This is a genomic window from Tepidamorphus sp. 3E244, assembly GCF_046159835.1.
Classification (GTDB): domain Bacteria; phylum Pseudomonadota; class Alphaproteobacteria; order Rhizobiales; family Tepidamorphaceae; genus JACKJK01.
Window position 1 is genome coordinate 748,361 of record NZ_JBJXCY010000001.1, and the last position, 53,797, is coordinate 802,157.

General features: G+C 64.0%; 61 protein-coding genes and 1 pseudogene (2 of these 62 cut by a window edge). 24 read left to right on the forward strand and 38 right to left on the reverse strand.

All coding sequences use genetic code 11. From position 1 onward, the window contains the following. The 5 genes from ACKTEK_RS03485 to ACKTEK_RS03505 all read right to left on the reverse strand — a co-directional run. A protein-coding gene (locus ACKTEK_RS03485) for an ABC transporter substrate-binding protein (RefSeq protein ID WP_409163849.1) crosses the window boundary here: on the reverse strand, positions 1-178 show its beginning. Its footprint begins 1,400 nt before the window's first position; only the first 178 of its 1,578 coding nucleotides appear in the window; its start codon is at positions 176-178; its stop codon lies off the left edge, out of view. Positions 179-344: 166 nt separating this feature from the next. Beyond that, positions 345-1,715 carry an aspartate aminotransferase family protein gene (locus ACKTEK_RS03490; protein ID WP_409163850.1) on the reverse strand — a complete coding sequence of 457 codons (1,371 nt, stop codon included), beginning with the start codon at positions 1,713-1,715 and terminating at the stop codon, positions 345-347. A 1-nt stretch (position 1,716) separates the two neighbouring features. After that, positions 1,717-3,237, reverse strand: a complete 1,521-nt coding sequence (locus ACKTEK_RS03495; protein WP_409163851.1) for an NAD-dependent succinate-semialdehyde dehydrogenase — start codon at positions 3,235-3,237, stop codon at positions 1,717-1,719. A 109-nt stretch (positions 3,238-3,346) separates the two neighbouring features. Further along, complete coding sequence (locus ACKTEK_RS03500; RefSeq protein WP_409163852.1) at positions 3,347-3,862, reverse strand: Lrp/AsnC family transcriptional regulator; 516 nt, start codon at positions 3,860-3,862, stop codon at positions 3,347-3,349. Continuing rightward, positions 3,859-4,878 (reverse strand): cyclodeaminase, encoded by a 1,020-nt coding sequence (locus ACKTEK_RS03505; protein WP_409163853.1) that lies wholly within the window; start codon positions 4,876-4,878, stop codon positions 3,859-3,861. Before ACKTEK_RS03505 ends, ACKTEK_RS03500 begins: the two co-directional genes overlap by 4 nt. 114 nt (positions 4,879-4,992) lie before the next feature. Here ACKTEK_RS03505 and eutB point away from each other — a divergent pair, with 114 nt between their 5' ends. Beyond that, a complete protein-coding gene (eutB, locus tag ACKTEK_RS03510; RefSeq protein ID WP_409163854.1) occupies positions 4,993-5,964 on the forward strand; it encodes a hydroxyectoine utilization dehydratase EutB in 972 nt (323 codons plus the stop codon). 16 nt (positions 5,965-5,980) lie between these two features. Here the strand turns inward: eutB and ACKTEK_RS03515 are convergent, their stop codons facing one another. Continuing rightward, positions 5,981-6,529 (reverse strand): hypothetical protein, encoded by a 549-nt coding sequence (locus ACKTEK_RS03515; RefSeq protein ID WP_409163855.1) that lies wholly within the window; start codon positions 6,527-6,529, stop codon positions 5,981-5,983. Positions 6,530-6,620: 91 nt separating this feature from the next. On the opposite strand from ACKTEK_RS03515, the gene dusA reads away from it, so the two are divergent. Then, positions 6,621-7,613 (forward strand): tRNA dihydrouridine(20/20a) synthase DusA, encoded by a 993-nt coding sequence (dusA, locus tag ACKTEK_RS03520; RefSeq protein WP_409163856.1) that lies wholly within the window; start codon positions 6,621-6,623, stop codon positions 7,611-7,613. Between the two features lie 224 nt (positions 7,614-7,837). Here the strand turns inward: dusA and ACKTEK_RS03525 are convergent, their stop codons facing one another. Continuing rightward, the gene (locus tag ACKTEK_RS03525) at positions 7,838-8,020 is read right to left on the reverse strand and encodes a hypothetical protein (protein ID WP_409163857.1); all 183 of its coding nucleotides are present in this window, start codon (positions 8,018-8,020) and stop codon (positions 7,838-7,840) included. Between the two features lie 99 nt (positions 8,021-8,119). Beyond that, positions 8,120-8,326, reverse strand: coding sequence for a hypothetical protein (locus ACKTEK_RS03530; RefSeq protein WP_409163858.1), 207 nt, complete (start codon positions 8,324-8,326; stop codon positions 8,120-8,122). A 251-nt stretch (positions 8,327-8,577) separates the two neighbouring features. On the opposite strand from ACKTEK_RS03530, the gene ACKTEK_RS03535 reads away from it, so the two are divergent. Next, entirely contained in the window at positions 8,578-9,057 is a 480-nt protein-coding gene (locus ACKTEK_RS03535) for a ferritin-like domain-containing protein (protein WP_409163859.1), read from the forward strand. Positions 9,058-9,104: 47 nt separating this feature from the next. Here ACKTEK_RS03535 and ACKTEK_RS03540 read toward each other — a convergent pair whose 3' ends face one another. After that, a complete protein-coding gene (locus tag ACKTEK_RS03540) occupies positions 9,105-10,607 on the reverse strand; it encodes a phosphomannomutase/phosphoglucomutase (protein ID WP_409163860.1) in 1,503 nt (500 codons plus the stop codon). A gap of 167 nt (positions 10,608-10,774) precedes the next feature. Beyond that, positions 10,775-11,275, reverse strand: a complete 501-nt coding sequence (locus ACKTEK_RS03545; RefSeq protein ID WP_409163861.1) for a TIGR02281 family clan AA aspartic protease — start codon at positions 11,273-11,275, stop codon at positions 10,775-10,777. A gap of 299 nt (positions 11,276-11,574) precedes the next feature. Here ACKTEK_RS03545 and ACKTEK_RS03550 point away from each other — a divergent pair, with 299 nt between their 5' ends. Beyond that, complete coding sequence (locus ACKTEK_RS03550) at positions 11,575-12,321, forward strand: DUF5765 domain-containing protein (protein ID WP_409163862.1); 747 nt, start codon at positions 11,575-11,577, stop codon at positions 12,319-12,321. A 78-nt stretch (positions 12,322-12,399) separates the two neighbouring features. Further along, entirely contained in the window at positions 12,400-13,002 is a 603-nt protein-coding gene (locus ACKTEK_RS03555; RefSeq protein WP_409163863.1) for a hypothetical protein, read from the forward strand. Between the two features lie 18 nt (positions 13,003-13,020). Here ACKTEK_RS03555 and ACKTEK_RS03560 read toward each other — a convergent pair whose 3' ends face one another. From ACKTEK_RS03560 to ACKTEK_RS03580, 5 genes are all read right to left on the reverse strand, one after another. Further along, positions 13,021-13,605, reverse strand: coding sequence for a LysE family translocator (locus ACKTEK_RS03560; protein ID WP_409163864.1), 585 nt, complete (start codon positions 13,603-13,605; stop codon positions 13,021-13,023). 105 nt (positions 13,606-13,710) lie between these two features. Then, on the reverse strand, positions 13,711-14,526 hold the full coding sequence (locus ACKTEK_RS03565; RefSeq protein ID WP_409163865.1) for a hypothetical protein: 816 nt from the start codon (positions 14,524-14,526) through the stop codon (positions 13,711-13,713). Positions 14,527-14,622: 96 nt separating this feature from the next. After that, positions 14,623-15,306, reverse strand: a complete 684-nt coding sequence (locus ACKTEK_RS03570) for a TIGR02281 family clan AA aspartic protease (protein ID WP_409163866.1) — start codon at positions 15,304-15,306, stop codon at positions 14,623-14,625. Next, positions 15,306-15,518, reverse strand: coding sequence for a DUF1289 domain-containing protein (locus ACKTEK_RS03575; RefSeq protein WP_409163867.1), 213 nt, complete (start codon positions 15,516-15,518; stop codon positions 15,306-15,308). Before ACKTEK_RS03575 ends, ACKTEK_RS03570 begins: the two co-directional genes overlap by 1 nt. 53 nt (positions 15,519-15,571) lie before the next feature. Beyond that, a complete protein-coding gene (locus ACKTEK_RS03580; protein ID WP_409163868.1) occupies positions 15,572-16,414 on the reverse strand; it encodes an adenosylcobinamide-GDP ribazoletransferase in 843 nt (280 codons plus the stop codon). 97 nt (positions 16,415-16,511) lie between these two features. Here ACKTEK_RS03580 and cobT point away from each other — a divergent pair, with 97 nt between their 5' ends. Next, entirely contained in the window at positions 16,512-17,531 is a 1,020-nt protein-coding gene (gene cobT / locus ACKTEK_RS03585; RefSeq protein ID WP_409163869.1) for a nicotinate-nucleotide--dimethylbenzimidazole phosphoribosyltransferase, read from the forward strand. Between the two features lie 5 nt (positions 17,532-17,536). Here the strand turns inward: cobT and ACKTEK_RS03590 are convergent, their stop codons facing one another. Further along, positions 17,537-17,995, reverse strand: coding sequence for an Lrp/AsnC family transcriptional regulator (locus tag ACKTEK_RS03590; protein WP_409163870.1), 459 nt, complete (start codon positions 17,993-17,995; stop codon positions 17,537-17,539). A gap of 145 nt (positions 17,996-18,140) precedes the next feature. Between ACKTEK_RS03590 and ACKTEK_RS03595 the strand changes: the two genes are divergently transcribed. Both ACKTEK_RS03595 and ACKTEK_RS03600 read left to right on the forward strand, forming a co-directional pair. Then, on the forward strand, positions 18,141-18,575 hold the full coding sequence (locus ACKTEK_RS03595; RefSeq protein ID WP_409163871.1) for a universal stress protein: 435 nt from the start codon (positions 18,141-18,143) through the stop codon (positions 18,573-18,575). A 15-nt stretch (positions 18,576-18,590) separates the two neighbouring features. Continuing rightward, positions 18,591-20,138 carry an alanine/glycine:cation symporter family protein gene (locus ACKTEK_RS03600; protein WP_409163872.1) on the forward strand — a complete coding sequence of 516 codons (1,548 nt, stop codon included), beginning with the start codon at positions 18,591-18,593 and terminating at the stop codon, positions 20,136-20,138. A gap of 88 nt (positions 20,139-20,226) precedes the next feature. Here ACKTEK_RS03600 and ACKTEK_RS03605 read toward each other — a convergent pair whose 3' ends face one another. Beyond that, positions 20,227-20,655 carry a DoxX family protein gene (locus ACKTEK_RS03605; RefSeq protein WP_409163873.1) on the reverse strand — a complete coding sequence of 143 codons (429 nt, stop codon included), beginning with the start codon at positions 20,653-20,655 and terminating at the stop codon, positions 20,227-20,229. Positions 20,656-20,813: 158 nt separating this feature from the next. Here ACKTEK_RS03605 and ACKTEK_RS03610 point away from each other — a divergent pair, with 158 nt between their 5' ends. After that, on the forward strand, positions 20,814-21,668 hold the full coding sequence (locus tag ACKTEK_RS03610; protein ID WP_409163874.1) for a mechanosensitive ion channel family protein: 855 nt from the start codon (positions 20,814-20,816) through the stop codon (positions 21,666-21,668). Positions 21,669-21,698: 30 nt separating this feature from the next. Here the strand turns inward: ACKTEK_RS03610 and ACKTEK_RS03615 are convergent, their stop codons facing one another. Next, positions 21,699-23,225 carry a sensor histidine kinase gene (locus tag ACKTEK_RS03615; RefSeq protein ID WP_409163875.1) on the reverse strand — a complete coding sequence of 509 codons (1,527 nt, stop codon included), beginning with the start codon at positions 23,223-23,225 and terminating at the stop codon, positions 21,699-21,701. A gap of 296 nt (positions 23,226-23,521) precedes the next feature. On the opposite strand from ACKTEK_RS03615, the gene ACKTEK_RS03620 reads away from it, so the two are divergent. Together ACKTEK_RS03620 and ACKTEK_RS03625 are read left to right on the forward strand one after the other, a co-directional pair. After that, positions 23,522-24,088: a thermonuclease family protein gene (locus ACKTEK_RS03620; protein ID WP_409163876.1), complete on the forward strand. Its 567-nt coding sequence runs from the start codon at positions 23,522-23,524 to the stop codon at positions 24,086-24,088. Positions 24,089-24,094: 6 nt separating this feature from the next. Continuing rightward, entirely contained in the window at positions 24,095-24,730 is a 636-nt protein-coding gene (locus ACKTEK_RS03625; RefSeq protein ID WP_409163877.1) for a uracil-DNA glycosylase family protein, read from the forward strand. A gap of 3 nt (positions 24,731-24,733) precedes the next feature. Here the strand turns inward: ACKTEK_RS03625 and ACKTEK_RS03630 are convergent, their stop codons facing one another. Both ACKTEK_RS03630 and ACKTEK_RS03635 read right to left on the reverse strand, forming a co-directional pair. Next, positions 24,734-25,213: a RidA family protein gene (locus ACKTEK_RS03630; RefSeq protein WP_409163878.1), complete on the reverse strand. Its 480-nt coding sequence runs from the start codon at positions 25,211-25,213 to the stop codon at positions 24,734-24,736. A gap of 31 nt (positions 25,214-25,244) precedes the next feature. Next, the gene (locus ACKTEK_RS03635) at positions 25,245-26,171 is read right to left on the reverse strand and encodes a DUF2336 domain-containing protein (protein ID WP_409163879.1); all 927 of its coding nucleotides are present in this window, start codon (positions 26,169-26,171) and stop codon (positions 25,245-25,247) included. Positions 26,172-26,291: 120 nt separating this feature from the next. Here ACKTEK_RS03635 and ACKTEK_RS03640 point away from each other — a divergent pair, with 120 nt between their 5' ends. The 5 genes from ACKTEK_RS03640 (at position 26,292) to ACKTEK_RS03660 (ending at position 29,481) form a co-directional block, all read left to right on the forward strand. Beyond that, positions 26,292-27,098 carry an enoyl-CoA hydratase-related protein gene (locus ACKTEK_RS03640; RefSeq protein WP_409163880.1) on the forward strand — a complete coding sequence of 269 codons (807 nt, stop codon included), beginning with the start codon at positions 26,292-26,294 and terminating at the stop codon, positions 27,096-27,098. A gap of 114 nt (positions 27,099-27,212) precedes the next feature. Then, positions 27,213-27,983: a hypothetical protein gene (locus ACKTEK_RS03645; RefSeq protein ID WP_409163881.1), complete on the forward strand. Its 771-nt coding sequence runs from the start codon at positions 27,213-27,215 to the stop codon at positions 27,981-27,983. Between the two features lie 205 nt (positions 27,984-28,188). After that, positions 28,189-28,713, forward strand: a complete 525-nt coding sequence (locus tag ACKTEK_RS03650) for a sigma-70 family RNA polymerase sigma factor (protein ID WP_409163882.1) — start codon at positions 28,189-28,191, stop codon at positions 28,711-28,713. Then, complete coding sequence (locus tag ACKTEK_RS03655; RefSeq protein ID WP_409163883.1) at positions 28,700-29,014, forward strand: hypothetical protein; 315 nt, start codon at positions 28,700-28,702, stop codon at positions 29,012-29,014. Before ACKTEK_RS03650 ends, ACKTEK_RS03655 begins: the two co-directional genes overlap by 14 nt. Next, complete coding sequence (locus tag ACKTEK_RS03660) at positions 29,011-29,481, forward strand: periplasmic heavy metal sensor (protein ID WP_409163884.1); 471 nt, start codon at positions 29,011-29,013, stop codon at positions 29,479-29,481. Before ACKTEK_RS03655 ends, ACKTEK_RS03660 begins: the two co-directional genes overlap by 4 nt. A gap of 24 nt (positions 29,482-29,505) precedes the next feature. Here the strand turns inward: ACKTEK_RS03660 and ACKTEK_RS03665 are convergent. From ACKTEK_RS03665 to ACKTEK_RS03705, 9 genes and pseudogenes are all read right to left on the reverse strand, one after another. Continuing rightward, positions 29,506-30,396 (reverse strand): annotated as a pseudogene (locus ACKTEK_RS03665) (NAD(P)-dependent oxidoreductase); the annotation flags it as partial. Positions 30,397-30,430: 34 nt separating this feature from the next. Beyond that, positions 30,431-31,261, reverse strand: a complete 831-nt coding sequence (locus ACKTEK_RS03670) for an ABC transporter permease (protein ID WP_409163885.1) — start codon at positions 31,259-31,261, stop codon at positions 30,431-30,433. Further along, positions 31,258-31,965 (reverse strand): ABC transporter permease, encoded by a 708-nt coding sequence (locus tag ACKTEK_RS03675; RefSeq protein ID WP_409163886.1) that lies wholly within the window; start codon positions 31,963-31,965, stop codon positions 31,258-31,260. The genes ACKTEK_RS03670 and ACKTEK_RS03675 overlap by 4 nt, the downstream gene beginning before the upstream one ends. 90 nt (positions 31,966-32,055) lie before the next feature. Beyond that, positions 32,056-32,820, reverse strand: coding sequence for an ABC transporter substrate-binding protein (locus ACKTEK_RS03680; protein WP_409163887.1), 765 nt, complete (start codon positions 32,818-32,820; stop codon positions 32,056-32,058). Between the two features lie 191 nt (positions 32,821-33,011). Further along, a complete protein-coding gene (locus ACKTEK_RS03685; RefSeq protein ID WP_409163888.1) occupies positions 33,012-33,725 on the reverse strand; it encodes a Crp/Fnr family transcriptional regulator in 714 nt (237 codons plus the stop codon). A 102-nt stretch (positions 33,726-33,827) separates the two neighbouring features. Continuing rightward, the gene (locus tag ACKTEK_RS03690) at positions 33,828-34,454 is read right to left on the reverse strand and encodes a hypothetical protein (RefSeq protein WP_409163889.1); all 627 of its coding nucleotides are present in this window, start codon (positions 34,452-34,454) and stop codon (positions 33,828-33,830) included. Beyond that, positions 34,454-36,481: a hypothetical protein gene (locus ACKTEK_RS03695; protein WP_409163890.1), complete on the reverse strand. Its 2,028-nt coding sequence runs from the start codon at positions 36,479-36,481 to the stop codon at positions 34,454-34,456. The genes ACKTEK_RS03690 and ACKTEK_RS03695 overlap by 1 nt, the downstream gene beginning before the upstream one ends. Beyond that, entirely contained in the window at positions 36,394-36,684 is a 291-nt protein-coding gene (locus ACKTEK_RS03700) for a monooxygenase (protein ID WP_409163891.1), read from the reverse strand. The genes ACKTEK_RS03695 and ACKTEK_RS03700 overlap by 88 nt, the downstream gene beginning before the upstream one ends. 102 nt (positions 36,685-36,786) lie before the next feature. Beyond that, the gene (locus ACKTEK_RS03705) at positions 36,787-37,464 is read right to left on the reverse strand and encodes a class I SAM-dependent methyltransferase (RefSeq protein ID WP_409163892.1); all 678 of its coding nucleotides are present in this window, start codon (positions 37,462-37,464) and stop codon (positions 36,787-36,789) included. 331 nt (positions 37,465-37,795) lie between these two features. On the opposite strand from ACKTEK_RS03705, the gene ACKTEK_RS03710 reads away from it, so the two are divergent. Together ACKTEK_RS03710 and ACKTEK_RS03715 are read left to right on the forward strand one after the other, a co-directional pair. Then, on the forward strand, positions 37,796-38,836 hold the full coding sequence (locus ACKTEK_RS03710; protein WP_409163893.1) for a sensor histidine kinase: 1,041 nt from the start codon (positions 37,796-37,798) through the stop codon (positions 38,834-38,836). An 87-nt stretch (positions 38,837-38,923) separates the two neighbouring features. Next, positions 38,924-39,853 carry a ketopantoate reductase family protein gene (locus ACKTEK_RS03715; protein WP_409163894.1) on the forward strand — a complete coding sequence of 310 codons (930 nt, stop codon included), beginning with the start codon at positions 38,924-38,926 and terminating at the stop codon, positions 39,851-39,853. Here ACKTEK_RS03715 and ACKTEK_RS03720 read toward each other — a convergent pair. Next, entirely contained in the window at positions 39,827-40,690 is an 864-nt protein-coding gene (locus ACKTEK_RS03720) for a DMT family transporter (protein ID WP_409163895.1), read from the reverse strand. The two genes, ACKTEK_RS03715 and ACKTEK_RS03720, sit on opposite strands and share 27 nt — an antisense overlap. A 111-nt stretch (positions 40,691-40,801) precedes the next feature. Between ACKTEK_RS03720 and ACKTEK_RS03725 the strand changes: the two genes are divergently transcribed. Then, positions 40,802-42,187: a PLP-dependent aminotransferase family protein gene (locus ACKTEK_RS03725; RefSeq protein ID WP_409163896.1), complete on the forward strand. Its 1,386-nt coding sequence runs from the start codon at positions 40,802-40,804 to the stop codon at positions 42,185-42,187. A gap of 9 nt (positions 42,188-42,196) precedes the next feature. Here the strand turns inward: ACKTEK_RS03725 and ACKTEK_RS03730 are convergent, their stop codons facing one another. The 5 genes from ACKTEK_RS03730 to fdhD are packed head-to-tail and all read right to left on the reverse strand — an operon-like array spanning position 42,197 to position 46,474. Beyond that, positions 42,197-43,012 (reverse strand): alpha/beta fold hydrolase, encoded by an 816-nt coding sequence (locus tag ACKTEK_RS03730; protein ID WP_409163897.1) that lies wholly within the window; start codon positions 43,010-43,012, stop codon positions 42,197-42,199. Between the two features lie 10 nt (positions 43,013-43,022). Next, positions 43,023-44,303, reverse strand: a complete 1,281-nt coding sequence (glp, locus tag ACKTEK_RS03735; RefSeq protein ID WP_409163898.1) for a gephyrin-like molybdotransferase Glp — start codon at positions 44,301-44,303, stop codon at positions 43,023-43,025. Beyond that, complete coding sequence (gene mobB, locus ACKTEK_RS03740) at positions 44,300-44,860, reverse strand: molybdopterin-guanine dinucleotide biosynthesis protein B (protein WP_409163899.1); 561 nt, start codon at positions 44,858-44,860, stop codon at positions 44,300-44,302. Before mobB ends, glp begins: the two co-directional genes overlap by 4 nt. A 53-nt stretch (positions 44,861-44,913) precedes the next feature. Continuing rightward, positions 44,914-45,549, reverse strand: a complete 636-nt coding sequence (gene mobA, locus ACKTEK_RS03745; protein ID WP_409163900.1) for a molybdenum cofactor guanylyltransferase MobA — start codon at positions 45,547-45,549, stop codon at positions 44,914-44,916. Beyond that, complete coding sequence (fdhD, locus tag ACKTEK_RS03750; RefSeq protein ID WP_409163901.1) at positions 45,542-46,474, reverse strand: formate dehydrogenase accessory sulfurtransferase FdhD; 933 nt, start codon at positions 46,472-46,474, stop codon at positions 45,542-45,544. Before fdhD ends, mobA begins: the two co-directional genes overlap by 8 nt. A 139-nt stretch (positions 46,475-46,613) precedes the next feature. Between fdhD and ACKTEK_RS03755 the strand changes: the two genes are divergently transcribed. From ACKTEK_RS03755 to ACKTEK_RS03770, 4 genes are all read left to right on the forward strand, one after another. Continuing rightward, a complete protein-coding gene (locus ACKTEK_RS03755; RefSeq protein ID WP_409163902.1) occupies positions 46,614-46,817 on the forward strand; it encodes a hypothetical protein in 204 nt (67 codons plus the stop codon). A gap of 142 nt (positions 46,818-46,959) precedes the next feature. Beyond that, positions 46,960-47,163, forward strand: a complete 204-nt coding sequence (locus ACKTEK_RS03760; protein ID WP_409163903.1) for a hypothetical protein — start codon at positions 46,960-46,962, stop codon at positions 47,161-47,163. A gap of 121 nt (positions 47,164-47,284) precedes the next feature. Continuing rightward, entirely contained in the window at positions 47,285-48,463 is a 1,179-nt protein-coding gene (locus ACKTEK_RS03765; protein WP_409163904.1) for an Mrp/NBP35 family ATP-binding protein, read from the forward strand. Positions 48,464-48,711: 248 nt separating this feature from the next. Continuing rightward, positions 48,712-51,300 carry an HWE histidine kinase domain-containing protein gene (locus ACKTEK_RS03770; RefSeq protein WP_409163905.1) on the forward strand — a complete coding sequence of 863 codons (2,589 nt, stop codon included), beginning with the start codon at positions 48,712-48,714 and terminating at the stop codon, positions 51,298-51,300. A gap of 1 nt (position 51,301) precedes the next feature. Here ACKTEK_RS03770 and ACKTEK_RS03775 read toward each other — a convergent pair whose 3' ends face one another. Beyond that, positions 51,302-51,658 (reverse strand): hypothetical protein, encoded by a 357-nt coding sequence (locus ACKTEK_RS03775; RefSeq protein ID WP_409163906.1) that lies wholly within the window; start codon positions 51,656-51,658, stop codon positions 51,302-51,304. 81 nt (positions 51,659-51,739) lie between these two features. Between ACKTEK_RS03775 and ACKTEK_RS03780 the strand changes: the two genes are divergently transcribed. Further along, on the forward strand, positions 51,740-52,297 hold the full coding sequence (locus tag ACKTEK_RS03780; protein ID WP_409163907.1) for a biliverdin-producing heme oxygenase: 558 nt from the start codon (positions 51,740-51,742) through the stop codon (positions 52,295-52,297). Here the strand turns inward: ACKTEK_RS03780 and ACKTEK_RS03785 are convergent. Both ACKTEK_RS03785 and ACKTEK_RS03790 read right to left on the reverse strand, forming a co-directional pair. Then, entirely contained in the window at positions 52,273-53,232 is a 960-nt protein-coding gene (locus tag ACKTEK_RS03785) for a DMT family transporter (RefSeq protein ID WP_409163908.1), read from the reverse strand. The genes ACKTEK_RS03780 and ACKTEK_RS03785 overlap by 25 nt on opposite strands. 50 nt (positions 53,233-53,282) lie before the next feature. Then, on the reverse strand, positions 53,283-53,797 hold the end of the coding sequence (locus ACKTEK_RS03790) for a multidrug effflux MFS transporter (protein ID WP_409163909.1). Its footprint extends 703 nt past the window's final position; only the last 515 of its 1,218 coding nucleotides appear in the window; the start codon falls outside the window, past its right edge; its stop codon occupies positions 53,283-53,285.

The following is a 53,797-nucleotide window of genomic DNA, read 5'->3' on the forward strand; positions in this document are numbered from 1 at the left end:
TCGTCTGGCCGTGGCCCTTCGCGACGCGCAGGTCGCCGCCGCGCTTGCGTTCCTGGGCTTTGGCCGAACCCGGAAATGCGCCGGCGCCGATCCCTGCGGCAAGCGCGCCGGTGGCAGCGCTGACCTGCATGAACCTGCGACGATCCATCCCGTGCGGGGTCTTGATGCGTGTTGTCATGTTTTGTCTTCCCTCTCTTTTTATCGTGGCGGCACTCTATGCCCAATCGGCGGGGCCGTCCAAACACGTGCGACATGGCGTGCCGCAGACGCGACAGGCGGGTCCTGGGGCCCGGCCTGCCGCGAATCCGACACTAGCCGCGATTTGAGACGTTCAGGTGATGGCGTCAGCCAAGAACCGACTTCACCGCGTCGGCTGCCGCCTCGACGATGCGAGAGCCTTCTTGCGGGCTCATGCAAAGCGGCGGCGCAAAGCCGAGGATGTCGCCCTGCGGCATGGCGCGCGCGATGACGTTGCGCTCCAGCAGGGCTGAGGCGACCGCAGGGCCGATCTTCCTGGAGGGATCGAACAGCTTGTGCGGGTCGCGGTCCTCGACGAATTCCACCGCCGCAAGCAAGCCTTCACCGCGCACATCGCCGACGTTTGCGTGCCCGCCGAGCGCCTCTGCGAGTTCCTTGCGGAACACGGCACCGGTGGACTTCGCGTTGTCGATCAGTCCGAGCTTGTCGATCAGGTTCAGGTTGGCGACGCCGGCTGCCGCGCAGATCGGATGGGCCGAATAGGTCCAGCCGTGGCCGATGGGGCCGAGATCGTCGGTTCCCTTTTCCAGCGCTTCCCACACCCGCTTGGAGACGATGGACCCCGAAAGCGGTGCATAGGCCGAGGTCAGGCCCTTGGCGATGGTGATGATGTCCGGCTCGATCCCGTAGAAGGTCGAGCCCCACATGTCGCCGAGGCGTCCGAAGCCGGTCACCACCTCGTCGGCGATCAGCAGGATGTCGTGCTTCTTCAGCACCGCCGAGATCGCCTGCCAGTAACCGGCGGGCGGCGGCACGATGCCGCCGGTGCCGAGCATCGGCTCTCCGATGAAGGCGGCGATGGTGTCGGCACCCTCGCGCATGATCAGCGTTTCCAGTTCGTCGGCACAGTGTGCGGAGAACTGTTCTTCGCTCATCGAGCGGTCTTCCCGGCGGAAATAGTAGGGCGCTTCGGTGTGCAGCACCTGCGACAGGGGCAGGTCGAACGCCTTGTGGAACAGTTCAAGCCCGGTCAGCGAACCGGTCATAAGACCGGAGCCGTGGTAGCCGCGCATCCGCGAGATGATCTTCTTCTTCTTCGGCCGGCCCAGCACGTTGTTCATGTACCAGACGAGCTTGATGTTGGTCTCGTTGGCATCCGATCCGCCAAGCCCGAAATAGACCTTCGACATGTGGTCCGGCGCGCGGTCGAGGATCATCTTCGCCAGCGTGATGGAGGCTTCCGTCCCGTGGCCCACATAGGAATGGTAATAGGCGAGTTCCTTCGCCTGCTCGGCGATGGCCTGCGCGATTTCCTGCCGCCCGTAGCCGACATTCACGCAGTACAGCCCGGCAAAGGCATCGAGCAGGCGGCGCCCGTCACGATCCTCGATGAAGACGCCTTCGCCGCCGCGCACGACGCGCGTCGGGGTTTCGCCGCGCGCATGCTGGGCCAGATGCGTGGAAGGGTGGAAGAAATTCTCCCGGTCCCAGGTTTCGAGTGAATCATTGTGGAGCATGTCAATTATCCTGTTCGTCCTGTGCCCAGTCGCGGCACACGTACTTCACTTCCGTAAAGGCTTCCATCCCCAGCCGGGCGCCTTCGCGGCCAATGCCCGACTGCTTGACCCCGCCGAACGGGATCGGCGCGCCGGTCACCTTCGTGCGGTTCACGGCAACCATGCCGAATTCCAGAGCCCGCGTGATCCGGTAGATCCGGCGCGGGTCGTTCGTGTGCAGATAGGCGACGAGGCCATAATCGGTGTCGTTGGCCCGGCCCACGACCTCGGCTTCGGTATCGAACGGCGTGAGTGCTGCGACCGGGCCGAAGGTTTCCTCGCGCATGATCTGTGCATCCGGCGGGCAATCGGCGAGCACAGTTGGCTGGAAGAACAGCGGACCCGCCTCGTGCCGCTTGCCGCCGGTCACGACGACCGCGCCGCGCGCGACCGCGTCCTTCACATGTTCTTCCTGCTTGGCGATGGCGGCCTCGTTCATTAGCGGGCCGATGTCGGGGTCATCGAGGCCGATGCCCACGGTGAGCGCTGCCGTGCGCTGCGCGAACTTCTCCACGAAGGCATCGTAGACCGGTCGCTCGATATAGAGCCGGTTGGCACCGAGGCAGTCCTGCCCGGAGGTGGCGAATTTCGCCTTGATGGCTTCGTCCACCGCGCTGTCGAGGTCCGCATCGGCAAAGACGATCAGCGGCGCGTGGCCGCCGAGTTCCAGCACCAGCTTCTTCATGGTCGCCGCGCTGGAGCGATAGAGCAGGCGGCCGACATCGGTCGAGCCGGTGAAGGAGAGTGCCCGCACGCGCTTGTCCTCGAGCCACGGTGTCGTCACCTCCTCCGGGTCGCCGGTGATGACGTTGAACACGCCGTCCGGCAGGCCGGCGCGCGCGGCGAGTTCAGCCAGCGCCAGCGCGGAGTAGGGCGTTTCGCCGGAGGGGTGGCACACGGTCGTGCAGCCGGCGGCAAGCGCCGCGGCGGCCTTTCGCGTCAGCATGGCGCTCGGGAAATTCCACGGCGTGATGAGCGCTGCGACGCCGACCGGCTCGCGCCAGATCTCGACCTCCGCATCCGGCAGGTGTGACGTAACGCTCTCGATGTTTGGACGCTTGGCCTCTTCCGCGTAGAACTCGACGAAGGACGCGCCGTACTCGATCTCGCCGAGGGATTCCGACAGCGGCTTGCCCTGTTCCAGCGTAATCATGCGGGCCAGCGCATTGCGGTTGGAAATGATGAGGTCGAACCAGCGCCGCAGCAGCACGCTGCGGTCCTGCGGCAGCATCCGCGACCACGCGGGAAACGCGTCCTGCGCGGCATCGACGGCGGCGCGGCTCTGCGCTGCCGACAGCTTGGCGACCTGCCCGAGAACCGACCCGTCCGCCGGGTTTGTAACCGTCAGCGTCGCGCCGCCATCGCCGGTCACCCAGCGCCCGCCGACATAGGCATCGCCGCGCACGAGGCCGGTCGGCTCAAGCTCGTCGAATATGCTGACGTTGTCTGGAACGTTGACGTTGGCGCTGATCTGGCTCGCCATGAACTGCCTGCCCTTCGATCGGAGGGATGAATCGCGCGCTTTTCGCGCGTATCGAGAGGCTAGGGGAAAATTGCTGGAATTTTGGGCCGAACCTGCTCGTCAGGGGAGATCAATCGTCTTTTCCGGTCGCATCTGATGGTGGATTCATCTGCGCGGCGCTCAAAAGCTCCAGTGGCGGCGGCGCGTCCTTCACCGACTTTGTCACCACGTAGCTGTAGTAGCGCGACAAGCCGATCTGCGCTTCAAGCAGCGTTTCCATCAGCAACTGGTAGGCGTCGAGATCGTGCACGACGACCTGAATCAGGTAGTCGAACCCGCCGCCGATGGCCCAGCAGCTTTGCACCTCGTCCTGTCCGGCAATCGCGCGCTCGAAACGCTGGAACTGCTCGGCGCGGTGGCCGTCCAGTTCCGCCAGCACGAAGACCGTGATGTTGGGGCCCAGCTTGCGCAGCGAGATGGTCGCCCGGTAGCCGGTGATGACGCCGGCCTTTTCCAGCCGCTTGAGCCGGTTCCAGCAGGGCGTCGGCGACAGGTTGATGCGCCGCGCCAGATCGGCCTTTGCGATGCGGCCTTCCCGCGACAGCACTTTCAGGATGGCGAGGTCGCGTTCATCGAGACCAATCATGTGGACGGCCCGCTTTCGCCTGGCGATGTCTCGACCACCGTCCCCGCGCCCGCCCGGTCTATTGCGGCCAGCGCGTGGGTGGCGATGGCCGTGTCCTGCGCGCCGGTGCCGGTCAGGTCGCAGATGGTGATGTCCTGCGCGCTGCGCCGCGCCTGTGCCTTGCCGAGAATGACGGCGCCAAGTTCGGCAGGGTTGCCGCCGGTCCATGTCCCGGCGGCCTTCGCCGAGCGCAGTTCGCCGAGCGCCGCGCACTGCCGCACGCTGTCGCAGATGTAACTATCCGCTTTCGCCAAAGCTGCCGGGTCGATCTCGTTCTTCGCGCCCTGGTCGGACCCAATCGCGGTGATGTGCAGGCCCGGATGCAGCCAGTCCGCCTTGATGACCGGCTCGCGCGCCGGGGTGGTGGTGATGACGAGTTGGCTCTCCGCCACGACGCGCGCAGGGTCGGCCTCGTAGCGGGCCTCGATGCCAAGCGTCGCGGCGATGTCGTTGGCGCAGGCTTCGCCCTTGTCCTCGTCGCGCGCCCACACAAGGACTTTGGAGAACGGCCGCACGAGATGGGCTGCCTCGATCTGCAGCCGCGCCTGCACGCCGGCACCGAACACGCCCGCCGTTTCGACGTTCGTCGGCGCCATCCAGCGCGCCGCGACTGCCCCGGCTGCCGCCGTGCGTACGTCGGTCAGGAATCCGTTGTCGAGGAACACCGCTTCCACCAGTCCCGTCTTGGCGGAAAACAGGATCATCAACCCGTTCAGGCTCGGCAGGCCAAGCTTGGGATTGTCGAAGAAGCCGGGGCTGACCTTCACCGCGAATCCGTCGATCCCCGGCACATAGGCGGTTTTCACATCGACCTCGCCATTGGCCTGCGGCAGTTCCATCGACATGATCGACGGCATCACCACGTTGCCTTCGCCCAGCGCCCGGAACGCGCTCTCGACCACGTCGATTGCCGCAATATCGAGCGCAACCGCGCCGCGTAGCTCGCTTTCGGTGACGATCCGGATCTGGTGGCTCATGCAAGGCTCCCCCGCTTGCGCTTTGCGTTTCTTTCGACCAGTACCGTGGATGAAAGCGTCCTTGCAAATGCAGGACGTCACCCGCGAACCGGGAAACAGGGGAGTGCGCCAGACATGATGCTCGAAGCCGACGCGATCACGCGTGCCGCGAGCCGCATTCGCGGTCACGTGACCCGCACGCCGCTTGTCGCCGCGACCGATCTGTCGCGCGAGGCGGGCCGCGAGGTGCGCCTCAAGGTCGAGACGCTTCAGCGCACCGGCTCGTTCAAGCTGCGCGGCGCAATGAACGCGGTGCTGTCCCTGTCTGGCGAGGATCGCGCGCGCGGCGTCATCACCGTGTCCAGTGGCAACCACGGGCCGGCGCTCGCCGCTGCCGCCCAGGCAGTCGGCGCGCGATGCACTGTCTGCCTGTCGGAGATGGCACCGAAGAACAAGGTCGAGAACGTCCACCGCTTCGGCGGCAAGACCCACGTCGCGGGCCGCGACTTCGACTGGGCCGCGAAGGAGGCCGTGCGGCTGGCGGATGAGACCGGCGCGGTGATGATCCCGCCGTTCGACCACCCGGACGTGCTCGCAGGTGCCGGCACCATCGGCGCGGAGATCATGGAGGACTGGGCCGAGGTCGACACCGTCATCGCGCCGCTGTCCGGCGGCGGGCTTCTCGGCGGTGTCGCCATTGCCGTGAAGGCGGCAAAACCCAACGCCCGCGTCATCGGGGTCAGCATGGAGCGTGGCGCATCCATGTACGAGAGCCTCAAGGCCGGCAAGCCGGTCGACGTGCCGGAAGAGGACTCGCTCGCCGATGCGCTCGGCGGCAGCATCGGCTTGGACAACAACTGGACGTTCGAGCCGGTCCGCGACCTTGTTGACGATGCGATCCTCGTGCCGGAAGGATCGATCGCGCAGGCCATGCGCCGGCTCTTCACCGATCAGGGGCTTGCGGTAGAAGGGGCGGGGGCCGTCGGCGTCGCCGCACTTCTCGAAGGCCACCTGCCGAAGGGCGCGAAGAACGTCGCCATTGTCATCTCGGGCCGCAACGTCTCGCGCGAGCAGCTGCTGGGCGTGCTGAACGACGAGCGTGTTTGATTGTCTCGCGGCTGAACTATCGCTCGTCGCCGTGCCAGGTGTCCGGATCCGTGATCGAGAGTTCGAACCCGTGTTCGCGCGAGAGCAAACTCAGGATGTGAAAAAGTCGGTCCCTGTCGCGCCAGTTCATCACAGGCAGGAGAAACCACGTCGAAGAACCCTGTTCATGATGGATCGTCAATCTTATTCCAGAGACCCTGCCGAAACTTCCAGGGGCCCCGCTGAAACCGGAGAATTGCTGGGTGATCCGCGAAACGTCCGACCACTTCACGTAAAATGTGTGCCGCCAGCTTGGAAAAACGATGCCCACACTGTCGATGGCCAACCATGGATTTCGACGTGCGTATTCTCTGGTGAGGTAAGTAAACGCGAGGCAAGCGACGAGGATTCCCGCGCCCATGAGCAATGCGATGGGCGTGCCTCGCAATCCGAACAGCGTGAAGAATGCGGCGACTGCCAGCGAACCGTAGACGATGTGCCTCGTCGGCGTATCCGCAAGGCGACCAGGGATCACCGCAATGCGCCGTTCCCGGTCGAAAGTCGGCCTGGTTACGATCGCCGCCATCGTTGTCCTCGAAGCTGATTCTATCCGTTTCGTCGGGCGTACTTGTACGCGTCCCTTGGCCAAGGCGTCACGAGCGTGTAATCCGCACGCCATGAGTTCCTACATGCCATATCGCTTCTCCGTCGCGCCGATGATGGATTGGACGGACCGGCATTGCCGGATGTTCCACCGCGTCCTGTCGCGCCATGCGCTGCTCTACACCGAGATGGTGACGGCCGACGCCGTCATTCACGGCGACCGCGAGCGCCTGCTCGGGTTTTCGGATGCCGAGCATCCGGTCGCGCTTCAGCTTGGCGGCAGCGAGCATGAGAAGCTCGCCGAGGCAGCCCGCATCGGCGAAGCCTTCGGCTATGACGAGGTCAACCTGAACTGTGGCTGCCCGTCCGATCGGGTCCAGTCCGGCCGGTTCGGGGCCTGCCTGATGGCCGAGCCGGAGCTGGTCGCGCGCGGGGTCGAGGCGATGAAGCGCAGCGTCGATGTGCCGGTCACCGTGAAGTGCCGGATCGGGATCGACGACCAGGACAGCGAAGCCGCACTGGCCGCCTTCGCGCAGGCGGTGGTGGCGGCGGGGGCTGACGTTCTCATCGTCCATGCCCGCAAGGCGTGGCTACAGGGCCTGAGCCCGCGTGAGAACCGAGACGTGCCGCCGCTCGACTATGACCGGGTCTATCGCCTCAAGCAGGCGATGCCGGATACGCCCATCGTCATGAATGGTGGCATCGCCGATTTCGATGAGGCCGAGGCGCATCTCAACCATGTCGACGGGGTCATGCTCGGGCGCGCCGCCTACCAGAATCCGTGGCTTCTGGCGCAGGTTGACAGTCGCGTCTTCGGGCAGGAACCGGCCGTCGCATCACGGGCTGAGGCGGTCGACGCCATGCGCAACTACGTCGCCGGCCAGCTCGCTGCGGGGCAGAAGCTGAACCGCATCGTGCGGCACATGATCGGGCTTTATCAGGGTGTGCCGGGCGCGCGCGCCTTCCGCCGGATCCTGACGGTGGATTCGCTGAAGGACGGTGCCGATCTGGAAGTGCTGGACTCAGCGCTGGCAGCCGTCGAGGGGCGCGTCGCATCGGCTGCCTGAGGCGCGAAGTCACGCGTTCCGGGCAACGTGAAGCCGTTGAATCTTCACTCGAACATGAACAGCTTGAATCACTTTCTTGCGCGAGAAACGGAATCGGGATCAAGCACTTGAGCGGGAAACGTGAATCGGAATCGATTCAAGTTGATTCAGATCGTGGGCGACCTGAATCGATTTCTCGGTCCTTGAATCGGATTCTCTGCTTGAAGCTGCGGGCAGTCTTGCCCTCAGGCTTCGTCACCCACCGCGACGTGCGCGGCGTAGCTTCCATAGCCGAACGTGTCGATGCCCTCGGAGGCATCCTTGCGGCTGGCGATCCAGGCGACCAGCACGGTAGAAAGGGCGAGTGCGAGACCGAAGATCTCGACGGCACCGATATCGAAATCGGCGCCAAGGGTTGCAAGCGACATGGTGTCAAACTCCGTACGCGACAGTTGTCACTGACGACAATTGTCTCAGTTTGAGTGACCATGCTTTAGGAAGTCTGAATGCCGAAAATGTGGCAGCGCTCAGTCGCCGCCGCCACCACTTTCACCTCCGCCATCGCCGCCACCGAAGTCCGCGCTGATGAACGCACCACCGCCATTGCTGGTGTCTCCGTGTGCGGAGCCGTGTCCGCCGAAGCGATAGAGCAGGTAGGCGACCAGCAGGAAGATCGCGGCATAGTATCCGAACACGCCGATGCCGAACTGGTCCTTCAGGAATTCGAAAATCATGGAAACTGCCCCGCTGCTTGCCGTTGCGTCACCATAACTCCAAAACGTGGGCCAAACGTGAATCCTCCCCGCCAATCTGCAGCGGCTGTTCGATTTCCCGCTGCGACTTTCGGCCAAGTGCGCTTGGGTTGCATTCTGGCGGCCTTCGTCGGGAACCGGTGAAGCGCATCGGACGTTCTTGAGTCCACCGGCACGCGCGAGATGCCGGACCACAGAAACACCACTCCGAGTCCCCCGAAGGAGAACACCCGATGAAAACGCTTGCCGATGCTTTCGAACACACCCTCAAGGACATCTATTACGCCGAGAACGCGATCACCAAGGCACTGCCGAAGGTGATCAAGAAGGTCTCCCACAAGCAGCTCAAGGAAGGGCTGAAGGAGCATCTCGAAGAGACCAAGGACCAGATCAAGAAGCTGGACGAGGTCTTCAAGTCGCTGGGCAAGAAGCCCTCCGGCGAGAAGTGCGATGCCATCGAAGGTCTCATCAAGGAGACCGATAGCGTCTTGGAAGAGGCCGAGGGCGACGAGGCCCTGCACGCCGCCGTCATCGGCTGCTGCCAGGCCATCGAGCACTACGAGATTGCCCGCTACGGCACCCTGCGCGAGTGGGCCGACGTGCTCGGCAAGAACAAGGCGCATGACCTGCTGACCGAGATTCTCGATCAGGAGAAGGCCGCCAACTCCAAGCTGACGCACATGGCCGTGTCGTCGGTCAACGAGGCCGCGTAACGATCAGGCTTGGCGCCGGTCCCGGTCACGGGATCGGCGCCGACCGTTCAGATCTTCTGGTTGTACTCGCCAACTTCGGACTGCTGCGACAGGAACCCGTCGATCTCGGCGAAGATCGCCCGCATGGCTTCTTCCGAGGTCGGGCTTTCCACCACCACGACCAATTCCGGCTTGTTGGAAGAAGCGCGCACCAGCCCCCAGGTGCCGTCTTCCAGCACCACGCGGATGCCGTTGACGGTCACCACGTCCATCACCTTCTGGCCGGCGAGCGAGCCGCCATCTGCGTGAACCTTCGAGAAGTGGTCCACGGCGCGCTTGACCACCTCGTACTTGATCTCGTCGGCGCAGTACGGGCTCATGGTCGGTGACGACCACGTCTGCGGCAGGTCGCGCTTCAGGTCGGCCATGGTCATGTCCGGCGCGCGGTCCATCATCTCCAGGATCGCGATGGCCGAGACGAGGCCGTCGTCGTAGCCGCGCCCGACCGGCGGATTGAAGAAGTAGTGGCCGGACTTCTCGAAGCCGGCCAGCGCGCCGATCTCCGTTACGCGCCGCTTCATGTGGCTGTGGCCGGTCATCCAGTAATCGGTCTTCGCGCCGTTCTCGTTCAGGACCGGGTCGGTCATGAACAGCCCGGTCGACTTCACGTCGGCGACGAACTGAGCGTCCTTGTGCAGGGCCGACAGGTCGCGGGCGATCATCACGCCGACCTTGTCGGCGAAGATTTCCTCGCCCTCGTTGTCGACGACGCCGCAGCGGTCACCGTCGCCGTCGAAGCCGAGGCCGATTTCTGCCCCGTTCTCCTTCACCGCTTCTGCCAGCGCGTGGAGCATCTCCATGTCTTCCGGGTTCGGGTTGTAGCGCGGGAAGGAATGGTCCAGCTCGCAGTCCAGTTCGATGACGTCCGCGCCAAGCCGCTTGAGAACCTCCGGCGCGAAGGCGCCCGCCGTGCCGTTGCCGCAGGCCGCGAGGACCTTGATCGGGCGTTTCAGCTTCCGCCCTTCCAGCAGGTCGGCCATGTATTTCTGCGCGAAGCCTTCAACGACCTCCAGGCTGCCGCCGCCGGGCATGTCGAAGGCGGCATCCAGCACGATCTCCTTCAGCCGGCCCATCTCCTTCGGCCCGAAGGTCAGCGGCCGGTCGGCGCCCATCTTGATGCCCGTCCAGCCGTTGTCATTGTGGCTGGCGGTGACCATCGCGACGGCAGGAACATCCAGCGCGAACTGCGCGTAATAGGCCATCGGCGTGGTGGCGAGGCCAAGGTCCAACACCTTGCAGCCGCCGCCCATCAGCCCGGTGACGAGCGCCATCTTGATGGAGTTGGAATAGGAGCGGTAATCGTGCGCCACGACGATCTCGCGCGGCTTGCCAAGCTCGCTCAGCAGGGTCGCGATGCCGAGGCCAACCGCCTGCGCGCCCATGAGGTTGAGTTCCTCGCCGAACAGCCAGCGCGCATCGTACTCACGAAAGCCGGTCGGCTTGACCAGCGGCAGGCGTTCGAAGTCGGCGGTATTGGCTTTGAGGTCGGCGCGGGGCTTGGGAAAGGACATGGTGCGTTTTCTGAGGTTCCGTTGAGGGTCGCGACAAGGCGGGGCGGGATCTCAAGGTGAGATAGTGCCTCGTTTTGGCTAGACCATCCACGGAAAGAAGGAAAGCCGCGCTTTTAGCGCTGCGGCAGGATCGTCGCGGAAACCAAACGCACGATTATTGGACGCGATTACTGGACCAGCGTCAGCTCGTCGCCCTTCAATTCAAACCGCTTCAGCGCGCCGATGAAGCTCATGCCGAGGAGGTTGACGTTCATCGCGCCCTTCTGCGCCACGATGGCGCGCACGTTGCGCACGCGGATCGAGCCGATGCGAATGTCCTTCAGCATGACCGGCGCTGCGGTGGTTTCACCGTTGGCGGTGCGCATGCGGATCGTGAATTCCTTCTTTCGCGGGCGGATGCCGATGCGAGCTGCGTCCTCGTGGTTCAGCACCACGGACGTTGCGCCGGTATCGGCCATCATGTGCAGCCGCCGACCGTTGATGATGCCTTCAACCTGGAAATGCCCGCTGCGGTCGGCCTCCAGTGTCAGCGAACGATAGCCGCTGGACACGACGCGCGCGCTGGCGGCTTTCTCCTGCGAATGTGCCTGGAGAATGCGTTCAACCTGGGGTGCGGCCAGTGTGGCTGCCCCAACAGCAATGGCCGTCGCGGTGAGTAACTTGAACAATCGACTCTCCCGCACTCGCGCTTCAATGCTGCCGATCTGAAACCGGCGATTTCCGCAACCCTCTCATGCGCGGGTTAAGACCGCGCACCGGAAATCGGCTGATTCCTGCGGGATCTATCAAGTTTTCATTCACTTTTTCCTGTCGGGAACAGGTCGGGCGGCGCAGCGGTTTGCCCCGCCGGGAATATCGTGCATAAGGTTCGCCACCGCGTGTTGGTGCGGACTCGCCGCTGCGCCTCGGGGGATGGACGGCGGCGAAACGGGGAGAGCAGCACATGTGCTGGAGCGGCGAAGCATCCTTGACGCTGGCGGCAGCCGGCATGGCCACGACCGCCTATGTGGCGTGGAAAAAGGAGAGCCCGCTTCTCTACCTTCCACTCGGCTATTTCTCGCTGATGGAACTGCTGCAGGGCTATACCTATACGGTCATCGACCAGTGCGGCCTGCCGTCCAACCAGATCGCGACGCTGCTGGGCTACCTGCACATATGCTTCCAGCCATTTTTCGCGAACATGATCGCGCTCTATTTCATCCCCGAGGATGTGCGCAAACGCGTGCAGGTCTTTGCCTATTCGATCGCCGGCTTCTCCGCAGTCTTCATGCTGATCCAGCTGTTTCCGTTCGACTGGGCCGGTGTCTGTCGTCTCGGGCGCCCGCTGTGCGCGCGTGAACTCTGCTCGGTCTCGGGCAACTGGCACATTGCGTGGAACATCCCGGTCAACGACATCGGCGAGTCTGATATCTGGCCGCTCAGCAACGGCTACTGGACCTACATGCTGGCCGTGTTCTGGATCCCCATGATCTACGGCTCGTGGCGGCTCAACCTGTTCCACTACCTGTTGGGACCATTTCTCGCCTCGCTATTGACCGATAATCCGAACGAAGTGCCGGCAATCTGGTGCCTGTTGTCGATCGGCATCCTCATGGTCGTTGTCAAATCTCCGCTGCGAAAACACATGCATGTGAAGAATTATTTTCTCTGGCCTCTGATAATGGCGGGAAACAAGGGAAAATCACGCGATCCTTCCCCCGAACCGGCAGAATGACGGAACCCCATTAATTTCCCTGCAAGCTGGATTTGTTACGCACAGTAACCAAAGACAGCAACGCAGGGTTGGCCGCACGTGCCCAAGCTCACTTACACCCAGGTTTCCCTCGAGGACCCGGAAGACATCCGGCCGTGCGAGGTGCGGGACCTGTTCGACCACTGGTACCTGGCCGGGCGCATCGATGCGGCCCCAAAGCGCAATGAGCTGGAGTTGTCGATCCTTCGGCCGCTGATGGAAAATCTCGCGCTGGTGCAAGTCAGCGTGAACCCGCCGGACGTGAGATACCACATCGTGGGCGAAGGCCTTCAGCGGTTGCTTGGCGTCGACCCGACGGGCCAGCGCCCCCACGACATCTTTCTGCCCAAGATCGCCGACGATGTCTGCAGCGCGATCCTCAAGTCGTTTGTCGTCGGCCAGCCGTCCTACGAACAGTGCAGCTTCACCATCTTCGGTGCCGATATCGGATACCGCCGGATGCTGCTGCCGCTGGCGAAGGAAGGCGTCGATACCGGCTACGTCATCATCTGCGCGCACCCCAACCAGAAGTGGCTGCAGAGCGCGCGCGACTGGCAGTTGCGCATCCTCGCCGCTTCGCAAGGCCTGTCCAGCATGACGGAAAGCGCCTGGGAAGAATGGAGCGAGGAAATGAAGGCGTCCGAGGAAATCGCGCTGGTCTGACCAGTGCGCGTGTTCGGGTCAGCGCAGGGCTGCCAGCGCCACCACTGCAAGCATTGAAAGTGCCATGGCGATGTTGATCGCCCGCTGCGTGCCGGGCGCAAGGTCGAGGCGTTTCAGCGTCACGCCGGCATAGAGCCAGGCGAAGTGGATAGGGATCCACAGCGCGTTCATCAGCAACAATTTCACCAGCGTCTCGGCCATGACGCTTTCCGGCCAGAACCGGAAGCCGGTGAACAACGTGGTATTCACCGCGTAGCATTTCGGATTGATGGCCTGCAGCATCAGGCCATTGATGAATCCCGGTGCCTTGTCCGCCTCGATGAAGGCGATCTTCGATCCCGAGAACGCGATCTTCGCCGCAAGGTAGAGAAGGTAGGTGATGGAGGCGAAGAGCAGCACGGTACGGATCGTCGGCTCCGCCAGGACGATGGCCGCAACCCCGCTGACAACTGCCAGCGCCACCGCGCTGTTGCCCACGCCAAGCCCCGCAAGATAGGCAAAGCCGGGCCGAAAACCGAACGCCGAGCCGACGCCTGCAATCGACAGGACGCCGGGTCCGGGCGTGATGATCAGCAGGAAGACGGCAGCGACAAACGCGAACATGGCAGCCCTGGTTGGAGCATGGATCAGCTCAACCGATAACCTTCACGGAGCGTGCGCGATAGGGGTCGCTGCGCATGTGCGGCTTGATTGTGCGATGATCGACGCTCAAGCGCTGGCGAGCGCGACCTCGATCGACCCGCGCAGGACCTCGCCTTCAGTCACGGCCATGTTGAGCGTCTGCGCCCGGCGCTCGACGGAATTGGCGTCATCGAAGATCACGTCGCCGCGCTGGCGAATATCCTCGAACGGCTTCTGGCTCGCAGCGTAGGCCGCATCGCGGGTGTAGACCGCCTCGTTGATCGCATCGGGAAACGCAAACTGGGAGGCCAGCAGCCGGTCCTGGTAGGACGTTGCCTGCTCGGCGCTCGGATACACCTCGAAATGCACGTGGGGCGCGCGGCCGGGGTAGCAGCCGGGATAGATCGTCGTGAACCTGACGATGCCGTTCTCGTCGGTCACGCCGGCTGCGCGCAGATAATTCTCGCTCTCGATGTTGTAGATCGAATACTGGCCATCCGCCGTACAGTGCCACGCATAGACGAGGTTGCCCGCAAGCGGCGAGCAGCCGTTGCTGGCATCCGTCACCTTCATTTCCAGTTCAAGCTGGCGACCGTCCGCCACGCCGGTCATCTCGCCGAAGCTCTTGCGCATGTCGCGCCGGATCAGCCCGCTGTCGAGCAGCACGTTGGCCATGGTGCCATGGGCATTGTTGCTGCCGTCTGCCGGGAAGGGACCGCGCGTTTCCGTCGGCATCACGGTGCAGGCCTTGGCCATGGCGGGTGTGCCGCCCTTCAGGCCGAAAGAGGCTGCTGCAACGCCGGTGCCGCCGGCAAGCATCGCGACCAACCACCGCCGGTTGATCATCTTGCGCATGTCTTCCTGAAGGTGGGTGGTCGGCTCGTCGTGGCGGTGTTCGGACATGCGTACTCCTTGCGCGGTTTTCGGCACTGCAAAAGCGGGGGTCGAAAACTTGAACGCACGAGACTCCGAAAAATTACGGCCCGGTTCAAAAATATTTCAGGGAGAGAGAGTCAGGTCGTCGCCGCGCACGGCGTAGCCGGAAAGCTCGCCGAGGAAGCTCATGCCGAGCACTCCGTCGGACAGCGCCCCGCTCGGTGCCACGAAGGCCTTGACGTTGTTGACGGTCAGGCCCTCGATCTGGACCGCGTTCAACGTCGTTCCGGCCATCATCACCTCGCCGTTGGCGGTGCGCACCGGGATGACATAGCTGAGTGAGGACAGGTCAATGCCGGCGGCTTCGGCCTCAGGCGGCGTCAGCGAGACGCGGCTTGCGCCGGTGTCCACCAGCAGGTCGAGCGGCGTGCCGTTGACGAGCGTGCGGGCATGGAAATGCCCGTCGATGCCGCGCCGCAGGATCACGTCTTCGCCCGACACCACAGGTCGAGACGGGTTCAGTTCGCCGGCGATGCGCGACCAGATCGGGCGAAGCTCGTCGCGGTAGGCGTAGCCCCCGACCAGCAGCAGCGCGAGCCCGACCCAGATGATGATGTTGCGCAGGTCGTTGCGCATGTTGCCGCTGAAGGCCGCACCGCCAACGAACACGAGGATCGCGACCAGGGCGATGATGCGCGCGAACTGGTCGTTGGTCACGCCGCCGATCAGCCCGGTGACGTCGCCCAGCACAAGAATGGCGATGCCGCCGATGATGACGACAATCGCGATAATGGATGTCGCGCGCACTACGCCTTGCCCTTCAGGCGGTCCGGCAGCACCGCCATGATGTCGGCACGCTGCTGCGGCGTGAACTGAACCCAGCCCGCGATCTCGTCCATCGTGCGCCCGCAGCCCCGGCACAGCCTGCGTTCGGGATCGATGCGGCAGATGTCGATGCACGGTGTCTCGATCTTCTCGGCCCGTTTCGCTCTGCCCGGCTGGTTCTGGAAGGCGGTCATGCCACGCTCGTCGGTTTCAAAGGGAGGTTGGTGCGATCCTGCGCCACCGGCAGCTATCGCAGCATCGCCACTGCGGCAAGAAATGCGAGCGTCGCGACCTGTTGCGTCGCGCCGGCCGCATCGCCGGTCTGCCCGCGATACATTCGTGCGGCGAACCGCACCATCAGGAAGGCAGCGAGATAGACTGCCGCGAAGGCCGCCAGCCCGGTGCCGAACCCGATGGTCGTGGCAACACAGAGCGCCGTGACGAGCCCTGCAACGAGGGCGGCATGGAAGAAACCGTCGCCGGTCGGCTTGCCCGCCGAAATCGCGGCGCCTTCCGAACGCGCAGGCGGCAGCGAATAGCCCATGGCGAGCGAGCCCGCGCGCGAGGTCGTTTCAGCCGCGATCAGCACAAGGCATGCCGCAAGCAGGCCGTGCGCTTCGAATATGGATGCAAGAAGGCCCGCGCGCAGCAGCAGCGACAGGATCAGCGCGCAGGCACCGAATGTGCCGATCCGGCTGTCGCGCATCACCTCCAGCCGGTCCTGCACCGTGTAGGCGCCCAGGCTGTCGGCGGTGTCGGCCAGCCCGTCCTCGTGGAATGCGCCGGTGGTGACGATCATCGCTGCCAGCGACACCCCGGCGGCAACGATGGGAGACAGGTTCGCCCAGACGCAAAACGCGAATATGCAAGCCCCGATGACGCCGACCACGGCACCGGCGATGGGTGTGGCCCAGGCCATGCGGGCGAAATCCGGCGCACCGTGGTTTTCCGCGCGCCGCCCGAACAGCGGCAGCCGGGTGTAGAAGCGCAGCGCCGCGGCGATGTCGTTCAGCCCGCGCCGCCATGTTGCTTCCGGTCCGAACTCGGAAAAGTCGAGCGGATCGGGTCTGTCGTCGGACTTGTTACGCATTGTCGCCTGCTCGCGCGTTGCACTGCACCCTTCTTCGATATAGGCCACCGTGTCCCGCTGTGAAAGGGACGTGGCACGGCCGCCCGGAGGTCCCGCGATGAATGAGCAAGCCGATCCGTTCGACGATATCCGCACCCTGCTGGAACGCATGCCGGGGCCGGACACCGATGCCGGGGACGCAGCGCGCGCGCGTGAAACGCAACTGGTGAAGCCCGCCGGCTCACTCGGCCGGCTGGAAGAGATCGCCACCTGGGTCGCCACATGGCAGGGCAGGGGAACACCTGCCATCACGCGGCCCGTCGTTGCCATCTTCGCGGGCAGCCACGGCGTCGCCGAGCGCGGCGTCTCGGCCTATCCGGCGTCCGTCAACCGACAGATGGTGGAGACGTTCGCGGCAGGTGGCGCGGCCATCAACCAGATCTGCGCCAATGGCGATCTCGGCCTGAAGGTCTTCGAACTCGCGCTCGACATGCCTTGCGGCGACATCACCGCCGAACCGGCGCTCGCCGAGGCCGACTGCGCGGCAACCATCGCCTACGGGATGGAGGCCGTGGCCGGTGGGTCCGACCTGCTGTGCCTGGGCGAAATGGGTATCGGCAACACCACGGCTGCCGCCGCTCTTTGCGCCGGGCTGTTTGGCGGCTCCGGGGCTGATTGGGCAGGCTCCGGCACCGGCGTCGATGATGCCGGCTATGCCCGAAAGGTCGAGGCGGTGGACCAGGCGCTCGCCTGCCATGCCGGTGAACTCGACGACCCGCTGCATGCGCTGCGCCGTCTGGGGGGAAGGGAATTCTCGGCGATCTGCGGCGCGATCATTGCGGCGCGCTACGAGCGCGTTCCGGTGATCCTCGACGGCTTCCCCGTCACGGCAGCCGCTGCCGTGCTGCAAAAGCTCAAGCCCCGCGCGCTCGATCACTGCATTCTCGGCCACCTGTCCGGCGAGCAGGGTCATGTCCAGCTGGCGCAGGAACTCGGCATGGAGCCGGTCCTCTCGCTCGGCATGCGGCTTGGCGAGGGCACCGGTGCTGCGCTCGCGGCAGGTATCGTGCGCGCTGCGGTCGCCACCCACACCGGGATGGCGACCTTCGAGACCGCGGGTGTCAGCGGCCCGGCCTGATCTGTTCAACCAAGGTGATAGCCTCGGAACTCCTTGATCGCTGACAGGCTGAGCAGGGTGCGCATCTGCGACACCGACGGGATCATCGACAGCTTGTCCCGGTACAGCGTCTCGTAGTCTGAGGTGCTGCGCGCGGTCACGCGCATCAGGTAGTCGAACTCCCCTGAAATCATGTGGCATTCCAGTATTTCCGGCATGTCGACGATGGCTTGTTCGAAGGCCTGCGTGTCCTCGCGCCGTTGGCTGACCAGCCGTATTTCCAGAAACACCTGCACTTCCAAGCCGATCCGTCGCCGGTTCACCCGCGCGGAATAGCCGGTGATGACGTTATCGGCTTCCATCAGCTTCACGCGTCGGTGGCATGCCGACAGTGACAGACCAATCCGTTCGGACAACGCGGCCATCGATATCTGCCCGTCTGTCTGAAGTATGGAAAGTATCCTGTTATCGATACTATCTGTCATAAATTTTCTCAATAATCCGTGCGAAATTGTCGCAATTTGCGAAAATATTCCTACCCCCAACGAAAGTAAAGAATATTTCCTGTGCCGACGGGGTTAACATTTGACACGTCATCGAGGGGATGGCGGATAAGAGGGGGCATTCAAAATGTCTGCAAAATACATCGTTGGATACGATTCCAGCGCTGGATCTCGCCGTGCGGTGGACTTCGCCGTGATGCAGGCGGGCACCAGCGGGGCATCGGTTCTCATTGTTCATGTTCTGGAGTGGTCGCCATATTCGTTCCTGACGCCGCAGGAGCTTGAGGAGCGCCACCAGCGTCGCAAGGACGAGCTTGCGCGTGCCGAGGAGGCTGTTCTTTCGCCGTTGATGAAAGAGCTGTCGGGCACGTCCGTGAACGTCGAGTCACAGATCAAGTACGGACACATTGCCGAAACGCTGAGCCGCATCGCCAAGGAGGAGAGTGGCACCCAGCTGTTCATTGGCCGTGAGGGGGATTCGAGCCTGTCGGCAAAGATCTTCGGTTCGGTGGCCGGCAGCCTGGCTCAGGTTTCGCCGGTCCCGCTCACCATCGTCCCGTAACGCGCGCGCAGGAGAATGATCATGAAACGTCTCTTTCCCGCTGCCGTGCTTGCGGCAGCAGCAATGGTCCTGTCGGCTCTGCCGGCGCAGGCCCAATCCTTCGACGATACCGTCAACCAGATGTTCGCCAGCGCGACCGGCTGGTTCGTGGCGCTCATCTTCGCACCCTTCCCCGGAACCAGCTTTCCGTGGATCGTCGCCTGGCTCGTCGTCGCGGCGACCGTTTTCACCATCTATTTCGGGCTGATCCAGTTCCGGGCGTTCCCACACTCCATTGCGCTGGTGAGAGGCGACTATTCCGATCCCAATGACGCGGGTGAAGTCAGTCACTTTCAGGCGCTGGCCACGGCGCTGTCCGGCACGGTTGGTCTTGGCAACATTGCCGGCGTGGCTGTCGCGGTCGGAATTGGTGGTCCCGGTGCAACCTTCTGGATGATCCTTGCCGGTCTCATGGGGATGGCCTCCAAGTTCACCGAATGCACGCTCGGCGTGAAGTACCGCAACGAGTATGCCGATGGCCGCGTCTCGGGCGGCCCGATGTACTATCTGACGAAGGGTTTTGCGGAGCGGGGCGTTCCCGGCGGCAGGATTCTCGCCGTGATGTTCTCGATCTTCTGCATCCTCGGTGCGCTCGGTGGCGGCAACATGTTCCAGGCCAACCAGGCGCACCAGCAGATCAGCGGCATTGTCGGGGATTATCCCGGCTGGATCACCGGCATCATCTTCGCTGCCGTCGTCTTTTCCGTGATTATCGGTGGTATCAAATCCATCGCGAGCGTGACGGAAAAGGTCGTGCCCTTCATGGGCGTCATGTATGTCGCAGCGGCGCTGGTCATCATCTTGATGAACTACGACCAGATCGGCTGGGCCTTCGGGCAGATATTTGCAGGTGCGTTCACCGGGCTGGGCATCGCGGGCGGTTTCGTCGGCGCGCTGATCCAGGGCTTCAAGCGTGCAGCGTTCTCCAACGAAGCCGGCGTTGGCTCAGCGGCCATTGCTCACTCGGCGGTGCGTACGAAGGAGCCGATCACGGAAGGCTTCGTGTCGCTGCTGGAGCCGTTCATCGACACGGTCGTCATCTGCACGATGACCGCGCTGGTGATCATCATTTCCGGCCAGCTCGTCTCCGATCCCGCGACCGGTCTCTACATCGTCGGCGAGAACGGCATGATCCAGACTGCGACGGGTTCGTCCGGTGTGGGGCTGACGTCCGATGCCTTTGCTTCGGCGTTCACCTGGTTCCCCTACATTCTGGCGCTCGCGGTGATCCTCTTCGCCTTCTCCACGATGATCTCGTGGTCCTACTACGGGCTGAAGGCGTGGACCTACCTCTTCGGCGAGGGCAAGACCAAGGAGATCGTGTTCAAGGTGATCTTCTGCATCTTCGTCGTCATCGGGGCCGCCGCCAATCTCGGCCCGGTCATCGACTTCTCCGACGCCGCGATCTTCGCCATGGCGGTCGTCAACATCATCGGGCTCTACTTCCTGATGCCGATCGTGAAGCGGGAACTCGACAGCTACTTGTCGCGGCTGAAATCGGGCGAAATCCGCAAGTTCAAGTGATCGCGCCCTGTAGAACGGGCCTCTAGGAAAAAGATGCCGGGCGCATGTCGCCCGGCATTGTTTGTTCTGAAAGCTGACGCGGCGGAACTCAGCGCGTCATGCGGGAGAGGAAACCACGACGGCGATCACGCCACGCATCGACGCTCCACGGGCCGGGTCCTGCAAAGAAAATGTAGAGGAACACGAAGCAGTAGAGGATCGCTGCGTCGCCGCCGTTCAGGACCGGGAACGGGTTTTGCGGTGCATGCGCAATCCAGTAGGCGACCGCCATCGTACCCGAAGCAAGGAACGCGGCAGGGCGTGTGAACAGGCCGATGACGATGAGCGTGCCGCAGATCAGCTCGATGACGCCTGCGTTCCAGCCCATGGAGAGCATTTCGGGTGCACCGCGTTCGCCGGGCGGCGGAAAGCCGAGCAGTTTCTGCGTGCCGTGTTCGAGGAAGATAAGGCCCGAGACGATGCGCAGGATGCTGAGCATGATGGGCGCGTAGTCGCTTTCCAGTCGTTTGAAGTTCATGGGCCGTGCCTTTGTGCCGGGTGGTCACGCAGCGCACCGTGCGCGTGCGAAATCTTTGATGGAACGCGGATGGGGGGCTTTGCGTTCCCCACCCGAAGTTATGTTTTTTTGTTCCGCGACATGCCGGCGGGGACTCCGGCAGCCAGCAGGGGGACCTTATGGATACCGACGTCGAAGCTCTCATGTCCAACGCAATGGAAACCGCATCGGCCATCTTGGCCGCTTACGCGTTTTCCGTGATCGGCGCGCTGCTGATCCTGATATTCGGCCTGATGGCCGCGAACTGGATTCAGCGCTGGGTGCGCAGCGCACTCGACCGGATCGAGGCCGTGGACCCCGCGCTTGCCTCGTTCCTGTCCAAGATCGTGAAATACACGATCTGGGTCCTGGTCTTCGTCACGGTGCTGTCGGAGTTCGGCGTCAAGACAACAAGCATTCTTGCAGCTCTCGGTGCCGCAGGCCTCGCGGTCGGCCTTGCCTTGCAGGGCACGCTGGCCAACATCGCGGCCGGCATCATGCTGCTGATCCTGCGGCCGTTCCGCGTCGGTGAGTTCATCGATGCGGACGGCATCGCAGGCACCATCATGGATATCGGGCTGTTTGCGACCGAGATGAAGCGCGTCGACGGGCTTTACATGATGGTCCCCAACAGCAAGCTGTGGGGCGCTTCGGTTCTCAACTATTCGCGCAACGCAACCCGCCGCCTCGAACTGATTGTCGGCATCGACTACGGCGACGACATGGGGCAGGCGCGCGAGATCCTGCTCGAAATTGCAAAGTCCGACCAGCGCGTCTTGGACGATCCTGCGCCGGTTTCCTTCGTCAATTCGCTGGATGATTCTTCGGTCGGCATCGGCCTGCGCTGCTGGCTTCCCGCCAGCGAGTACCTCGTGGCCTCGTGGGATATCACCGAGACGGCCAAGCGCCGCTTTGATGAAGCCGGTATCTCGATCCCGTTCCCGCAGCTCGACGTCAATCGCAAGCCGGACGAGACGGAAAAGGAAGCCGCTTGAGGGCTGGCTTTCAGCAGCGACGGGGCCGGTCTATCCGGCCTCGCGCATCCCGCCGCCATGTCCGTCTTCGGTCGACTTCTTGCGCAGGCTGATCTTTTCCTTCGGCTGCGCGCTCGGCATGGGCGGCTGTTCGGCTTGACGCTTGGAAACGGCGGGCATTGCCGTCATCACGCGTTCTTTCGGGAACGTGGCGATGACCTCGGTGCCTTCGCGCAGCTTGCTCTTGATCGAGAAGCGCCCGCCATGGCGCTCCACCAGACCCACGACGATGGGCAGGCCGAGGCCGGACCCTTCTTCCGCCGCCTTGTGCGCGGCAGACCCGCGTCCGAACGCCTGGAGCACGGTCGGGATTTCCTGCTCGGGAATGCCGGGGCCGTTGTCGCGCACGGAGATGTACTGGCCGCCGCCCGACGTCCACCCGACGGTGATGTCGATGGTGCCGCCTGCGGGCGTGAACTTGATGGCGTTGTTGATCAGGTTGAGCGTGACCTGGCGCAGCGAGCGCTCGTCCGCCCAGAGCCTTGGCAGGTCGGGGGCGTAGTGCTCGTTGAGCGTCATGCCCTTTTCCTTGGCCCGGTGCGCCAGCAGGCGCGCACAGTCCTGCACGATTCCGACCGCAAGCACGGCTTCTTCCTGCAATTCGTGACGGCCCGCCTCGATGCGGGACAGGTCGAGAATCTCGTTGATGAGGTTCAAGAGGTGCTGGCCCGACTTGTGGATGTCGGTCGCATACTCCTTGTAGGCGTCCACTTGGTGCGGACCCATGATCTCGTCCTTCAGCACTTCCGAAAAGCCGAGAATGGCGTTGAGTGGCGTGCGCAACTCGTGGCTCATCGTGGCGAGGAAGCGTGACTTGGCGAGGTTGTTCTGTTCCGCGCGGCGGCGCGCTTCGTCCGAAATCGCCTTGGCCTGTTCCAGTTCGCCGAAGATCGCGTCCTTCTCGGCGCGGAATGCCAGCTTGGCGATCTCGGCGCGGTAAAGCTGGAACGCCATCATGGAAAAAAGCGCCTGCGCGCCGATGGCGATACCCCCCATGACGGGTGCCATCGACCCGCCGAACTGTGCGTAGCTGGCCAGCACCGCGGCGGTGATCGGCAAGGTACCTGCGAGCACCGCGGCCGGCATGTTGGAGGCCGCCACCGTGCGCATCGCCAGCAGGATCAGCCCGACGGCGAGCGGAAACACCGTCGCCAGCGCATTGACGTCCGTGACCGGCGTGAAGATCAGCGTCGACCAGAACGCGCCGACGAAGAATTCCAGCGCCACGAAGCGCTGCCGCCACATGTTGAGCTGCTTGTCGGGGATGGTCGCGCGCTCGAAGCGGCGGCAGATGACCAGCGAGATGGCGGACGCCAGCAGCATGCCCACCGTCCAGTAGGCAACGTGCGGCAGACTGGAGAAGGTCGAGGCGCCGACGGCCAGAACGATCGTCAGCGCCATGGTCAGCGGCGCAATGGAGAGCTGGTTCTTGACGTAGGTTGCCAGCAGCTCGCGATCGAAGGCGGGCAGGAACCCGGTGTTCGAGCTGAGCTTGGCGCGAATTTCGCGCAGCCGCATGTTGCTGGACCGCCCTGCGGCAGTCCGCGTTGCAGACGCTTCGCTCTGGCTGGATGCGTGCATCGAAATGGTGTTGCCGCCGGCTGGTTCAGGTCCCCGAAAGGTCCGCGCCCACGCGCGCGAAGAACCGGCGCAGGCCCCATGGACCCGAAACATTACGCACCGTCACACACACGCAGGGTCAGCAGACCCGCTTTTGCCATTCTTGCGTCGTGGTGGTTAACAAGACCCTGCCAGCCGGGCGATCCGGTGACGTTTTGCACAGAATGTTTGATCTCTTCAGGAGCCCGGTTTCCTTGGGCAGACTCGCTTTCCGCCTCGCACGCACGCTCCGCAACCTGCTTGCCGAGTGTGTTGTGCTCGCCCTGCTGCTCGCCGTTGCGGTGCTGCTGCCGCGCGGTTCGGCCATCGAAGGCCAGGCGAGCGTCATCGACGGGGATTCGCTGCGCATCGGCGAGCACGAAATCCGTCTCCTCGGACTGGACGCGCCTGAGTATCGCCAGACGTGCCGCGCCCAAGGTGCGGACTGGCCGTGCGGGCGGCAGGCGCGCGACGCATTGCGGGCCATGACGCAGATGCGGGAACTGAGTTGCATCGCGGAGGGTTACGACCGCTACGGGCGCACGCTGGCCTACTGCCGCTCCGGCGAGGATGACATCAACGCCATGCTGGTGCGGCAGGGCTGGGCGGTTGCCAGCGGAGATTTCGAGCCGGAGGAAGTGGCGGCTACGCGCGAGAAGGTTGGCATCTGGCGCGGCGAGTTCGATCTCCCGCGTGACCATCGCGCCGGGCGAAGGCGGTTCGGCTGGCTTTCGGCGCTGGATTGGCCTTGGACGTTCAAGTGGCCGTGGCAGGGAGAGTGAACGGCAATGGCGGTTGTGATCGACGGCAAATGCGGGCCTTCGGTGCGGGCGCTGGGCGAGGAAATCGCCCGCTGCCGCGTCTGCGCCCATTCCGTGCCGCCGTTGCCGCAGGAACCAAACCCGGTCGCGGTCCTCTCGTCACGGGCACGCATCTGCATTTGCAGCCAGGCACCCGGCACGCTGGCCGATGCCAGCGGCAAACCCTTCTACGATCCCTCCGGCGTGCGGTTGCGGCGCTGGATGGGGATCAATGAGGCCGTCTTCTACGATCCATCGAAGGTCTGCATCGTGCCGATGGGCTTCTGCTTTCCCGGGCAGGATGCCAAGGGCGGCGACCTGCCGCCGCGCCGCGAATGCCGGCAGACGTGGCATGACCGCGTCTTCGATTGTCTCGGCCAGTTCGAGCTGATCCTGGTAATCGGCCAGTATGCCCGCGCCTACCATCTCGACGTCCCGAAGGGCGAGAACCTGACGCAGACGGTGGCGAAGTGGCGCGACCACATGCAGCCGGGCGATGGCGGCGCGATCAGGCTGCCGCTGCCCCATCCCTCCTGGCGCAACAACGGCTGGCTCAAGAAGAACCCGTGGTTTGACGCCGATGTCGTTCCCGCCTTGCAGCGCGAGGTCGCGGCGCGCATCTGAGCCTCACGCGATCTCGATCTCGCCCCAGGTCTCGAAACACATTTCGTCGCAAAGCGACTGCACGCCGATGGTCGCGCGTCCGCCGACGCCGATCTCCTCCCCGAAGACTTCAGCCAGCACGTCCGAACAGCCGCTGGAGACGAGGTGAACGTCGTTGAAGTCCGGTTCGCAGGCAACGAAGCATAGGCAGCGAATGAGGCCCTTCACGCGGCCAAGGTCGCCAAGCGCATGTTTCATCCCGGCAATCATGTTGATGCCGGTGACGCGCGCGGCCTCGTAGCCCTGTTGCGGTGTGACCTTGCTGCCGATCCGGCCCGGATGTACCACCTTGCCGTCGCGCACGGGCGTGTGGCCGGAGAGATAGAGCACGTTGCCGACGATCCGGTGCGGGCGCATCCGCCCATAGGTGCGCCCGTAATAGCTGTCGCCGCCGATATCGGGCAGGGCGATGCCCAGCTCGTCCAGTCTGTTCTCGATTGTCATGGAGCCAACCTGCACGAGGCAGGCCGGTGCCTCAAGCCGCTGTCTGGCGAACCTTCAGGAAGCGCGCCATGCGCTGCGCCGCCTGTGTGGGTAGCATGTTGAACTGCTCCAGCAGCGGGCCCATGTCCGTGACCTGCGAACCCGCGACTGCCCCGCGATAGCGAAGGACACCTTCAAAGGTCTGCTTGTTCAGTTCCAGCGCCTTGCAGATGATGACCAGCAGGTCGATACGCTCTTCCACCATCATCTTCTCGATTCGCGCGGGTTCCAGTCCCGAGAGATCGGCAAAGTCGATCACGAGCTTCGGTATCATGCGTGCGATCGGGCCTTCCAGCACGCGCAGGCGCTCGGCCTCGTCGAGCGCGACGTTGCGCTGCTTCACTTCCTCCGCCACCGCTTCAGGCAAGTCTGTACGGCGATTCAAGTTGCGCTGGATTTCGGCGTCGGCCTCGGCCTTCTGCGACAGAGTGCGCGCACCGGTTTCCGACAGTTCCGCGCCCTTGTTGCCCGAAACGTTGCGCAGCACGTTGGAATTGCCGCGACGGATCAGGACGTCGGTGACGATGGAATTGATCGACTGGCGCTCGGCCATGGCGGCCATGTGGCCCTGGCCCTTCTGCTCGGCGATCTCGACGAGGTCGCTGTCGCTCAGCACCGTTGATTGTTTCAGGACCGGGGAGGCGACGGAGATTTCCTCGTCGCGCGCCAACTGGTTGACGATGCCGCGCGGGGCGTGGCCGATGGGTGCGATCCGGTCGGCAAGGTCGCGCCGACCCTCGACGCCCGCCTGTGCGGCGACCTGCGTCATAACCTGGTCGAACATCTGCGACTGGGCGTCGGTCACCGTCTCGCTGGTGAGGAAAAGGTCCGTCACCGCATGGAGCAGTTCGCGTCGCTTGTCGCTGGACCCTTCGTGCGCAAGCTGCATCAGCGCGTCGATGGCACCATTACCCGTCATTTTATGTTCTTCCCGGCCTAGTGAGATGCGACCTTCAGCACTAGCGCACATTCCTTGCGATATGATTATTCGGGTCCTAGCAATTCATTAGTGATAACCACGTTGGCGGCGGATTTGAGCATGTTCGATAACCTTGACGGCCTGCAGACCCTTGATTGTTCCTTTGCGGAAGGCGTGGCCACGGTCGCGCTGAACAGGCCCGAACGCCTGAACGCGATTTCAAAGCAGATGCATGCCGATTTGCGCACCGTTCTGGATGCGGTGGAAAACGACCACGCGGTGCGCTGTCTCGTGCTCACCGGCAAGGGCCGCGCGTTCTGTTCCGGCCAGGACCTCACCGAGGGGTTGCCGCTCGGGCCGGACGGCGAGCCGGACCTCGCGACCGCGCTGGACGAGGACTACAACCCGTTCGTGCGCCGCCTTACCCAGCTGAAGATCCCGACCGTCGCGGCGCTGAACGGCATTGCCGCCGGCGCGGGCGCCAACCTCGCGCTGGTCTGCGACATCGTGCTGGCAGCGCAAAGCGCATCCATCGTTGAGGCATTCCGCCGCATCGCCCTGATCCCGGATGCCGGCGGCACGTGGCTGCTGCCGCGCATCGTCGGGCGAAGCCGCGCGCTCGCCATGATGATGACGGGGGAGGGCATCGACGCAGAAACCGCGATGGACTGGGGGCTGGTCTGGAAGGTCTACGCCGACGCGAGCTTCGCAAGCGACGTGCAGGCCTTTGCCGCAGAACTGGCCGCAGGCCCCACGGCGACCTTCGCCATGATGAAGCAGGCGGTGGACGCCTCGTGGCACAACGACCTCTCCGCCCAGCTCGACGTGGAGCGCGACTTGCAGGCGGTCTGCGGCGGGCAGGCCGATTTCGCGGAAGGCGTCGCCGCCTTTGCCGGTAAACGTCCGGCGAAATTCACCGGAAAATAATCTGCAGAAAAATTCGTAAGGTTCCGGGAGGGCCTGCGTTGAAGGGGTTGCAGGCGGATGAAAAGCCGCTGTTGCACGAGATTTCTTGACCCCCGAGACGAAAGGACATCCCCCATGTCACAGACCTCGAAAACTACCCGGTTCTTCCGCCCCGCCCGCGTCACGCTGGCAGCTACCGCCGTTGCGCTCGTCGCCTTCCCGCTGACCTTCGCTGCCGCTGAAATGCGCGGTGGCGACGGCCCGCAGCAATATGCCCACGCCAAGGGCCACGGTGGCCAGCACGGCGAAGGCCGTCACGCCCGCCGTCACGAAGGCGGCCACGGCAAGCACCACATGCGCCACGGTCGCGGCCACCACGGCAAGGGCATGGGCAAGGGCAAGGGCCTGGAACGCATGTTCGAGAAGGCTGACCTGGACGGTGACGGCAACCTGACGGCCGATGAAGTCAACCAGATCCGCTCCGAGCGTTTTGCCCGCGTCGACCTCGACGGTGACGGCAACCTGACCATCACCGAGATCGCCAAGGCGCAGGAGGCCGCCCGCCAGGCCATGCGCGATGCGCGTGCGCTTCGCTCGGTCGCCAACGCCCGCGGCTTCACCAAGACCGATGCCGACGAGAACGGCTCGATCAGTGCCGAGGAATACACCTCTGCCCGTGAGCGCATGTTCTCGCGTCTCGACACCGATGGTGACGGCGGCATCTCCGCCGAAGAGCTGTCGGCTGCCAAGGAACGCTTTGCCGAACGTCGCGGCGGTGGTCGCGGTCACGGCGGCTACGGCAAGGGACACGGCATGGGTCATGGCAAGGGCCACGGTATGGGCCAGGGCATGAACGATGACGGTCCCGACGGCGACGATGCCGACGAGAACAAGCCCGCAGAATAAGGGGCCGGGCGTGCCGCAGCGTTGAGTTCGCGGCATCCGGTGCCGGGCCGAGCCCCCCTTCGGCCCGGCATTCCCTTTCGCCGCCGCTTGTGTAGAGGTTGCAGACCGCCTCTGCGCCCGCCTTGGCAGGCCAGGGGCAACCGAACACGACATGCAGGCGGCGGCGAGCATTTTGGACGAAACGGGTCAGGCAGATGACGTTGCCTTGCTTGCAGCGATCGGGACCGGTGATGAACGTGCCTTCCGCGCGCTCATGGACCGCCACCTCGACCGTGTCCACGCTGTCGCCATGCGTTTCTGCGGATCGCAGGCGGACGCGGAGGATATTGCGCAGGAAGCCTTCATGCGCGTCTGGCGCAAGGCATCCGGTTTCCGTCCCGACAAGGCAAAGGTCACGACCTGGCTGCATGCCATCGTCGCCAACCTTTGCATCGATCATGGACGCCGCAGGCGCTGGAAAAGCTGGCTGCCGCTCGGCGACAACGACGACTTCGCCGATTCCGGACCCCTTCCGGAAACGGTGGTAGCCGACCGCGATGAACTCGCCCGCGTTTCGCGTGCGATTCGGCGACTGCCGGACCGCCAGCGCATGGCACTGGTGCTTTCGGTGACCGGCGGGCATTCAAACGGCGAAGTCGGCGATATACTCGGAATTTCCACGGGCGCGGTGGAGCAGGCTCTGTTTCGCGCCAGAAAGACACTGAAGGAGCAGTTCGATGACAGGCTCTGAGATGCAGGACAACGATCAGCGGTTCGAGACATTGCTCGGCCATGCACTGGCGCCCGAACCGGCCCCCGGATACCTGCGCGCACAGATCATGTCGCGTGTCTCCGGCGAGGCCGAGGCCGGTCCTGCCGCCCTGTTGCGCCCGCGCTTTTCGCTGCCCGCTGCCGCCTTCGCGGCGGTCTGCCTGTTTGGCGGCTACACGGCCGGGGCGCAGATGTTTGACGCCACCGACGACGTTGCCTCCGACATGGCGTCGGCCATGGGCTACATCGACACCGGCGTTGTGACGGAGGACCTGCTGTGACGATCCGTGGAAAATGGGCATGGACGCTGATGGCGCTGCTCGTCGTCTCCATCGGCGTGAACGTCTTCGCGCTCGGTGCCTTCGCCGCGTGGCGTCACATGGGTCCGGCGCGCTTCGGCGGTGGCATGGAACGCTCCATGGACCGCGAAACCGCCGAGCAGGCCCGGCAATACTTCAAGTCCGCCTTCAAGGCGCATCGAGATGAAATCCGCGAGGCAGGTCGCGCCATTCGACAGGCCCGCCGCAAGGCAGGCGAAACCATGCGTGCCGAAACGCTGGACGAGCAGGCGCTCGCGGTTGACCTGGAAGCGCTGCAGCAGGCCAATGCCGAGGCGCAGCGGGTGTTCGAGGGCGTGATGATCGAGGCCGCCCGCGCCATGCCGGACGAATTGCGCCGCAAGGTCGATTGGCGCTTTCTTGGCCGGCGCGGCCACCACCGCGGCAAGCGCGGCGGACCGGGCCACTAGGCCCCGTCAAATGCTTGCGACGGCTTACGAGTCCCGCTGAAGCCGTGCAACGAGGCTGGACGTATCCCAGCGGTTGCCGCCCATCTTCTGAACTTCCGAATAGAACTGGTCGACGAGGGCTGTCACCGGCAGGTGCGCCTCGATCCCGCGTGCCTGCTCAAGGCAGATCGACAGGTCCTTGCGCATCCAGTCCACGGCGAAGCCGAATTCGAACTCGCCCTTGTTCATGGTCTCCCATCGGTTCTCCATCTGCCAGGACTGCGCCGCGCCCTTGGAGATGACGTCGAACACGGTCGGCACATCGAGGCCTGCCTGCTTGGCGAAGTGCACGCCCTCCGACAGTCCCTGCACGAGACCCGCGATGCAGATCTGGTTGACCATCTTGGTCAGCTGGCCGGCTCCCGAAGGTCCGATCAGGCGCACCGAGCGGGCGAAGCACTGGATGGCCTCTTCGGTCTTGGAATAGACGTCCTCGTCGCCGCCGACCATCACGGTCAGCACGCCGTTCTCGGCACCGGCCTGCCCGCCGGAAACCGGCGCATCGAGGAAGCCCAGTCCCTGTTCCTTGGCGACGGCGTGCAGCTCCTGCGCGACGGTTGCGGATGCGGTGGTGTTGTCAATGAACACCGCGCCGGACTTCATGCCCTCGAAGGCCCCGTCCGGACCGATGGTCACGGCGCGCAGGTCATCGTCGTTGCCGACGCAGGAAAAGACGAAGTCCGCGCCTTCGGCAGCCGCCGCCGGCGTCGAGGCGCTGTTGCCGCCATGCTCGCCAACCCATTTCTCGGCCTTCTCCGCGGTGCGGTTGTAGACGGTGACATCGTGCCCGCCCTTGGACTTCAGGTGCCCGGCCATCGGGTAGCCCATGACCCCCAGTCCGATGAATGCAACCTTCGCCATGTGCCTCTCCCCGTTATGTCTGTTTGTTGGTTTTTCCCGCGTGTCGCGGTCAGTCGCTGGAGCGTTTCAGGTGCCGCGTCAGGCGTTCTTCCAGCTTGTCCCAGACGCGGCGCAGGATTTCCACCATCAGGAGATAGAGAACGGCCGCCCACAGGTAAACCTGGAAGTCGTAGGTGCGCGAGAAGGCGAGTTTCGTCTCGCCCATCAGGTCGAACACCGTGATGACAGACGCGATGGCCGATCCTTTTATCATCAGGATGATCTCGTTGCCGAAGGGCCGCAGCGCGATGATCATGGCCTGCGGCGCGACGACATTGCGGAAGATGCGCCACCGGGAAAGGCCCAGCGCTTCGCCCGCCTCGCGTTGGCCGCGCGGCACGGAATCTATGGCGCCGCGGAAGATTTCCGCCTGGTAGGCGGATGTGTTGAGCGCGAAGGTCAGCACCGCGCAGTTGAACGCGTCGCGAAAGAACCACCAAAGGTAGACGCTTTCCAGCGCCTCGCGGAACTGGCCCGCGCCGTAATAGACGAGGAAGGTTTGCGCCAGCAGCGGCGTGCCGCGGAAGAAATAGACATAGGCGAAGGCGAGGGCGCCGATCAGCCGGCTCTTCGATGCGCGCGCAAACGTCACCGGCACTGCGATGAGGACGCCGATGCCCACCGAGAGCACCACGAGCTGGATCGTGGTCCAGAGCCCGCCGAGGATGCGCGGCCCGTAGCGGGCATAGAACGAAGGCTTGTACTCGCTGACCAGCAGGTCGACCACCACGATGCCGAGCGCCACCCAGATGGCGATGCCGGCGGCCCCAAGGATCCGCGCCCATGTCCAGCCGCGCTTCTTCGCCGCTGGGCGCTTGACGATGGTCGCGTCCGCGCTCATCGCACTTCACCCCGCCGCGCCCAGGTGTTGATCCGTCCGATGCCCACCGACGAGATGATCGACAGGGTGAGGTAGATCATGCAGGCGATGAAGTAGAAGAAGAACGGCTCCTTGGTGACGCCGACCACGATGTTGGTCTTGCGCAGCAGGTCATCCAGCGCGATCACCGAAACGAGCGAGGTGTCCTTCAGCAGCACCAGCCAGAGGTTGGAGAGGCCGGGCAGGGCAAGCCGGATGAGTTGCGGCACGATAATCAGCCGCAATGTCTTCAGCCGGGACAGGCCGAGCGCGTAGCCCGCCTCGTATTGGCCCGGCCCGATGCCGCGCAGCGCGCTCAGGAACACTTCGCTGGCAAAGGCCGAGAAGACCAGCCCGAGCGCGAAGACCCCGGCGACGAAGCCGCTCACCTCGACATAGCCGTCGTAGACGAGGGCAACCAGCTGCGACAGCAGGATCTGCCCGCCGTAATAGACGATGAACAGCGTCAGCAGTTCGGGCAGTCCGCGGAAAATGGTGGTGTAGATGTTGGCAGCCGTGCGCAGCAGCGGCTCTTCCGAGTTCTTCGCCAGCGCAACCAGAAAGCCGATGGCCAGCCCGAAGGGCAGCGTGACGAGGGCGAGCCGGATCGTCAGCCAGACGCCTGACGCGATTTCATCGCCCCATCCGTCCGGCCCGAACGCCAGATATCCGACTAGCTCACCCATGAAGGAGGCGCATCCCCCGGCACCCCTTTGATAAAGCGGCGCGCCCGGCGGTTAGCAGCACTGCCGGGCGCACCTGTTTTCAGACCGCGATCAATAGACCGAGAAGTCGAAGTACTTGGCTTCGATCTTCTCGTAGGTGCCGTTCTCGCGGATGGCAGCGATCGCCTTGTTGAACATCTCGCGCAGGTCGTCCTCGCCCTTGCGCACCGCGATGCCCGCGCCGTCGCCGAAGTACTGCGGATCGTTCTCCATCGGGCCGACCATCTTGCAGCACGCGCCGTCGTCGGTCTTCAGCCACTCGCTCAGCACCACCGAGTCGGCGGCCACCGCGTCGAGACGGCCGGAGGCGAGGTCGAGATTGGCCTCGTCCTGGGTGCCGTAGAGCTTGATGGTGGAGTTCTTGTAGACGTCCTCGAGGAACGTCGCGTGGGTGGTGGAGGCCTGCGCGCCGATGGTCTTGCCTTCCAGCGTGCCGGGATCGGTCGCGGACAACTCGCTGTCGGACGGTGCGATCAGGGCCGGCGGCGTGGAGTAGTACTTTTCGGTGAAGTCGACCTTTTCCTGGCGCTCCGGCGTGATCGACATCGAGGCGATGATGGCATCGTACTTATTGGCGATCAGCGCCGGGATGATGCCTTCCCAATCCTGCGCGACGAACTCGCACTCGACCTTCATTTCATCGCATAGCGCCTTGGCGATATCGACGTCGAAGCCCTGAAGCTGGTTATCGGAATCGAAGTAGTTGAAGGGCGGGTAGGCGCCTTCGGTGCCAATGCGCACCTTCGTCCATTCCTTGGCTTCGGCGATGCCGAATGTTGCTGCGACGATCATGGCCGCCGCAAGAATACGCTTCATCATGCTGTTCCTCTCGAACTCTCTGTGTGGATCGTACGGGTCCTCTCCCGTCGCGCCTTTCGTCCCTGTCCCGGCGGGTGTTTTCGTCCCTTGTCCGGTGTCGGGGCACGCGCGGCGTCCCCGTCGAAAGGTCATTTACCCACAAGTTTTGCGGCGTTGGCAACCGGTTTCATGCTGCCTTCTTCAGCAGCTCAGGCGGTTGCCGAAACTTTGGTCTGCGCTGCCCGCTTGGTGGTCGCAACCAGCTTCCGGCGCAGGTTCGCCGCCGCGCTCTGTTCCAGTTCGCGCCGCGTGGCGGGGTTTCCCGAAAGGAACTTTCGCAGCCGCGCGACCTCAAAGCTGAGGTAGCGGGAGGGCCTTGCCGCGACGACCGTGGCGGTCGCCGGTTCGCCCAGCATGTAGGTGACGTCGCCGATATAGCTGCCCGGCTCGATCCGCGCGACCTCGATCCCCCCGGATTCAACCTGCGCCTCCCCCTCGATGAGGAACAGCAGGTGGGAGATCGGTTCGCCCTCCCGCGTCAGCACGGTGCCGGGTTCGCCGTTGATCTCCAGCGCAAGGTCGAGAAACTGGCGCGCTTCCAGCAGCGCCAGGTCCGGCATGGCCTCGCGCAGGAAGTATCTTTCATCCTCGGTGAACCGCAGTCGATTGTTGAGGATGTAGAGCCGCGTGATGCCGATCAACGACAGCGATATCCAGGCAATCTGGATGAGGGCAGACGACAGGTTGAACGACTGCGACAGCGAGGCCAGTACGCAGGCGGCGGCGAAGAAGTTGATGAAGGCGTACTGGTAGCCGCTGCCCCGGATGAAGCCGAATTGCAGCGTCGCGTAGCCGCCCATGTAGAGGAGGACGCCAGCGAAACCGATCGCATCCAGCCATGTCATGTTGGAGAGGGTGTCCACATGCGCTCCCGTTCGGCTCTCGAACTGCCAGGGCACACCGTGGCTTCCGCTACGTCCATAGCTGACTGGGTGCGACGTGTCATGCCTTGACCGGCAGATGGATCAGCCGGGCGTTTCGCGCCTGCACTGCCCGTCGCCCACGGAATAACTGTAGGGCTGGGTGCCATCTCCGTGGGTTACGAAATAGGTCGTCTGTCCCAGCACGCCTGCGAGCGAACGCAGGACCCGCAGGATGGATTTCCCCGTTGGCGTCAGCACGTAGCGGCCGTCGCGGTAGACGATGTTGCCGCTGCCGAGTTGCTCGTCGACGCGGCGGCAAACTGCGTCGTATCCGCTGACATAACCATCGAGAAACCCGCTCTGCATCTGGTCGAGCGTTGCCCCGTTATGCTGGTCGACGCGGCTCAGCACGTAGAGCGAGATGGAACGGTCCACGATGGTCGGCAGCGTAATGTGAAAGGCATAGACCGCAGCCGACGCCGCAAAGACCGCTGTCACGAGGTCCTGCCGCCGGAACACGCCGAAAATGGCCTTGTCCGGCTGCCGCGTCATCACCAGAACCAGGAGCAGCAGGATCGTCGTGGACACGAGGATTGCGATCAGCCCGTCATAGAACAGCCGGCCGCTGCCGATTTCGTCTATGACAAGGCCGTAGATGGCCAGCGAAGCCAGGCTGAGAAAGACGATGGCAATGGCGCTGTTGAAAACGCTGCGCAGTGCGTCACCCATCAGGCCGTCTCCTGCTTTCGAAACGCAATGCGCGCTCGACCGATGAAATGAGATGCCAGCGCTAGCGCAAGGATCAGCAAGGGATAGCCGGGCACCATGTAGCGCATGTCCGCATGCCACGCGGTCGCATCGATAATCCCGTAATAGCCGATACGCGCGGCAAGGGCGCTCAGACAAGCAGCCAGGGCTGCGTATATGGCGAGTTCCGAAACAGTATCCTCGTGTGCGGGCCAGGCATATGCGAAGGCAAGTGACAGCACGGCAAATCCGCCCAGGAACCAGGGCCAGTGGGCGGACAGAAACAACCAGATGTCATACATGGCTCGTTGTTCCGCCGAGAGGACAAGGGGGAATTCGTCTATCCTGTACTGCCACGCAGAGGCGCCGTTCTTGGCTGGAACGAACCGGGCTGTGCCTTTCATCAGCTGCGCAGACACAGATTGCGAGCCGTCCTCGAAATTCACTTCCATTCCCAGCGCGCCGATCCACCAGCGTTCATCGAGAACCGGGCTCTCGACAATGACGGCTTCACCTTGCGGGGTGAGCGTGATTTCGGCCAGACGCTGGTACGTGCCATCGTTCACGTCGCCGAAAATCTGCCCGGGCAGGATGAGCCAAGCCGACGTTATCTCGCTGCCCTCGCTGGTGAGTTGGCCACGCATGGGACCCTTTTTCAGCAAGCGTTCGTCGCGGTTGAGAACGCGGTCATGCTTCTGCTTTTCGTCCAGGCTGAAACCGTATCCATAGTTGTCCAGCCAGGGTTGGGGCGCGGCGAGCAGCAACATCGCAACCTTCGCCATGGATTGGGGAAGCAGCGGGGCCCATTCCCGCCAGACCGGATCGATGAACGGGTGAATGATCCTGCGTTCGGGCAGGCGTCCGTCCGCGAATGCCGCTTCCAGCTCCATGGAAATTCTGTCGAGCTGCGCCTCATGGGCGGCGACTCGGTCCTGCAGGCTGTGTCCGGCCGGCAGGGTTTCCAGTCCCCTCGCGCCGAGCGCCTTGAGAATGCCGATATAGCGCTGCGTGTCGAGCGCGCCGGGGATGCCGGTATATTGCTCTGCATGCTCAAGCATCAGCTTGGATTCAACCACCTCGCGGTCTGCGGCCAGGAGCGGACTGGCGGCATAGGCTGCCTCGCGCGCATCCTTGGTGATCGGCACGTATTTTCCCGACCGGCCGCCATCGATCCGCATGAATGCCGACATGAGACGTGTCTCGGCCCGAGTCAGCAGGCTGATGGGGGCGTCATAGCCGAATGCGCGTTCGTTCAGCGCGCTGATGCCCATGTTCAACGCAAGCGACGGCGCGACCAGGGCGAACAGGAGGGCAACCGTCGAGGTGAACAGCCCGCTGGAACGACTGGCCTCGAAAATCGCCACGATCGCGATCGGCGCGAGGAACGCGGCAATCAGCATCCCTTCCGTTCTCGTGTGCAGCATGATGGCTGCGACGGTGCCTGCCAGAACCGCCATGACGATCCGCTGAGACAGGCGTATCGCCAGCAGCAGTTCCAGGCTGAGGGCAAACAGCAGCATGCCCAACCCGATTTGGATGCCGTCGGCCATGGCCATGTCGAGATGGTATTGCATCAAGGGTGCAAACAGGATCATGAGCGCGGCCAGAAATGCCACGCCGGCGTTGATGCCGGCGTTGCGCAGCGCGGCAACGGCCAGGATCGTGCTTCCGGTGAACAGGAGTTCGTTCAGCACGCGGAACCGCGTCCCGGTCAACTCCGAAAGCGCCATGAACAGGCTTGGCATCGCTGGCCGGCCCGGCACTGACGCGGCCCCCCAATAGCCGTCGTCGGCAGGCCCGACATAGGAAAACGTGTCCCCCGCCGCGAGGGTGATTTCCATGTGCCCGGTGAAATAGAGCTTGAAAATGGCCGCGATGGAAAGGCCGACCGACAGGATCAGCAGGCTCGGCTCGAACGATCTCATTTCTTGTTGTCGACGATCACCGGCGTTTCGAAATAGCTGATTTCGGGGGCCTTTCCATAGCGCTCCGCGATCATCTGGCGCCATTCCTGGGAGTACACCTTGTCGGCTGCCTCACGGCTCTCCCACAGGTACACGCCGCCGCCTTCGGGGCCTTCGCCGAACAGGTAGTACTTGCGCACCAGTCCATCCGCGCCCTCGTAGTTCGGTGCGGACTGCTCGAACAGCGTCTTGGCCTCTTCAAGGCTCGTGCCGGGTGGTAGCGGAAAGCGAACAATGGCCGTGATCATGATGTCCTCCTGACGGGGCTTCTCGATGGCAGGCTATCAGCCCGCCAACCTGCCACAGGCCATCGCACCCCGCCTACAGCAAAAGGGCGGTGTTGGGCGTGTTCAGGAAGCCCGGTCATCGCCGAGGTCATAGGCCGTGGTGCGGATGATGCCGCCGAACTGCCGTCCCTCCCACAGCACCTGTTCGGTGCGGACCGCGAGGTTGAAGGGCGGCTGCGTCAGCACCACGCCGCTGCCTTCCAGCAGGCGAATGTCCGGCCCGGCGGGGCGGTCGCGGTTCGCCTTGAACTTCCCGTCCGGCAAATGCTCGGTCAGCACGAGGTAGCGGCAGCCGGCGCGGATGTTGGGCAACGCGGCCTTGATCTGCTTGTTCGACAGATGCTGCAGGACCTGACGGATGAACATGACGTCATGCCGGGGCGGGGCCTCTCGCGTGATGTCGAGCACGCGGAAATCGACGTCGAGATCGCCGAACGCCTCGCGATTGTGCGCGATCAACGGTTCCACGACATCACAGGCGGTATAGGTGCCGCAGAAAGGGCGGATTCGCTGGCCCACGTTGAAGTCACCGCAGCCGATATCCACGGCGGATGGTTTCGCGCCGAGGCTCGCAAGATAGGCGCGCACGGCCGCGACATAAGGCTCGACCAGTTCGGGTGCGTGGGAGCCTTCGCCGGAAAAGAAGGGTTGCCCGTGAAAGGAAGGTCCCGCCCAGATCCTGTCCCGGTAGATCGTGCCGAACATCTCGCTGACGCTCATGCCGCGGTAACGGCGGGTCATCCGGTTGCGGCGACGAACCGACAACAACCGGTATAGCGGTTCCGGGAGTATTTTCCTGGCAAGCTCGCGCAAGCCCCTTTTCAGCTTCGACATGGCCGTTCGAGCCCTTGAATTCCATCTTCGCGGCATCGCATTGGATTTTCATTGCAGGAAGGCGTCCTTGGCGCAAATATTAGGTTCAGGGTGTCAAAATTGATTGACGCCGGATTCGCGAAAGCCTCATTTCAGACGGGTTGAGCGCCAAGAATGCAGTTTTCGCGTTCTTGCGTATCCGGTTCATGGCTATTCGCCCGCCGGCAAATTGCTGCCCTGACCGCTTTGGACCCACTGAATGAACCGATCCCGCCTGTCTCGCATCGTTGCACAATATCGCCGGTCCGCCCGGCAAATGGCGGAAGGGGACGTTCAGCATCTAGCGCCGGCCATTCCCCCGTTCGTCGTCCACGTTGCCTTCGGCATCATGCTGGCCGGCCTCGGCATCCTGCTGCGCCTGCTGATCGACCGGATCTGGTCGGGTGCCGGGCCGTTCGGGCTGATGGTTCCGGTGGTGCTGGTGGCAACGCTGTTCGGGCGCCTGTCGGCCGGCATGGTGTGCCTGACGATCACGTCTGTCTATGCCTGGTATTACGTGCTGCCCGCGCCGCGCTCCTTCGCCTTCGAAAATCCGTCAGATGGCCCGCGCGTCATTGTCAACATCGGGGCGGGCATATTCGTGGTGCTGCTCGCCGAACTGTTCCGGCGCACCATGCAGGCATCCATGTCGGACCGCGAGTTCCTGCTGCGTGAGCTCGAACACCGTGTGAAGAACAACTTCGCGTCAGTCGTCTCTTTCCTGCGCCTGCAGATGCGCCAGCATGCCGACGACCCTATCGTTCTCTCGGCACTGCAGACGGCGATTGGCCGCGTGGAAAGCTATTCCACCGCCAACACCTACCTCTACCGCCAGTCGCGCTATTCCGGCGATATCGACATGCAGGACTATCTCGGCGCGCTGGTGAAGTCGCTGGAGGAGGCCAGCCTCGTCGAAAACGACATTCGCATCGATTGCGAGTTCGCCGATATCGTCATGCCGCGCGAACAGGCGATTTCCGTTGGCCTGATCGTCAACGAGCTTGTCACCAATGCCATCAAGCACGCCTTCGGTGATGGCCGGTCCGGCCATATCGATATCAAGCTTTCGCGTTCGCCCGACGGCGCGATGCTGACAGTCAGCGACAACGGGCACGGCATGCAGACGGAAGACCAGAGAGAGACACTGGGGACCAGTCTCGTGCGTGCGCTCGCCCGCCAGGCCGAGGGAGAAATCGAAATGGTCTCCGGCGAAGACGGCACCTCCGTCACCTTGCTCTTCCACCCCGATTTCCACGGCTGATCGTCAGGCGCTTTCCCCGTCCGCATTGCCTGTGCCACTGTGCCCCGCGCGGCAGAATGGTCTGCGCGAGTGACGAGGGTTTCGAACGTGAAGATCGCCACAGTGGCAACCGGCGGCATTGGCGGTTTTCTCGCCGTCCGCCTGACCGAAGCCGGGCATCAGGTCGCAACGATTGCGCGCGGGCGCCATCTCGCCGCGATCCGCGCCGATGGTCTCAAGCTGAGCGCCCACGACGGCGAGCATCTCGTTGCCCCGTGGATGGCGACCGACGACACCGGCGAGGTCGGCGCGGTCGATGCGATCATCTTCGGCGTGAAGTGCAGCGGGCTGGAAGCTGCCGCCGAGCTTTGCCGCCCCATGCTGGGTGACGACACCATCGTCATCCCGTTCCTGAATGGCGTGGAAGCCTCCGACCGGCTGGCGCAGATCCTGCCCGAGCGCAATGTCGGCAACGGTGTCGCGTTCATTTCCACGACCATCGCCGAACCCGGCCTGATCTCCCAGACGGGCGAGTTCAACCGGTTCGTCTTCGCCGAGCGCGACAGCACCCCCTCAGGCCGCGTGGATGCACTGCGCGCGGCGATCAACGATGCCGGTTCGGTCGCGCCGCCGACGGACGATATCGAGCGGGAGTTGTGGACCAAGTTCGTGCTGTTCTCGGCTGTATCCGGTGTCACGGCGGGTGCGCGCTGCACCATCGGCGACATCATGGCCAGCCAACCCTTGAGCGCGACGTTTCAGACCATCGTCGCGGAAACCGCAGCGCTTGGCCGCAAGCGCGGCGTCGCGCTGCCCGATAGTGTCGAGGCCGATACATGGGCCTTCGCGCAAGGGCTGCCCGCCCCGATGCGCGCCTCCACCGCGGTTGATCTCGAACACGGCAATCCGCTGGAAGTCGACTGGATTTCCGGGGCCGTCGCGCGCCTGTCAGCCGAAGCCGGACTGGCAGCCCCCGTCAACGCGACCATCCACGCCCTGCTCAGCCCTTTCTCAGCGGGCAAAGCGCCGCGCGGCTGACACGCAGGCGATGACGGCGAGTGCCGCGGCCAGCATCGGCCATGTCACCGCTTCACCGAGCAGGAGCGCGGCGAGCGCGAACCCCATGAACGGCTGGAGCAGCTGCAACTGGCCGATGGACGCGATGCCGCCTTGTGCAAGTCCGCGATACCAGAAGACAAAGCCGATCAGCATGCTGAACAGCGACACGTAGCCAAGGCTGATCCAGGCCGGCGTGCCGACATCGGCGAAGGTCGCGGGCAAGGTGGCGACTGTGAGCGCGAGCATCACCGGCAGCGACAGCACCAGCGCCCACGAGATCACCTGCCAGCCGCCCAGCGTGCGCGACAGCCGCGCGCCTTCCGCATATCCGAGCCCGCACGCGACGATGGCCGCCAGCATCAGCAGGTTGCCGGTCGCCGCTGCCTGAACGCCCTGTGTCAGGGCATAGACGCCCACCACCGCGGTACCGAGCAGCGAAAACACCCAGAAGGCGGGCTTGGGGCGCTCGCCGCCGCGAACGACCGCGAAGATGGCGGTCGCCAGCGGCAGAAGCCCGATGAACACGATCGAGTTCGCCGAGGTGATGTGCTGAAGCGCCAGCGCCGTCAGCAGCGGGAAGCCGACTACCACGCCCAGCGCGACCACGATGAGCGACAGCAGGTCGCCGCGCGCCGGCCGCGCCCGCGAGAACCGCATCAGCAGCAATGCGCCCAGCAGCCCCGCGATTGCAGCGCGCGCGACCGTCAGGAACACCGGATCGAAATCCATGACCGCCACGCGCGTCGCTGGCAGCGACCCGCTGAAGATGGCGATGCCGATGAGACCGTTGATCCAGCCGCTTGCTGCCTTGTCCATGTCGCGTCCCTCGAGAAGTTGATGACGCGGTATCGCGCGGAAGCGCTTTCACTGGACAGGGACAGTGCTATACAGTTCCGCCAAACTGTTATGGATACGAAGGGCATACAGATGGCAGGCGAGACGGCTGAACGCACGCTCATTTCGGACGTGATGGCATCGGTGCGCCAGCGCATCGCAGGCCGCAGCCTCGCGGCAGGCGCGAAGCTGCCCTCCATCCGGCAGATGGCCGCGCGCATGGAAGTCTCCACCTCCACCGTGGTGGAAGCCTACGAGCGCCTCGTCGCCGAAGGGCTGGTTCATTCGCGCCCCGGTTCCGGCTTCTACGTCGCCAATCAGGCGGCACCGATGGAGCTGTCTGATGTTGGCCCGAGGCTCGACCGCGCCGTCGACCCGCTATGGGTGTCGCGCCAGTCGCTGGATGCAGGCGACAAGATGCTGCGGCCCGGCTGCGGCTGGCTGCCGCCCGAAAGCCTGCCGCACGATGCGTTGCGCAAGGCGCTGCGCAAGCTGTCGCGGGCGGGCGATGCGGCGCTGACCGAATATGGCTCGCCGCTGGGCCTCGCGCCCCTGCGCCAGCTGATCTCGCAGCGCCTCGATGCAAAAGGCGTCGAGGTACCCGCCGACCAGGTGATCCTGACCGAATCCGGCACCCAGAGCATCGACCTGCTGTGCCGCTTCCTGCTCGATCCCGGCGACACGGTCCTGCTCGACGACCCGTGTTACTTCAATTTCCAGGCGCTGCTGAAGGCCCACCGGGTGAAGGTCGTCAGCGTTCCGTACACAGCCAACGGGCCGGACCTCGAGCGCTTCGCAGAGACCTTGGCGGCGCACCGCCCGCGCCTCTACATCACCAATTCCGCGATCCACAACCCGACCGGCGCGGTGCTCTCGCCCGTTGTCGCGCACCGTGTCCTGAAGCTCGCGGAGCAGTTCGCGACGACCATCGTCGAGGACGATATCTTCGCCGATTTCGAGCACACGCCCGCACCAAGACTGGCCGCCTTCGACGGGTTCGAGCGGGTCATCCAGATCGGGTCGTTCTCCAAGACGCTGTCGGCTTCGGGCCGGTGCGGGTTCATCGCCGTACGCCCGGACTGGGTGGACGGGCTGGTCGATTTGAAGATCGCGACCTCGTTCGGCAGCGGGCGGATGGGCAGCGAGATCGTTCTCGCCGTGCTGACGGACGGCGGCTACCGCAAGCACGTCACGGCGCTGCGCGATGACCTGTCCCGCGCCATGCGCGACTGCGCGACGCGCCTCAAGGAAATCGGCATCGAACCCTGGTTGATGCCCGACGCCGGGATGTTCCTGTGGTGCCGCTTGCCGGATGGGCTGGAAGCTTCGGACGTGGCGCGAAAGGCGCTGGCAGAAGACGTGGTGCTGGCGCCGGGCAATGCCTTCAGCGTCGCGCAGACGGCCGGCAATTTCATGCGCTTCAACGTCGCGCAGTGCCCGCCGCGCGTCTTCGAGGTGCTGCGCCGGATCATCGGCTAGCGGCGCGCCTCAGAGGAATTCGAGCAGTTCCTTCGCGACCAACTCCGGCCCTTCCAACTGCGGCAGGTGGCCAAGGCCGGGCAGGGGGCGGAAATCGCCCTTGCCGATGGCTTCGTGCAGGGCGCGCCCGCGCGCGATCGGTATCCACGGATCGTCCTCGCCCCACAGCACGCGCACATCGCAGCGAATGTCGCCGAACATCGGCTCGACCTCCGCCGTGTAGCGCTCGTCGGCCTGCGCGAACTGCCGGTAGAAGCTCGGCGCGCCATCCTCGGTGAGCCACGGCGCAACGAGCGCCTCGCGGTCTTCGGCCGCGATGTCGCCTGCCAGCGCGCCGCCGATATAGGCGTCGACGAGGGCAGCGTGGATATGCGGCGGCAGGCCTTGGAAGGCCTCAACGTGCTTGCCGACATGCTCGAAGAAATCCGAGCCCCAAGGGCGCATGGCGACCACGTTCAACAGCACGTAACGCTCGAACTCGCAGCCATGCAGCAGGTGCGCGCGCAGCGTGGTCGCGCCGCCGAAATCATGCGCGACGACGCGCGGCCGCTCCAGCTTCCAGTGAGCAAGCATCTCGGCGAAGACCGCGCCCTGCACGTCGAGCGAGGTGCGCTGGTCGCCACGCTTTTCAGAACGCCCATATCCCGGCATGTCGTAGAAATGGACGCGGAAACGTTCGCCAAGCGCCGGGATGACCCGGTGCCACGAATAGGACGACCACGGCCAACCATGGGCGAGAACCAGCGGCGGGCCATCGCCTGTCGCACCGGCGGCAACCGCGCCGGCGCTGGTCTTGACCGTCTCCGTCAGGCTCCAGCCTGCCAAGCCGCTCTCCTCAAAGACCCAGTTCGCCGAACGGGATGAACGCGACAGGTTCGCCGCGTGAAATGCTGGTCGCGGCTTCCGGAATTTCGATCAGCCCGTCTGCCGCGCGCAGTCCGGAGATGAGGCCGGACCCGTCGCGGCTGAACTTGTCCGCCGTCAGCCCGTCCGGACCCGGCACCAGCAGCCCGCGATAGAACTCGCGCCGGTCGGCCTTCTTTTTCTCGATCTCAAAGGCCGCCGGAAGCGTGAAGCGGCGCGGCTCGAACCACAGCGCACCGCCGAGCTTGAACAGCGCCGGGCGCACGTAGAGCAGGAAGCAGACGAAGGCGGCGACCGGGTTGCCGGGCAGCCCGAAGATGGGCGTGTCGCCGATCTGCCCCATGGCCATGGGACGGCCCGGCTTGATCGCGATCTGCCACAGGTGCCGCTTGCCGAGCGCCTCGAGGCTCTCGATCAGGTGGTCTTCCTCGCCGCGACTCGCGCCGCCAGACGTGATGACGACATCGGCGGTCTCGGCTGCCTGCTTCAGGGCATCGCGAACGGTCCCGGCCTTGTCGGCGAGGATGCCGAGATCGACCACTTCGACCGGCAGTGTCTGGAGCAGCGCTTTCAACAGCGGGCGGTTGGAATCAAAGACGCCGCCCTGGCCAAGCGTGCCGCCGGCTTCCACCAGTTCGTCACCGGAGGAATAGACCGCGACCTTCAGCTTCTTGAAGCAGCGCACGCTGCCGCGCCCGACGGAGGCGGCGGCTGCCACGTCCTGCGGGCGGAACACCTGGCCGGGGTCGATCAGTGTCGCACCTTCTGCGAGGTCCTCGCCCGCGCGGCGGCGGTTGGCACCGGGCTTCAGCCCGATGGGAATCGTCACCTGCTTGAGATCCTCGATCTCGTCGCTCTCGCCAGCGTCGCAATCCTCCTGCATGACGACGGTGTCTGCCCCGGCGGGCATCATCGCGCCGGTGAAGATGCGGGCAGCCGACGCCGCAGGCAGCGGCTCGCGCGCCGGGTGGCCGGCCGCGACGCGCATTGCGACGAACAGCGTCGTCGGGGCGTTGTCGTTCAGGTCCGCGTGGCGCACGGCATAACCGTCCACTGCGGAATTGTCGTAGGCTGGCACGTTGCGCGGGGCGCGCACGTCTTCCGCCGCGATGCGCCCAAGCGCGTCGTCCAGCGAAACGTATTCATCTCCGGCGATGGCGGTGAGGCGGTCGCGCAGGATCGTCAGCACCTCGTTATGGCGCAACCGGTCCTTGTCGTGCAGGAAGCAGTCGTCGAGAAGCTTGCGGGTCATCCTGCCTGCCTATTTGCGTCCGCGCGTGCGCCGGACAAGCCACTGGTCGCGCCAACGAAGTCGCAGATCGCAGCAATGTCGTCGATCTGGAATACGGGCAGGCCGTCCGGATTGGTGCCGTCGGCTGCGCTGCCGGTCTCAGACGCGATCGCCGCGATGTTCATGTCGGACAATGTCATGGGGTCGCCCTTGCGGGCGTCGGCCCGGCGGCATTCGATCTTGGGATGCGCCTCGCGCTTGTAGCCTTCCACGATGACGATATCGCAGGGACTGAGCCGCGCGATGATCGCCTCCATGGATGGTTCCTCGTCGCCGCGCAGTTCGTGCATGATCGCCCAGCGCGCACCGCCGACGATGGCCGTCTCGGTCGCGCCCGCCTCGCGGTGGCGGAAGGAGTCCGTGCCCGGCTTGTCGATGTCGAAGGCATGGTGCGCGTGCTTGACGGACGCGACGGTGAACCCGCGTGCGGTCAGTTCCGCGATGATCCGTTCGGTCAGCGTGGTCTTTCCGGAATTCTTCCATCCGGTGACGCCGAAAATGGGGGGCAGGGGAGGCATTTCGAAGTTATGACCGCACTGGGGCCGGAGGGGAAGCGCAAAGCTTCATTGCGTCACGCACCGGCAGCGGCAAGCGCCTCGGCGGTCGCGATCTCTTCCGGCGTGTTGACGTTGAAGAACGGGTCGGCAGATGCCGCGCCATCACCGATCATGTCGAAGGCGCAGCGGGCGTTGTCGTGACGGTCGACGAAGGCGAGGACCTTGCGGGTTTCGCCGCGCGTCAGGAAGTCTTCCAGGTCGTCCGCAAAGGCCACCGGCCACAGCCCAAAGACCGGGTGCACGCGTCCGTCGGATTCCGCCAGAACGATGCGGTCGTGTCCGTCAGCTTTCGCGAGCAGGCGAGATGCGAGGTCGCGTGGGAAGAACGGGGTGTCGCTCGCAGCGCTGAGGACATAGCGCGCGTCTCCCGCCTCTTCCCCCCAGCGCAGGCCAGCAAGAACACCAGCCAGCGGACCGGCAAAGCCTTCAATCGGGTCCGGCACCACCGGCAATGCGTACTCGGCAAAGCGCGCCGGGTCGCCGTTGGCATTCAGCGCCAGCGTGCCGACTTGCGGCTTCAGGCGATCGATGACGCGCGCCAGCATCGGCTGCCCGCCAACGTCCAGCAGTGGCTTGTCGCCGCCGCCCATGCGCCGCGACAGCCCGCCCGCGAGGATGACGCCCGCGATTTCCCCGGTCGGCTCACTCATCGCGCGCGCCCCGCCGGCCGTGCTTCCTGTCTTCCTCGGCGACGAAGTTCGGGTCGGCGTCGAAGTCGATCCGGTCCTCGCCCGCCAGCGCCACGAAGCGTTTGCCCCGCGCGCGCCCGATCAGCGTCAGCCCGGCCTGGCGCGCCAGTTCCACGCCCCACGCGGTGAAGCCCGAGCGCGACACGAGGATGGGAATGCCCATCATCACGGTCTTGATTACCATCTCGGATGTCAGGCGGCCGGTCGTGTAGAAGATCTTGTCGGCAGCATCGACGCCGTTCATGAACATCCAGCCGGCGATCTTGTCGACGGCGTTGTGGCGGCCGACATCCTCCATGTAGACCAGCGGCCGGTCGCCCTGGCACAGCACGCAACCGTGGATCGCGCCGGCTGTGAGATAGAGGCTCGGCGCGGTGTTGATCGCCTTGGTCAGCGTGTAGAGCCACGAGGTCTTGAGCCGCGCGTCCTGCGGCAGCGACACCGTCTCGAAATGCTCCATCACATCGCCGAAGATGGTGCCCTGCGCGCAGCCCGAGGTGCGCACCTTCTTCTTCATCTTGTCTTCGTAGTTGGTCGCACGTTCCGTGCGCACCACCACCACGCCAAGATCGTCATCGTGGTCGATGCCGGTGATGACGTCGTCGGGTTTCAGCATGTTCTGGTTGAGCAGGTAGCCGACGGCCAGCAGGTCCGGATGGTCGCCGATGGTCATCATCGTCACGACTTCCTGCGAGTTGAGATAGAGCGTCAGCGCGCGCTCCTGCACGACGCGGATCTCGACGTTCGCGCCGGTGTGGTCGGTGCCGGTGATCGGCACCGACAGGGCAGGGTCGTCCGGGTTCGGCGCGACGATGAAGCCGGTCTCGCCGTCATCGGTGGCAGGCGCTTCGGTGTAGCTGGCTGTGGTGGAGGTGTCGGCGGCCATTCTGGCTCCGCTTCACTGGTGATGAATGTTGCCCAAGAGATAGACCGCACGCCTGCACGAGAAAAGGCGCAAGTCCGCAAAGGGAACTATGCCTCGAAGCTCGCGCATGCCAAAAGAAGCCAAACCGGGGACGACATAGATGTTCGATTTTCTCAACAAGCTGGGCCTGCCGGCGAAATACGCGATCCTGTTCGGGGTCTTCGCGCCCGGCGCGATGTTCCTGCTGAATTACCGCGATCCGGCGGCATTCGGGTTGGCCAACTACCTGTTCTTCCTTGTTTTCGGGGCCTTCTGCGGCTTCGGCGCGGGCTACATGCGCCAGGTTCGCGGCAAGGATAAATAGCGCGCATGGGCCCGAAAAGTTGTTCGACTTTTCGGATCAGGCCATGCGGAAGCCAGAAAGCGCATGGACCCGAAAAGTTGTTCGACTTTCCGGAACAGGCCATGCGGCAGGGAAATTTGATCTAACTCTCGGGACGCTTCAAATGCTCGACAGCCTCAACGCGCTCGGCCTGCCGGCGAAATACGCCATCATCAACGCGGTGATGTGCGTGGTCTTCCTGTACCTGCTGGCGCAAGTCGGCTGGGGGTCCGGTGAGCCGTTCATCTACGTGCTGGGCGCGGTCCTGGCGGCGATCTTCGGCGCGGTGCGCGGCTACCGGCGCAAGCAGGCCGGCCTGAAGGACTGACGCGCACGGGCGGGGCGGAACAGCTTCTGCACCATGAGAAGCGTTTGACGCAGCCATCAAACCGCTTATCTATCGCGCGCAAGCGCCGGTCTGGCGCAGGACAGTCATCAGCGGGGACAAGATGAGCGTTACCAAAGAAGCGGTTCTGGAAGCCCTCAAGCGCGTGCGCGGGCCGGACATGGAACGCGATCTGGTCGAAAGCGGCATCGTCTCCGACATCTTCATTTCCGGCGGCAGGGTGATCTTCTCGATCTCCGTTGACGCCGCCATGGCCCAGAAGCTGGAGCCGATGCGGCAGGCGGCCGAGAAGGTCGTGAACGAAGTGCCCGGCGTGGAAAAGGCCATCGTCTCGCTGACGGCCGAGAAGGCCGGCGGCAATGGCGCGGGCGCTGCTGCCGCGCCCGCCGCGAAAGCTCCGCCGCCCGGCAACCTGGCACCGCCGCCTCCCATGGCCGGCAAGGGCCCCGGCGGCCAGCAGGCCGCCCCGGCGCAGGCAGCCGGTGTTCCCGGCGTCAAGCACATCATCGCGGTCGCCTCGGGCAAGGGCGGTGTCGGCAAGTCCACCACCACGGCCAACCTCGCGCTCGCGCTCCAGGCGCTTGGGCTGAAGGTCGGCATTCTGGATGCCGATATCTACGGCCCCTCACAGCCGCGCCTGCTCGGCGTTTCGGGCCGTCCGGAACCGGTCCATGGCCGGGTGCTGAAGCCGCTGGAAGGCTTCGGTCTGAAGGTCATGTCCATGGGCTTCCTCGTGGAGGAAGACACGCCGATGATCTGGCGAGGGCCGATGGTTATTTCCGCCATCACCCAGATGCTGCGCGAGGTCGAATGGGGCGAACTGGATGTGCTCGTTGTCGACATGCCGCCCGGCACCGGTGATGCGCAACTGACCATGGCCCAGCAGGTGCCGCTGTCGGGTGCGGTGATCGTCTCCACGCCACAGGATCTGGCGCTGATCGACGCGCGCAAGGGCATCAACATGTTCCGCCGCGTGGATGTGCCGATCCTCGGCATCATCGAGAACATGAGCTACTTCCTGTGCCCCTCCTGCGGGGACCGCTCCGACATCTTCGGAAATGGCGGCGCGAAGGCGGAAGCCGAAAAGATCGGCGTGCCGTTCCTCGGCGACGTGCCGCTACACATGGACATCCGTGAAAAATCCGATTCGGGCCGGCCGCCGGTGGCGTCGGACCCCGATGGCCAGCACGCGAAGATTTTTGGAGAGATCGCCAGCCAGGTCTGGCGCCAGATTTCCGATGGCAGTTCTGCCCGTGCGGCACCTGCTATCGTCATGGATTAACTATACTTTTTTGGGTTTCGCCTCTTTACGCTCCATGAGCGGTGTGCATAAAGGCTCCGCCTTGAATGCGTGGCCGGCGCGGATGCGGTGCCCTATGTCATTCTTCAATGTCTGTAGTTTACGTTCAGGTTAAGACTGTACGCCAAGGGCAGGCACTTAAAAGGTCATAATTTTCCAACGGCGTGGGGGCTCAGAACAACGAGACGCCTTATCGGAAAAGCTGACGATTTTTCTGGTGAGGGAATCTGTTGAACGACTCCAACGACGGGCAATTCGACGTCGATCTCACGAACTGCGATCGCGAGCCCATCCACCTACTCGGCCGGGTTCAGGAATTTGGCTTCCTGATCGGTTGCACGTCCGATTGGCTTATTCGCCACGTGTCCGAAAACGTGTCCGACTTTCTCGAGGCTGACGCGCAGTCGCTGATCGGCGATTCCGTCTCTCGCCTGCTCGATCCCAGCACCATTCACACGCTGCGCAACCGGTTGCAGAACCTGCGCCCGGGCGGCTACCCCGACATCGTGACGCGCCTGGAAGTGCACAGCGCCAAGGATGGACAACTCTTCGATGTGAGCGTCCACATTTCCGGCAGCGAGATCGTGCTGGAATTCGAGCCGGCGCGCCCACAGATGCGCGCCGACCGGCATGTTGCCGATGTCCAGCAGGCCATCAACCGCATCAGCCGGCTGGACAGTGTCGACGCCATTCTGCGCTTTGCCACGCGCTTCAGTTCGAGCCTGATGGGCTTTGATCGGGTGATGGCGTACGTCTTCAACCCGGACGACACCGGCGAAGTGCGCGCCGAGACCCATGCTCCCGGCATGGAGTCGTTTCTCGGGCTGCGCTACCCCTCGACCGATATCCCGCGACAGGCCCGCATTCTCTACGTACAGAATCCGGTCCGCACGATCGCCAACATAAACAAGGATGGGTCGCCCATCCTGCCGCTCGCCCGCTCACAGGAAGATGCGCTGGACCTGTCCAGTTCGGTCCTGCGTTCGGTGTCGCCGATCCATCTGGAATACCTGCGCAACATGGGCGTGGGCGCGTCCGTGTCCCTCTCCATCGTTGTGCACGGGCGGCTCTGGGGTCTGATCGCGTGTCATCACCGCCAGCCCAAGGTGCTCGACCAGACGGTCCGCAATTCCATGGTGCTGTTCGCGCAGATGCTTTCGCTGCTGATCGCGGAGCGCATTTCCACCATCGACAGCAAGTTCCAGACTGCCGCGAACGAGCTCATCAACCGCTTCTCGCGTTCTGCCGCGACCTCCGGCGATATCGGCGACGTGATCCTCGCACAGTCCGAGACCGCGCTCGACCTGATGTCTGCCGACGGCATGGCCGTGCTGAGCGATGGCAAGATTTCAACTGAAGGTCGTACGCCCTCGGACGACGACATCGAGGCGATTGCGCGACAGCTGAACGTCCAGCCGCCCGGTCAGGTCTACGCAACGAACGAATTGAGCAAGCTGGACCCGGATGCCGCCTCATATCTCGGGCAGGCTGCTGGGGTTCTCTCAATCCCGATTTCCAAGAGCCCGCGTGACTACATCCTCTTCTTCCGCAGCGAACTGGTGAAGAAGGTGACGTGGGCCGGCAACCCGGAAAAGCCGGTGACGCTCGGCCCCAACGGCATTCGCCTGACGCCGCGCAAGAGCTTCGAGGCCTGGCAGGATCTCGTCGAGGGGCAGAGCGCGGAATGGACGAAAGCCGAAATCGCGGCTGCCGAGCAGTTCCGCGTGACTGTGCTGGAAGTCGTGTTGAGGCTGGCTGATGACGCGGCGATGGAGCGCAAGCGCGCTGCCGAAAAGCAGGAGTTGCTGATCGCGGAACTCAATCACCGCGTTCGCAACATCCTCGGGCTGGTGCGCTCGCTGATTGCCCAGACCTCCAAGAGCGAGACGTCAGTCGCCGAATTCGCCCAAGTTCTGGAAAGCCGCGTGCAATCGCTGGCGCGCGCCCATGACCAGATCACGGAGAAAAACTGGACTCATGCGTCCCTGCGCAGCCTGATTTCGACCGAGGCCGAGGCCTACCTGCTCGACAAGTCGTCACGCATTCGCATCGACGGCCCTGACGCGCTGCTGACGCCGGTTGCCTATTCCAACCTGGCGCTCGTCATCCACGAGATGATGACGAATTCGGCCAAATACGGCGCGTTGTCGGATCGCAGTGGGATGGTCGAGGTTGATCTGACGGTTCGTGATGACGGAGCTCTGGATATCGGCTGGTTGGAAAAGAACGGTCCGCCGGTGAAGCCGCCGGAGCGTCGCGGCTTCGGCACGACCATCATCGAGCGCGCGGTGCCCTACGAACTGCACGGCGAAGCCTCGATTGACTACGCGACAAGCGGCGTGACTGCGAAATTCGTCGTGCCTGCATCCTTCGTGACGGTGTCGGATGAACCTGAAGTGGCTCAGACCGCAGCGCAGATTGCTGCCGAGGAACGTGCATTGCCGGAAATCGATTTCCCGAAGAAAATCCTTGTCGTCGAGGACAACCTCATCATCGCCATGGATACAGAAGCCGCGCTGATGGAACTTGGCGCAACGAAGGTGACGGTCTGTGGCGATTTGCATGCCGGACTGACCGCGCTTGAGGACAGCCGTCCCGACTTCGCACTTCTCGACATCAATCTTGGAAACGGAAACAGCTTCCCGCTGGCCGAGAAGCTGATGGCCGAGAGTCTGCCGTTCGTGTTCGCTTCAGGCTACGGCGACCTGAAGACGGATGGCGGCAAGTTCGACGGCTGTCTGGTGGTGGGAAAGCCCTACGACAAGGAAAGGCTGCGGCAGGTGATCCTGGCGTGTCTCGAAACCAAGGTAGGGGACTGATTCAGATCTGCGCGAAAAGTTGCGCTGCGATCTTGCTGTAGTCGACCGGCTTGTTGAAAAGCGGCGCGTTGCTGCCGAGCATCTCCGTCACTTCGCGCGTCGTGCGCCCTGTGACGAAAAAATAAGGGTAGCCCGCTTCCTCCAGCTTCGCAGCTATAGGAATGCTGTTTTCACCACGAAGGTCGAAATCCAGTAATGCGCCTGCAAGCGCATGCGACTCCAAGATCGCGAATGCTGACTTGCAATCATGCGCCACGAGGCATTCGAGCCCCGCGCTGATGATCGCGTCTTCTGCATCCATCGCGATGAACGGATCGTCCTCAACGATGAGCACTGGTTTTTGCACTGCCATGTCCATGTCTAACGAACGCACTCAGTCACGAAATGGTTTCCACGCCCGGTAAAACTAACTGGTGCATGGTGAAAAAGGATTTAATCCATGGATGCCGCAATCGCAAATTCTGGACTGCGTGAGCGTTTGCGCAAGCAGACGAGAGGTCTGCACGACCTGCTCGACAGCCGCTTTGACGGCGCATTCGCCGCTGATCTGGAGCGCTACACGGGCTTTCTGCTGATGAATGCCCGGGTGCTTCCGGTCTTGGAGGCGCGTTTGGCTCAGGATGAGGAATATCGAACGCTCGATGATTGGAAGGAACGGTTTCGCACCCGCGCACTGGAGCGCGACCTGACGGGGCTGGGCGTCGAGATGCCCGAAACGACACCTTTCCCGCATCAGCCGATGCGTGGAGCGGGCGCGGGCATTGCCTACGTTCTGGAAGGCTCGCGCGTGGGCGCGCGCGCGATTGCAAAGAGGCTGTCTGAATCCGGCCTCGACTTCGTGCCGACGGCCTTCCTGCGCCACGGCCGCGAACAGCGCTACTGGCAGGATTTCCTCGACTGGCTCGCAAGGCGCGAGGGGGACGAGGACTATGCGCGCGGCGCTGTTGCGTCGGCGGCGGCTGCATTCCAGTTCTACCTCGAGGCATCCGAAGTCTGAGGCAGGCCGGAGCGCATCGCCGCGTCCAGCTTTCGCTGGCGCATGCGTTCCCGGTAGAAGATGAACAGCCCGCTTCCCACGATGAGGAAGATGCCGAACGTGCGCAGCGGCCCTGGCACGTCGCCCCACACAAGGAAGCCGAGGATGATCGCCCACACGATGATCGAGTAGCGGAACGGCGCGACGACTGACAATTCGCCCGACCGCATCGCGTCGGTGATGAAGTAGAACGCGAGCGTCAGGAACACGGCAGCGCACGCAAGGATCGCCAGTTCACGGCTGGTCGGCAGTCCACCGTAGCCGTCGATCGCGACCATCACCGCCCCGGCAATCGTCACCGCCGTCATCGTTGTCATGGCGACGAGGATTGTCGGCGCGGCGGCCGGAATGAAACGGTTGGACAGATCACGCAGCGCCACGAAGCCCAGCGCCGCGACGGCAATCGGCGCACTCGTGTCGAAGCCGGACAGGCCCGGCTGCACGACCAGCAACATGCCGACGAAGCCGATCAGCACAGCCACCCAGCGCCGCCAGCCGACCTGTTCCTTCAGGTAGAATGCGGCAAGCACGGTCATCACCAGCGGCATCCCCTGGAGAATGGCGGTCGCGTTGGCAAGCGGCATGGAGAGCAGGGCGGTGAGGTAAAATAGTGTCGCGCCCAGTTCACCGATCACGCGCAAACCCAGTGGCCGCGCGGTGCCGGCAGGGAACTTGCGCCAGGCGCCCATCATCGTGGTCAGCGCTGCCATCAGGATCAGCGCCATGATGCCACGCGTCAGGATGATCTCGCCGAGCGGCATCGTCTCGCCGGCAAGCTTGATCAGCGTGTCATTGCAGATGAACCCGCACATCGCGGCCAGCATCGCGAGGATGCCGCGCCGGTTGGCCGCTCGGGTCGCAAGCGCGGCCTCGGTGGTGGTCGATGCGATGGTCATGTCCGGTCCCGGATCGAGGATTGCCCAGCTTGCACGGGATCAGCGTGCGTTCAAGCAGCCAGTCGCCCGCGCCCCAGGAACGCGAAGATGGTGGCCATCAGGATCGAGCCGAACATGATGAGGGCAAGCGGCAGCAGTCCGGTCTGGTCGACGAGGCCGGTCAGCACGGTCGCGCCCGCGCCGATGCCAAGCTGGATGGCACCAGACAGGCCAGCAGCCGCACCGGCGAGGTCGGGTCGCACGGAAACACAGTTGGCAATCGCGTTGGGGAGCACCAGCCCGTTGGAAAGTGCCGTGAACGCCATCGGCACGAACAAGGCAAGCGGATGGATAGTGCCGGTCATGGCGAGCGCGACCATGACGAAGGTCGCGACAAGGCCCATGATGCTGCCGGCGATGATCATCGGCGTTGGTCCGATCCGCTCGGAATATTGCCCGGTCAGGAAGTTCCCGACCATGTAGCCGATCGCGCCAAGAGGGAAATAAAGCCCGTAGTCCGACGGCGACATCCCCATGACTTCCACGGCCAGGTGCGGAGCGGCTGCCAGGAACGAGAAGAAGGCCG

Excerpts from the sequence above, each read along its gene's own strand:
- ACKTEK_RS03490 (WP_409163850.1), bottom strand. The coding sequence starts at position 1,715 with ATGCTCCACAATGATTCACTCGAAACCTGGGACCGGGAGAATTTCTTC.
- ACKTEK_RS03495 (WP_409163851.1), bottom strand. The coding sequence starts at position 3,237 with ATGGCGAGCCAGATCAGCGCCAACGTCAACGTTCCAGACAACGTCAGC.
- ACKTEK_RS03500 (WP_409163852.1), bottom strand. The coding sequence starts at position 3,862 with ATGATTGGTCTCGATGAACGCGACCTCGCCATCCTGAAAGTGCTGTCG.
- ACKTEK_RS03505 (WP_409163853.1), bottom strand. The coding sequence starts at position 4,878 with ATGAGCCACCAGATCCGGATCGTCACCGAAAGCGAGCTACGCGGCGCG.
- eutB (WP_409163854.1), top strand. The coding sequence starts at position 4,993 with ATGATGCTCGAAGCCGACGCGATCACGCGTGCCGCGAGCCGCATTCGC.
- ACKTEK_RS03515 (WP_409163855.1), bottom strand. The coding sequence starts at position 6,529 with ATGGCGGCGATCGTAACCAGGCCGACTTTCGACCGGGAACGGCGCATT.
- dusA (WP_409163856.1), top strand. The coding sequence starts at position 6,621 with ATGAGTTCCTACATGCCATATCGCTTCTCCGTCGCGCCGATGATGGAT.
- ACKTEK_RS03525 (WP_409163857.1), bottom strand. The coding sequence starts at position 8,020 with ATGTCGCTTGCAACCCTTGGCGCCGATTTCGATATCGGTGCCGTCGAG.
- ACKTEK_RS03530 (WP_409163858.1), bottom strand. The coding sequence starts at position 8,326 with ATGATTTTCGAATTCCTGAAGGACCAGTTCGGCATCGGCGTGTTCGGA.
- ACKTEK_RS03535 (WP_409163859.1), top strand. The coding sequence starts at position 8,578 with ATGAAAACGCTTGCCGATGCTTTCGAACACACCCTCAAGGACATCTAT.
- ACKTEK_RS03540 (WP_409163860.1), bottom strand. The coding sequence starts at position 10,607 with ATGTCCTTTCCCAAGCCCCGCGCCGACCTCAAAGCCAATACCGCCGAC.
- ACKTEK_RS03560 (WP_409163864.1), bottom strand. The coding sequence starts at position 13,605 with ATGTTCGCGTTTGTCGCTGCCGTCTTCCTGCTGATCATCACGCCCGGA.
- ACKTEK_RS03565 (WP_409163865.1), bottom strand. The coding sequence starts at position 14,526 with ATGTCCGAACACCGCCACGACGAGCCGACCACCCACCTTCAGGAAGAC.
- ACKTEK_RS03575 (WP_409163867.1), bottom strand. The coding sequence starts at position 15,518 with ATGACCGCCTTCCAGAACCAGCCGGGCAGAGCGAAACGGGCCGAGAAG.
- ACKTEK_RS03580 (WP_409163868.1), bottom strand. The coding sequence starts at position 16,414 with ATGCGTAACAAGTCCGACGACAGACCCGATCCGCTCGACTTTTCCGAG.
- cobT (WP_409163869.1), top strand. The coding sequence starts at position 16,512 with ATGAATGAGCAAGCCGATCCGTTCGACGATATCCGCACCCTGCTGGAA.
- ACKTEK_RS03590 (WP_409163870.1), bottom strand. The coding sequence starts at position 17,995 with ATGACAGATAGTATCGATAACAGGATACTTTCCATACTTCAGACAGAC.
- ACKTEK_RS03595 (WP_409163871.1), top strand. The coding sequence starts at position 18,141 with ATGTCTGCAAAATACATCGTTGGATACGATTCCAGCGCTGGATCTCGC.
- ACKTEK_RS03600 (WP_409163872.1), top strand. The coding sequence starts at position 18,591 with ATGATCATGAAACGTCTCTTTCCCGCTGCCGTGCTTGCGGCAGCAGCA.
- ACKTEK_RS03605 (WP_409163873.1), bottom strand. The coding sequence starts at position 20,655 with ATGAACTTCAAACGACTGGAAAGCGACTACGCGCCCATCATGCTCAGC.
- ACKTEK_RS03610 (WP_409163874.1), top strand. The coding sequence starts at position 20,814 with ATGGATACCGACGTCGAAGCTCTCATGTCCAACGCAATGGAAACCGCA.
- ACKTEK_RS03615 (WP_409163875.1), bottom strand. The coding sequence starts at position 23,225 with ATGCGGCTGCGCGAAATTCGCGCCAAGCTCAGCTCGAACACCGGGTTC.
- ACKTEK_RS03625 (WP_409163877.1), top strand. The coding sequence starts at position 24,095 with ATGGCGGTTGTGATCGACGGCAAATGCGGGCCTTCGGTGCGGGCGCTG.
- ACKTEK_RS03630 (WP_409163878.1), bottom strand. The coding sequence starts at position 25,213 with ATGACAATCGAGAACAGACTGGACGAGCTGGGCATCGCCCTGCCCGAT.
- ACKTEK_RS03635 (WP_409163879.1), bottom strand. The coding sequence starts at position 26,171 with ATGACGGGTAATGGTGCCATCGACGCGCTGATGCAGCTTGCGCACGAA.
- ACKTEK_RS03640 (WP_409163880.1), top strand. The coding sequence starts at position 26,292 with ATGTTCGATAACCTTGACGGCCTGCAGACCCTTGATTGTTCCTTTGCG.
- ACKTEK_RS03645 (WP_409163881.1), top strand. The coding sequence starts at position 27,213 with ATGTCACAGACCTCGAAAACTACCCGGTTCTTCCGCCCCGCCCGCGTC.
- ACKTEK_RS03655 (WP_409163883.1), top strand. The coding sequence starts at position 28,700 with ATGACAGGCTCTGAGATGCAGGACAACGATCAGCGGTTCGAGACATTG.
- ACKTEK_RS03670 (WP_409163885.1), bottom strand. The coding sequence starts at position 31,261 with ATGAGCGCGGACGCGACCATCGTCAAGCGCCCAGCGGCGAAGAAGCGC.
- ACKTEK_RS03675 (WP_409163886.1), bottom strand. The coding sequence starts at position 31,965 with ATGGGTGAGCTAGTCGGATATCTGGCGTTCGGGCCGGACGGATGGGGC.
- ACKTEK_RS03680 (WP_409163887.1), bottom strand. The coding sequence starts at position 32,820 with ATGAAGCGTATTCTTGCGGCGGCCATGATCGTCGCAGCAACATTCGGC.
- ACKTEK_RS03690 (WP_409163889.1), bottom strand. The coding sequence starts at position 34,454 with ATGGGTGACGCACTGCGCAGCGTTTTCAACAGCGCCATTGCCATCGTC.
- ACKTEK_RS03695 (WP_409163890.1), bottom strand. The coding sequence starts at position 36,481 with ATGGCGCCAGATGATCGCGGAGCGCTATGGAAAGGCCCCCGAAATCAG.
- ACKTEK_RS03700 (WP_409163891.1), bottom strand. The coding sequence starts at position 36,684 with ATGATCACGGCCATTGTTCGCTTTCCGCTACCACCCGGCACGAGCCTT.
- ACKTEK_RS03705 (WP_409163892.1), bottom strand. The coding sequence starts at position 37,464 with ATGACCCGCCGTTACCGCGGCATGAGCGTCAGCGAGATGTTCGGCACG.
- ACKTEK_RS03710 (WP_409163893.1), top strand. The coding sequence starts at position 37,796 with ATGAACCGATCCCGCCTGTCTCGCATCGTTGCACAATATCGCCGGTCC.
- ACKTEK_RS03720 (WP_409163895.1), bottom strand. The coding sequence starts at position 40,690 with ATGGACAAGGCAGCAAGCGGCTGGATCAACGGTCTCATCGGCATCGCC.
- ACKTEK_RS03725 (WP_409163896.1), top strand. The coding sequence starts at position 40,802 with ATGGCAGGCGAGACGGCTGAACGCACGCTCATTTCGGACGTGATGGCA.
- glp (WP_409163898.1), bottom strand. The coding sequence starts at position 44,303 with ATGACCCGCAAGCTTCTCGACGACTGCTTCCTGCACGACAAGGACCGG.
- mobB (WP_409163899.1), bottom strand. The coding sequence starts at position 44,860 with ATGCCTCCCCTGCCCCCCATTTTCGGCGTCACCGGATGGAAGAATTCC.
- mobA (WP_409163900.1), bottom strand. The coding sequence starts at position 45,549 with ATGAGTGAGCCGACCGGGGAAATCGCGGGCGTCATCCTCGCGGGCGGG.
- fdhD (WP_409163901.1), bottom strand. The coding sequence starts at position 46,474 with ATGGCCGCCGACACCTCCACCACAGCCAGCTACACCGAAGCGCCTGCC.
- ACKTEK_RS03755 (WP_409163902.1), top strand. The coding sequence starts at position 46,614 with ATGTTCGATTTTCTCAACAAGCTGGGCCTGCCGGCGAAATACGCGATC.
- ACKTEK_RS03760 (WP_409163903.1), top strand. The coding sequence starts at position 46,960 with ATGCTCGACAGCCTCAACGCGCTCGGCCTGCCGGCGAAATACGCCATC.
- ACKTEK_RS03765 (WP_409163904.1), top strand. The coding sequence starts at position 47,285 with ATGAGCGTTACCAAAGAAGCGGTTCTGGAAGCCCTCAAGCGCGTGCGC.
- ACKTEK_RS03775 (WP_409163906.1), bottom strand. The coding sequence starts at position 51,658 with ATGGACATGGCAGTGCAAAAACCAGTGCTCATCGTTGAGGACGATCCG.
- ACKTEK_RS03780 (WP_409163907.1), top strand. The coding sequence starts at position 51,740 with ATGGATGCCGCAATCGCAAATTCTGGACTGCGTGAGCGTTTGCGCAAG.
- ACKTEK_RS03785 (WP_409163908.1), bottom strand. The coding sequence starts at position 53,232 with ATGACCATCGCATCGACCACCACCGAGGCCGCGCTTGCGACCCGAGCG.